Consider the following 57,671-nt stretch of genomic DNA (forward strand, 5'->3'; position numbering starts at 1 on the left):
TCCCGACCCCTCGGGCGGACTCGAAAGTGTGCGTCCGCCCCAAGGCATGTCGCTAAAAAGATTCGAGGCGCGCTATAAGTTGTACAAAGAGTTGGCCAATAAGAATAAGCTCATGGAAGAAGGGAGTGATTACCAGCGGGAGTCGCTTATGCGTTCCATGGAGCAGTCGTACCGTTTGTTGAATTCCCCCGAGGCAAAGGTATTCGATTTGTCACAAGAACCCAAAGAAGTCTATGATACCTATAATACTGGCAGATTTGGTCTAGGTTGTTTATTAGCAAAGCGGTTGGCCATGAATGGTGGACGGTTTATCAGCGTTTCAACTGAATATGAACCATTTTTAGGTTGGGATACCCACGAAAATGGCCATACTAGAGCCAAGAAAATGAAGGAATTGATTGATAGACCCATCGCCCAACTGATAAAAGATTTGGAAGAAAGCGGCCATTTGGACAGAACCTTGATTGTTTTAGCCAGCGAATTCAGTCGCGACGCCATAATGGAAGGGAGACCTGGTGAACAAGTACAAGACCAAGTGAACCAACCGGATATTATAGAGGATGAAAAGTTCTACGGTATGCACCGCCATTTTACCGATGGCAGCTCCATATTGATGTGGGGCGGCGGTGTCGAGAAAGGTTTGGTTTACGGGAAAACAGCCGATGAGCGGCCTTGTTCTTCCATAGAAAATCCCGTGGTCATCGATCAGGTACATCAATCCATATACCACGCATTGGGTATTCATCCCCAAACGGAGTATACCATTGAAGGGCGACCTTTTTACACTACGCCCGATGGCCACGGAGAACCTATTTTAGATTTGTTCGGTAAACCATTTAATAAGGCTACGAAAACAAATTAGATATATCTGTAAAGGTTCCTAGTACGGCAGAAAAAAACGTTTAAAGCAAAAGTAATTTTCGCTTTAAAAGTTTTTATAGTAAGGGCGGTTTAATCCGAAAATCATTACTTCTTCATCAAATAAAAATCAAGAACTGTTTAAACTTCGCTATAAAAGAGAACCGTATGGAATTAGTAAAAACCAATAGAAGAAATTTCTCACAAACCATTACTAAGGCAAGTGCAGGGGTTATTTTAGTGCCCCATTTCAATATCAATAGTTCCAGACCCAAATTATCCGATACGATTACCGGTCATGGCAATTTTAAATATAAATTCCATAAAGAATGGGGCAGCCTAGACCCTACCAAAACGCCTGTGAACAATTGCCATGAAATGGTTGTGGATTCCCAAGGAAGCTTGGTAATGGTTGGTGATGACGTCCATAATAATATTTTGATTTACGACAAGTCCGGAAAACTATTAGACAGTTGGGGCATTCGCTATAAAGGTAATCATGGACTCACCCTTTGGAACGATGGCGAACAGGATTTTCTTTTTATTTGCGATACAGACGGTGTTATGATAAAAACAACCTTGGATGGCCGGGAACTGATGATAATCGGGTATCCTTCTGATTACGGGGCGTACTAAAAATTTGTATTAGTATTTTTAATAGAGATACATATCAGAGGATAGCTAAGATTTTAAATAAAATACGAATCATAACGCTAAAAGGATTTTATTTTTTATAATAAGTATTTGAGCGTGAAACAATTTATAATTATACGATTAACCGTTTTAGTGTGTTAAACAATAAATCAAAAAACTAATTTACTTTTCTAATCTCTAAAAATTTCCTTTTTAATGAATAAACTAAAATTAGTAGTTCTATTTTTTTTGGTGCTTGGCTGTTCTACTGCCAAAGATCAGCCTTTGGTAAATGCACATGCACATAATGATTATGAACATAGAAGCCCTCTTTTTGGAGCTCTTGAAAATAAGTTTATATCCGTAGAGGTGGATGTCCATCTAATTGATGATAATCTATATGTATCGCATGACACACCAATTTCTAAAGACCTCACAAAAACTTTGGAAGCACTTTATTTAAAACCTTTATTAAATAGAGTTGATAAAAACAAAGGAGAAGTATATACTGGATATGAAGGTTATTTTTATTTGATGATTGATATCAAAACAGAAGCTGCGCCTTCTTACAGTGTATTAAAGAACATCTTAAAAGATTATCATTCAATAATTTCTTCAGTAGTTAATGGCGTTGAAGAAAAAGGCAAACCGATTAAAATAGTTGTGACAGGTATGAAGGGTAGACCTTTTCGCAAGATATTGGACGATGAACCTAAGTTAGTTTCAATTGATGGCAGATTAGCTGAATTAGGAAAAGGGATTTCAAAAGAAATAATGCCTTTCATAAGTGAAAATTATAACAATCACTTATCCTTTTCTGGTGAAGGTAAACCATCAAAGAAAGATTTGAATACGATAGCAAGAATCGTAGGTGCGACTCATAGTGAAGGAAAAATGTTAAGATTTTGGGCTTCTAAAGATAATCCCCAAGTATGGGAGTTTTTATTGAGAAACAACGTTGATTTAATCAATACAGATAGTTTGGTTCAATTCAGGAAATATATAAGAAATAGAACTAATTAGGAAGGGTGAAGGTTCAATTTACCGCCTTTATTTTCTTTTTTAATATATGTATCCTTAACCGCAAACGAATCAATGACCTGCTTGTTCTTCTCTTTTTTCGATTAATTAGATTGTCGGGAGTTCTATCTTAAATCATCTACGCCAAGAGGTTTTTTATGCCTTCGCCCTTCTTTTAGTCGATTGCACCAGAGAGTATCTAGGAAACCCTAGTACAATACTAGAGACACGGCAGATAATCAAACAAAATTCCTTCTTTTAATGGGGTAGGACAATTGTAATCTCTTCTCTTATTCCATATAAAATACTTCTTTCAGAGTAAGAAACACCGGCGAATTGTCCGGATTTGTTTCCATAAGGTCTGCCATGTAGGCCCACCATTTTTTGACTATGTGATTTTCTGCCAAATCTTGGGAAGAGGCATCGCCAGATAGTTTTTGAAAGGCAAAAAGTGTGTGGGTCTCTTCGTCTAAAAAAATCGAATATTCGCTTACACCAGACTCTTTGAGCAGCAATTTTAACTCGGGCCACAACTCCTTATGCCTTTTGGTGTAGGCTTCCTCTTGACCAGGATTTAATTTCATTTTAAAGGCTAATCGTTGCATATTAAATTTTTTTACGCGGTGGCCATTGCCGGCTCTTTGTTACAGTGATAATTTTCAAAAAAACTCCTATTGTCCTCTCAAATTAATATTTTCTACGTTTGCGCTTTCTCATCTTATTGGCCTGAGCATCATCCTTGAATTTTTCCTTTTCAGGGTTCCACTCTAGAGGCCTGCCAAGTTCGTAAGCAATATTGGCCACGTTGCAGATGGTGGCAGATCTGTGACCGGTTTCCACGCTGCAAATAGGTTCCTTTCTGGTTTTTATGGTATCTAGCCAATTTTGGTAGTGGTTGCCTTGGTCTTTAAAAAGTTCCTTGGGGACGCCGCTGTTAGGTACAAGAATGTTGGTGGGAGTGGTTTCAATAAAACCCCTGCTCACATCCATAGTGCCTTCCGTACCAATAAAACGAACGGCCCATTTCCTACCAAAATCCTCATGAACCATTTCAATACCGTTTTCATAGAACATCCGTAAGCCCCGAACGGCCTTGGAGTCTTTTGGGGGAATAAAAGATACCGGGCCCGTCTTGTCCATTCCTAAACACCATTGAGCGATATCGAACATGTGGGTGCCCCAATCGGACAAGATGCCACCGCCAGTTTCTTTGAAATCGCGCCAAGCGGGATAGCTTTTGACCACTTCAGGGGCAATGGTATTGTGATAACTAAGTAGAGGAGCGGGTCCGCACCAAAGGTTCCAGTCCACACCTTCCGGTGTAGGTTCTGCCGGCAAGTCGTAGGCACGATAAGGGTCTCCTACATTAACCAAGACTTTAGTAATGTCGCCCAACTTTCCTGTACTTACAATTTCATGGGCCTTCCTAAACCGGTCCCAAGAGCGTTGCATACTGCCAACTTGTAGCACCCTTTCGTATTTTTCCTTGGCGTCTACCATTTTTCTACCATCATCTATGGTGTTAGTCATGGGTTTTTCACAATAGACATCCTTGCCGGCTTTCATGGCGTGGATGGATTGTATGGCGTGCCAATGATCTGGTGTTGCGATCACTACAGCATCTATACCTTCTTGCTCTAAAAGTTCCTTATAATTTAAATAAGTAGTGACTCCGTTATATTTTGATACTCGTCTTTTTTCTGCGTAAGAACTTTCTATTACTCCTTTAAACCAATCTCGCTTAGCAGTCCAAACATCACTACCTGCCACTATTTGTACGTTGGTGTTCGAAACAAATCGTTCTCCTAAAATACCGCCTTGTTTTCCCAAGCCTATATATCCCAAGTTTATTTTATCACTTGGGGCTACAAAACCTTGGCCCATAACGCGCCTAGGTATAATGGATATTAAACCGGCAGCCAAGGCTGTTTTTTTGATGAAGGTTCGTCTAGAATTTTGCTCTCGGTTTTCTGCTTTGTGACCTTTGTATTTTTTCATTGTTTGTATGTTATTAAGCAATTGTTATTTGTATTAATGTTTTTTCAATAGTTTTAAAAACAAGGAAATATGCATCTCTATAAGAGCTCTTTTTTATTTTTTAATTCTCTCAGATTTCCAATAAACCTCTATTTTAATACTGACCAATAAAAAAGAACCTATGCCAAAATTCTACCAGTTATTTAAAGTGGCAAGTAGGTGGTCGGTACCAATATTGTGTATCCACCCACCATTCCCCTGTCTTGCTGGAAAATCATTAAGGATTTCCATGTTTTGGTAACTGCGGGTGTGTATGCTGTCTTATCTAGAAGACCATCATTGATTCCCCAAGCCAGGGTAAAGGTGTAAAAACCACTTCCACTCACCTTAGCATGGTTAAAAGATGCTGGTGAAAGAAAGCTAGTACGCCATAGACCATCTTTATGTTGTAGTTCCTTAATTTTCAAAGCCATTTCTTTAAATAGCCTCAAATTAAAATCACGGTGTCTGTATTCTTTGGGCATGTCATCGATAACAAGGGCTGAACTGCCAAGAACCCATCCATTGTCACATGACCAAAATATCTTATTATCTTCTTTCAAATTTTTTATATTTCCTTCCCACTGATGGCGGGTGTCCCGTGAAAAAATATGCTCCTCTTTTTTGTAAAGAAGGTCGTAGATTTCTATATATAGTGTGAGTACGGAATCCAAGCATCTCATATCTCCTGTATGGTTTTACATATAATGTTAGCATCGGTGGAGCCATAAAAAGGGTATGTCAACACCACCATAGATCTTTTTTGATTCGTCTTTATTGGTACCATATCTCTATTTGTTTGGCTCGTACAAATACTTTTGAACAAAAGTTTTTGTAGTTTCTAAATCAACATCGTTCTTGTCTCTCTCGTTCATATCTAAATATCCATAAGAAACAGTAACATCATCAGCGTGATAAAATCGATTATGTGTTTTCCATAGATTTCGGCGGCCAAAATTTTTTAATTCGGCAAAAGAAATCTGCTTTTTTACCGTCACGTGTGCCCTTGCATTACCTGTAAGGTAAGCACTGTTGGTCCAATCTGTTTGGGAAACTGGAAAGATATCATGTGCCTCTTGCCATTCCATTCCATTGCACGCACCATGGCTTTTTCGATGTTGGTTTTATTCAATTGTTTTGGTGTTAACCAAGCTGAACACTATGGCCATTATCATTTATCTTCTAGCTTTATTTTTCTTCATTGAAATTAAGATTAGATAAAGTTCATAGTTCTATTTTTAATTTCTCAATATAAAGGCTGAGGTCAAGTATATGTTTCTTAAAATGAATTAATAACTACTTTAATTTCATGCTTACCTGGGTCTAATTGTACGGAACCGAAAGCTGAATTCACTTTTTTACCGTTATGCATGAGTTCCTCTCCAGGTGCGGGAGCGATTTCAAATTCAGCCACCATATTCGCAGGAATTTCAATGGTGTATACTTGTAACCTTTTATTTTTGAACTCATAATCCCCTTTAATGGTTCCTTTTATAGTGGGTACTTCAATGCTACTATTTTTCAGGTCGCTCATTTGTGGTTTTATGGCCGCAATACTAAAACCAGGAGTTTTGGGTTGAATACCCCAAAGTCCACGTGGTATGGCATTAGCAGGTACGGCGCCCCAAGCATGGTTCCAATCGAGATTATTCTTGTATTTCAAATCCCAAGCTTCCAACGTAATGGTAGAACCAATTCGAATCATATTATACCAACTTCGGTCGCTCGTATCTGTCAAAAGGTCTAAGGCATAATCGGCAGCTCCTGCATTATAAAGGCCATCCATCAAATACTGAGAACCATAAACGCTACATGCCATTCCGCGTGATTTTACATGTTCAACTACAGATGCGATATGCTCGTCAGGAACCATATTGAAAGCCAGCGGAAGCATGTTGGCGTGTAATGCCGCATGGTCGGTGCCAATGCCGTCAATATAAACGCCTCTTTCGAAGTCGAATAGTTGCTCGTTTACAGCTTTTTTGGCTTTTAAGGCACGAAGTTTGAAACCCATAGATTCTTGGGTTTTGCCCAATACTTCCGCAAATTCAGCCATGATGTTCATGTTCTGATAGTAAAATGCATTTACTACCGTGTTGTACTCTTTAAAAACATAACCATCACGTTCGCCCTTGTTACTAGGGTCACCGCCCCAACCAGCAGATGGCCAATCGACAATATCCCTAAAAGTCTCTTTCATTTTCTTAGGAAAACCCAAATTCGCCATTAACTCGGGAGTCATCTTCGTAGAAGTTATCAACCCATTTTCATTGGCTAATTCGTAAAGTGTCTTATATTTTAATTGCTCGTAATATTTTTCCACTAGTTCGGTATTGCCGGTGTACATATAATCGGCGTAAAACATTAATGCTACATGTTGTTGCCACTCCGTTGGCCAAGTGGGGTGTTCCATAAAATATTCTATAGTTTGGCGCGCAATGGCATATTCGCGATCTGTTGTATAATGGCTCAATTGGTTCAAATAGGCATCGGCTTCATAAGGAATTCGTTCTCGGTCACCGTCAACGTAGAGGCCATTAAAGGTGGTAGCTTTAATCGAATATTTACATAAATCCCAGACTTGGTTTAGAATATCATTCGAGCTTTTAAAACTACTAGCATCTTCTTCCCAATAGCTGAAATGTGCCAGTTGTTTGAAATTGTCTGCCGTGATTGGTTCTTGCGCACCTTCTATCTCGGCATAACGAAAAGGCATCAAAACTGGGAACCCTTCCGGTAGTGGTAATGCCTTTCCTAACAAGGTGTTTCGCTGATTCACTTTTATGGGAAGTTGGTATTCCGTTTGTCCCGGTTTCACGAGAACCTCAATTTCTTGATATCGTATATGGCTTTTTTTTAAAGGCTCTCTGTTTATATTTTCACCTTCCAGTTGTTCTCCAATCCGGAAGGTCAAGGTATGTGCTGTTTTCGTATTGTAGGTAAAGTCTATAGTTGCGAATGCAGATTTCCCAAAATCTATAAAATAAAAATCACCTCTGTTCTCAAAGGCAACCGGTGATATTTGCTCAACTTGAAAACTATTGGCAGTAGTGATGTTTTTTTCAGTACTCCCCATGGTATAGGCTTGGGAATCTGAGTATCGCGACAACCGATTGTCTTGGTCCCAAATGCGAACTTTCCAATAATAAGTTTCTCCAGTTTTTAGTGCAATTCCAGCGTGTTCGATTTCAGAGGAAGCATTCGTTCGTATTTGTCCACTATCCCAAACATCACCAATATTATTCGTGCTATATTCTTTGGATGACGCAACCAATAGTTGATACGCTGACTGCGAAACAGCACCATCAGGAACCACCCAGCCAAACTCGGGATTAGGGTCGATTATCGAAACATCTTTTGTATTCCGTATCCATTCTACAACCAAGTCACTAGGTCCTTCAGAATACTCATCTGAAAGTTGGAGAATCATTCGGTTTGTTTTTCCTCGGAATGCTTTTAGCTTTTTATAAAATTTAGAATCCTTAGCAAGATTATTGATTTCTTTTGGGTCATCTTTTAGATGATAGAGTTCCTCAACGGATTGGTCATTTACGTACCGAAAATACTTCCAGTCCTTAGTGCGAAGACCTTCGCTTGGGGGAATATTTTTGAATTCCCAAATATGTTCGATGAAAGCAGTATCCCTTTGGATGGACTTGGTATTTCCGGAAACCAACGGTATTAAACTCTTACCTTGCCAACCTTTTGGTTGTTGTACGCCTGCTAAATCTAAAATCGTTGCCGGTACATCAACGTTCATGGCCATTTCACGGCTATCTCGTTGCTTCTTCACCCTTGGGTCAAACACAATCAACGGTACCCTTACTGAATTATCGTAGAGCAGCCATTTACCCGATAGTTGTCTTTCCCCAAGAAAATACCCATTATCACCCATTAAAATAATGACTGTATTTTTATCCAATCCTTTTTTCTTGAGCTGTTCTCTGATTTTTGTAATTTCTCGATCAATGCCCGAAAGCATTCGATAATACCCCTTAATACTATGTTGGTATTTTTCGGGTGTATCATATCGCCAGTACCATCGCTTTCTGTTAAATCCGTCACGGACAAGATTCGGTTGTGCTTCAAAATATTTATCCTCTCCAAGGTCTGGACCTGGCATAGTTATGTTTTGTAATAAGGTATCCGACTCCGGTTGCCAAAAATATTGGTCCTCCGCAGAATCATGTGCGTGCGGAGCACTAAAACTAAGTGAAAGACAAAAGGGTTCGTCGGCTTTCGCATCAGCAATAAAATTCATCGCTTTTTGACCTGTGTATCGGGTCAAGTGTACCGTGTCTTTTCCTAAGGTTTTATAATAATAACCGCGTCTATCTTTGTATTTATTGTTACGGTCGTACGATTCATATTCGTCAAATTGTGTCTCTAAATCATCATAGCGAACACCGTATTTGCCGTAAAACCCAGTTTTGTATCCATTATTCTTTAAAATTGTTGGGTAGGAATTCACCATATATGACTCTCGAATATTACCGGTCTGAAAGTTGAAATTATGTTTACGTTCATAAAGTCCGGTCAAGATGGTAGCTCTACTTGCCGCGCAGATTGGTGTGGTTACCATGGCATTTTCAAAATAAGTGCCCTCCTTGGCCAGTTTGTCCATTTCTGGGGTAGAAATTAGGCCGTTACCTGCATAACCAAGAGCACTGTACCTTTGATCATCGGTTAAGATGAAAATAATATTGGGTTTTTGTGTTTGTTTTTGAGGAGATTTCTGGGCTTTAAGTGGGTGTATGGATACACAAAAAAGGACTACTAAAAAAATTCTCATATTTACACATTTGTTAGTTAACAGGTTGGATTCAATTAGCCTTTTATTCCATAAGATGAAAGTATAAATCAATTGAAAAATACACAATCAAACATAGGTTTTAGCTTGAAATAACCCATCCTGTGCTGTCCTGAAAAATGGCTGCTACTGGCAAATTATTTGGGTCTCCCTATTTGGCTGCGGCGGTTCGCTTGATAATGAAATTATAGAACGGATATCCATCAATCCGAATAGGAGTAGTTTAGGAAGTTGCAAAATACCCTGGGCCAATGCCGTTGATTTGTATATTAGGCTTTGCCTCCTTGGTTACCATATTTTGTGTCAACATCTTGAGTCCACCTTTGGCTCCCATTTCAATATAAAGTGCGTCCTTATGAGACATTGTGTACGAAGGGCCATCTACCTCTACTGAAATGCCATTGCCCACATTGATGCTACCTAATTTGCGACTTTTTAGAAAGTATTCGGTACTAAGGAGGGCAATTTTAGCTAGTTTCAGCGGCCCATGGGGCACTGCAGAACCTGTAATATGGTGATTGTAATATGTATAACTGAGATTAATTTTTCCATTTTACATGAGATCGTCAAGGAGGAATTCATCTCTTAGCTTGGTAGTATCATATTTTTAACTACTGCATTACAGGATGTATATCTTGTTTTATACGATAGCGCCATTTTTGAGGTTTTTTAAATTATGTTTAAAACGTTTCTTTGACAATTTATAAATTACAATAATTATACGTAGTTTTTTGATTAAAAACTTCACCCTGTATTATCTTGCATTATCCAGTAACCATATTATCTAGAAGAGAAATTAGGTGCGCTTCAGAATAGATTTCAGATAATTTAATCGTTGTTAATGATAACAATATTTTTTTGAGAAACCTCATAAGATAAATGTCCTGTAGAGCCTTTGCCTAATATTGTATGCCGCTCTTTGGGTAGCTGAGCCCTATGGTTTTCAATTACATCAGCATAGTCTTGATTTTCAATTTTATTGTGCCATTCGTTCGGGTCGTTTAAGTGGTCATAAAACTCTTCGGAACCATCATTATATTGAATGAAACGATAATGTTCTGACACTATGGCGTAATTACCTGGGCCAAAACTAGTTCTCGCGTAATGAGTCCAAGGAACATCAAGCTGTTGTAACAAAGGAACTAATGAGTTTCCTTCGTGGCTTGTGTCAGGTTCGAGCTTGCTTAGTTCTAAAAGTGTTGGATAAATATCTAAAAGTTGAACTGGTCTATTAGATACTTTTCCTTTGGTAATGCCTGGCCCCATTAGTATCATTGGTACTCTAGTTCCATCTTCCCATAAACTCCGTTTCGCATGGCGTTCTTTTTCACCGATATGAAATCCGTGATCACTGAACAAAACCACATAGGTATTTTTTCCATAGTCCCCCTTATCCAGTGCTTTAAGAACCCTTCCGACTTGTTCATCTACAAAGCTTACACAGGCCAAATATGACTGTACAATGGGCTTCCATTCATCATTTTCTGTTACCCATTCATGGGTAGGAGAAACATGTTTTTCTCGGGTAATATCTTTTCCATATGAAGAAATATCATTTAAATCATCCGCAATGGTCTTCGGTAATTCCAAGGATTCTAAAGGATATAAATCAAACCATTTTTTAGGTACGAATTGTGGAACATGTGGCCGATAGAAACCGACCCCCATCCAAAAGGGTTGCTCTTGTTTTTCTGCCAATTTTACTTCGGCCCAAGTGGCGATTTTATAGTCCGGCATCTGCTCGTCCCGTTGCGGATATGCACCCCAATCCCAAAGAGGATGGCCGGGATAGGCACTTATTTTTGCGTCTGGCATAGGACCAAACCCTCCAAACTGACCTGCGTAATTAGGTATATGGGCTTCGTTGATTCCTTTCCCATTATGAAATAGCTTTCCGGCCGCAAATACGTTATAACCCTCTAGTTGAAAGCGCTTGGGCATTACCTTATTCTTTCTTGCTATGGGTGACTCAGAAATATCGGGGTTTAAAAAGTAAATTCCAGTTGTGCTAGGATAAAGAGAAGTCATTAAACTGGCACGACTTGGATTGCAGGCAGGAGCTTGACACTGGGCATTGCTGAATAGAACACCACGGTTGGCAAGTTCATCTATATTAGGTGTTTTAGCCTGTGGATGACCACCTAAAACACCTATCCAGTCATTAAGGTCGTCCACGGCAATTAACAACACATTTGGTCTTTCTGTCGTTTCAGCACTTTTCTTCTTTTTACTTTCGTTACAGCTCAATAAAAATCCTATTAATGCTATTAATATAATTTTTGCTTTCATATAAGTATCTCTAATAGATGTTTTCTTTTCTAAAAACTAACTGCTCAACAACGTTACAAGTTAAGAGATTACGGTTGGTAGATAGTTAAGTATATTATGCTCAGAAGAAAATTTTTATAATTTGAAATCAAATTATAGCAGGGTAGTGCAGGATGCTTTTCAAATCAATTGTAACTAATATTAAACTAGAAGAGTTGTTAACTTCTGTTGAGTTAGTTTATAAAGGGATGAATATTTAATTATCATCCCTTTATTTAAATTCTCAATTAATAGTTTTCCAACTTCTACTTTTCCCCGATTCGATAACCGCCTCACATACCTTCTGTGTTACCAAGGCATCTTCGAAAGTAGGTGAACAGGGTTCACCGGTTTCTAAACTTTTAAGAAAATCAGCGACATGGTGTACGAAGGAATGTTCGTAACCTATGCTTAGCCCTGGCACCCACCATTTGTCCATATATGGTTGGTCACCATCCGTAACATGTATAGAGCGCCAGCCACGTACTATGGAATCGTCATTGTGGTCAAAATATTCAAGTCGGTTCAAGTCATGTAAATCCCATCGGATAGAGGCATTTTCGCCATTGATTTCAAAGGTGTATTGGGCTTTATGACCTCTTGCATAACGGGTAGACTCAAAAACTCCCAAAGACCCGTTGTCGAAATGACAGTGGAAGATACAGGCATCATCAATATCCACCTTTTGGACTTTTCCACTGGCTTGATGAACCCGTTCTTTGATAAAGGTCTCCGTCATAGCAGAAACATCTTCGATAGAGCCGTTGAGCCAGATAGCGGTATCTATACAGTGCGCCAAAAGATCTCCGGTTACGCCCGATCCGGCTGCAGCAGCATCTAAACGCCATAGTCCTTCGCCTCCTTGAGGTAGTTCTGGGCTAATGGTCCAATCTTGTAAAAAATTAGCACGGTAATGAAAAATACGACCTAGTTTCCCAGAATCAATGATTTGTTTTGCTAAGGTAACGGCCGGGATACGACGGTAGTTGTACCATACCGTATTTTTTACACCTGTCTTTTTTATGATTTCTACCATTTTTTCTCCCTCTTCCAAAGTGCGTGAAAGTGGTTTTTCACAAAGAATCATTTTACCCGCATTTGCTGCGGCAATAGCAATTTCGGCATGCATATTATTTGGTGTGCAAATATCAACAGCATCGATATCATCTCGGGCAATAAGGGTTTTCCAATCGGTTTCCCAAGATTTATAGCCCCATTGCTCGGCAAAGGTCTTGACCTTGCTTTCTGTGCGGGAACAAACTGCCTGTAATACGGGTCGATATTCCAAGTCAGGAAAAAAGTTAGAAACACGGTTATATCCGTTAGAATGTGTCCTTCCCATAAATCCACATCCTATTAATCCAATTCTAAGTTCTTTTTTATTTGCCATAATTTCGTTTATTTTACTTTTACAATATGAATTATTGGTTCTAGTACCAGTAACTCTCAGATTCTTTTAATGGCTCCTAGCTCCAACCGTGTTGCTCACGAACCTTAATCATTGTGGCTAAAATATCGTTCCATGTTTGCTGTTGGGTCAATACAGAATTGTCGAACATGCAACCGTCCCAACAAATGTGTTCAAACGCTTTAGTAAGTATGCTATTTTCATCGCGTAGCCAAAAACCAGCATCATTGGCAACGTCAAGTTTACCGTTGGGGTCGGTCGCCAGACAATGTCTGCCCGTTTTATCGTGGGACCCTATGCCGTATGAGGTTCCGTCATTTTGTGCCACATGAAAATCGATGGTCCAGGGGCGAAGTGCCGCTGTCAATTTTCTCAGTCCTGCGGTCAAGGCTTTACGATCATTCCAATCGAAGCCTTCTGGTAGTATGCGGTCTTCGGGTGCATTGTAGCCCAATAAATAAAGTAAGGTGTGTGACATATCTGCCTGAAAACCGATGTTAGGTCGGTCTACCGCTTCAAGGGTCTCTACCATGGCTTTCCAACTGTGCATACCGCCCCAGCATATTTCGCCTTCAGCGGCCAGTTTCTCATCGTATTCTGCAGCTACATCACAGGCTTCCCTAAAGGTCTGGGCTATTAAATTGGTATTGTTCACAGGATTTTTTGACCATTCTTCAGGGCTAGATGCAGAGTCGATACGAATCACTCCGTAAGTCCTGACACCGTGTTCCCTCAAGACTTTTCCGAAACGGCAGGATTTCTTGACCATTTCAACAAAGGTCTTGCGGTCGTCGGAACTGCCTAAAGTAGGACCGCCCCATATAGGAGCTACCAAACTACCCACGTTTAAGCCTAGGTTGGCTATTTTATCGGCAATTTTTTTTATTTCATCATCCGAACTGTAAATGTTGATGTGGGGATCTAAAAGCCCTAAATCTACTCCATCGAATTTAACCCCATTTACTTCTGCTGCTGCGGTCATTTCGAGCATTTTGTCAAAAGATATAGGGAGTTCGGAGTCAGGTCCTTTCCCTACTATTCCAGGCCAAGTGGCGTTGTGCAATTTTGGAAAACTATTCGTCTGCATATTATCGTTGATTTTAAGAGATTGCTTTCAAATATTTACTGTAAAACATTCTCTGAGTTAATATAATTTTAATCAAAGCTTAAGATCGGGATTTTTAGGACCAAAATGTTTTAACATGACAATGGGGTCCGTATTACTCTGGTTCACAACTGTAACCCCCTCTTTTGCTGCCTTTTCGGTTACAAAGTACTCATCATGTGTTAATTGGCCGTACCGTATCAAGGAAGGTGTTTCAATATCCCAAACACCCATTTTACCATGCCCTTGCATCATGATCATACCGTAACAGGCGCTATCTTTAATAGTTACGGTCTGGCCCGGTAGTACCGTCAGCTCTTTAGCACTAAAGGCATTGGAACGGTAACAGATCCATTTATCGATATAGCCCTTAGCTTTCATTTCATCTAGGGGAGCTACAGGTATCGGGTTCATGAAGCGCGTCTCCAACATGTTGGGGTCAGTGTTTAGTTCCCAGTCTATAACCTCCATCAATTGGTCAAAGTCGCCCATACGGTTTTCCGGTGTGCCATTCCATAGGAGATTTTCAGGAATGATCGCCTCGTTTACTAAAGACTGATACATTGCAAACACATCGGAGGCTTTTTGGGGTTCGTACGTACACATACTTCCAGGCGCATGAAGCATTCCCGGGGGTACGTCCCAACCAGTACCGGGCTCCAAACGAAAGGCCGATGAATAATTGGTAATCTTATTATCGCCTTTGGTAAAGTTGACCAAACACTCACGAATTTGCTCTTTGGTGGTTCCGGGGGTTATTCCGAAAAAAGTATAGGGAAAATCCCCGCCATGGTTATTTAGTTGTGGCGGAAAATAATAGGCTTCTGGCTTTCCTTTTTGTCCGATTTTAGCGGCATGTTCGTCATTGTGATGAATATGATGGGGTAGGGGACCCATGTTGTCAAAAAATTTCGAGTACATGGGCCAGCTTTGGTATTCGTTCCAAAGCCGGTCGCCGATGATTTTGCCTTTGAGCTCTTCAACTACGTCTTTTAGAAGTATCTGTACCTCTTTACCGCTGTCTTTCAAGACAACAGGACTAAGGCCTTCGTTCTTTCCGGTCAAAGGGCCGTTTTGTGCAGGGGTGGTGGAAGCGAACCAACGCTCGTCGATGCCGCCGCGTTCGCCACCGAGAACATAATAGTCATCAGGATGTAGTTTGATGCGTCTCCCCGGTACGCAAAAGGATCTTGGAACCCAAGTTGGTGCAAGTCGCAAGATGCCTTTACCTTGCTCTACGGCGTTTTCTGCTAGTGTTTTCCCCATTGTATTATTTGTTTTTGATATCCAATAGGCTCAATAACCATTTTTCTTTTGGCTAGGATTTTGGTCTTGCCCCATTTGGGATATTTGTTATTGTTTAGTTAGTTCGTATTATTTTCCACATCTGTTTATTACTTTGGCGTGTTACAATTTTATCATGGAAACTCGGTTGTAATTTTTTTTAATTGAAACCATCATACGGGTATCAAAATGTTGTAATCTTGTTTTTTTCCAAGACTTCTAATTCTACGCGATAGGTTCTTTTTTCTCCAGGTTCCAACATGATTAAGGTATTTTCTTTTCTAGCGTTTGACTGACCTATAGGCGGATTGGTTGCTGGTTCTAGTGCAGTTACATATTCATTCTTTCCCCAATGCTGCCAGTTAATCAACCAAGGCAACTGTTTTTTAGGAAAATTCAAAAATACCCCCAACTTAAGATTTTCATTATAGATACCGCAATGCGCATTGCCCTTTTCATCGGCCTGTATGTCTATGAACGCGATATCTTCTCCCGTTCCGGAATGGGCAGCTAAAACATCGGGGCACGTTTTGAAATCGGTACCGTCTTTAAAAATTTTTGCAGGCGAATCTGGTGTTGGCGAATTCCATTTACCTTTCCATAATAACTTGGTGCCCTTGTCTACCAATGGCCAACCGAAGTTGATATGGTAAAGCAGCATATGCGGACTAGCAGTATTACTGCGATTTACCACTTCATCATTGATGATGATTTTAGATTCGCCTAATTTTCCGGAAATAGTGCGTCTTAGTTCTAAAACTGGTCCAAAAACCTGTGTCTCTTTTATAATGCCCGTGATACTCATTTCCAGTTTACCTTCAGCCGGATTGGGTTGAATAATAGAAATAATTTCGGCAGGCGTATTGCTGATAAGCCCGTGAAGCCCGCGCTCCCCGTAGCCATCCTTTTCTGGGCCACCCACGTGCGATAGTCCACAAGTAGTTACCAGTCCCCCACTAAAATTACGAATCCATTGCATGCCGGAATCGGAAAAGCGGGCTGGAGGCGAAACGCCCATATGGCTCAACCAAGCCAAACTGTAGGCATTATAAAAAGCATCAGCAATATCCATGGCACGGTCTATAACTACCTTGTAACGAAGTCCGGTTCCTGTATTTATCCAAGCAATTCGTGTACCCTTGGCTAATCCGTTATCCAAAATAGACGTTTCAATACCACCTATCTGTGTGGTGTTTGAAAACTTATTTGAGCCATTTTTTATAAATTTTTTTTGCTCCATGAAATTGATGGTTGATTTATGGATAATGTCAAATAGTATTAATTCCGTTTAATTTGTTGTTGGTATTTACTAGTATTAAAGATAAAAGAACTGATTTCAATTTTCATAAAGAGACGCGTGATTTACTGCTTTTTAAAAGGTTTATGTAATCTATAGATTTTTCAACCTAATATTTCTATATTCGATTTTCATGGGCGGTCCAACATGTACTTGTACGCCCAAATGTCCTTTGAGTTTTCTGTTTATCATATCGTTATCCGTTACATCGCTCATTAGAATATCATTTACATAGTGTTGAAGTCGGTTGCCGTTGATGACCAAATGAACTTCGTTCCAATCTTCACTTTTTATTTTTGTTTTCAGGGAATCGGATACCCCAAGGCTACCGGTAATTATTCTGCTTTGCCAGCAGTTTTTTAGTACGTTGGACTTTAGCGATCCCGGAGCCTCGGGTTTATCTTGACTATTGATGATCACTTTTTCACCTCGATAGGCCAAGGTCGCCCTTTTTCTCTCCTCGTAGTTTTGTCCTGTGTATCTGATTTTCCCGTCTATATCGGCTTGATAGCCTCTTAAAGCATTGGGGATGCTATCAATGACCTCACTTCGGTAATTGATTCCGCTGTTGCCGGCCTCGGTAATCCTGAATTCAAGTTTTAGTTCGAAATCATCGGGTTGGTCTCCTTGCCAAACCATGAAAGTGTTTGATTTTAAAAGAGTTTCAGGGGTTACCTCACCCACTAAATTACCATTTTCTACTCGCCAATAGTTAGAGTCACCTTTCCATTCGGACAGGGTTTTCCCGTCAAAAATTTGTTTAAAATCATCAGCTTCCAAAATTGTTTCCACTGTTTTCTGGGCAGTGTCGTTGGTCTTTTCTTCCTTGCAGGAAGCTATGCCTGTTACTATGAAAAGTACTACCGGCATAGCGATAAAAATACGTTTTAGTTTCATGTTGAAATCTTTAGTTTAGTTGTTGTAATATATATATAGGCCGTCTTTCCCAGCCATAATTATATCTTTTTTTCCGGAAACATTAATGTCGATTACGGTAAAAAACACACCTGTACCCTTACCTTCCCCATAAGTGCCATAATCAATCACTTGTTTACTGAATGCAGATCCGGTCCATTTAAAATAATAGATTCCTGTTGGGTCATTTCCACCAGGATCTTTACCGTTATGGGCGCGGTATCTTTTTCCCGTGACCAACTCTTTAGTACCATCATTGTCTATATCTTCCCACTCCATGCTATGGTATTGAGAATTAAAAGGGTCAATAGGGTGTTTTATCCAATTAGATTCTTTTACTTGCTGGTACCAATCCAGACCATAATCATGTCCTTGGCCTACGATTAGGTCGTTCTTTCCATCTTGATTGACATCTGCCACGACGATAGGAATACTTGCCGTACCTAATTCAAATTCTTGATGAAGCGTCCAGTCTTCTTTAAAAGGTTGTTTGGGTGCTTCGGCCCAACCTTTTCGGATTATAAAATCTCCCCTTCCATCACCGTTGATATCCCCAAAGCCCAATCCATGACCATGCTTTCCAGTTATGGTGTAGTTTTGAAACTCACCGGTTCCTTTCCCTTGGTCGTCAAGAATCAGTTGGTAAACGACCAATGGATTATTGGGAGTGTTGGGTATTATTTCTATTGAGCCATCACCGTCAATATCCCAGCTTCGGATAGTTTCAATATTGCCAGCCATAGCGATGAGGTGTATTTTCCATTCAGAGTTATCGCCAGGGTTTTCTTTCCAAATCAATTCTTTACCGAACCATCCTCCAGTAATAAAATCCATATGACCGTCTCCGTTCACATCTAAAGGTATGGTAGAAAAATCATCATAGTACTCTCCATAGCGTTTGGCCGAACCAATATAATGTCGGTTTTTGAAATCAGGCCCCACATACCAATAAGCACCAGAGATAATATCTAGCACATTGTCATTGTTTACATCAAAAACCCCAACTGACTCATAACTTTCCGATGCAATTTTGGTTTTTACAAAATTTAGTGGCGATTGAAATTCTGCCTTTATTGTTTCACTTTTTTGGGCTAGAATAAACTGCCCCAAAAACAGGAAACCAAAAAGACCTACACCTAAATTTCTCATATACCCATACTGAACCTGATGTATATGTTTAAAGAATTTGGCTATTAAAAACCTGTTCCCAGTAAGGCCGTATGAATAATTGAAATTAGGTATGTGCATTCTAGAAAGTACATATTTATATTGTATGGCCAAGGATTCTAATCACCCGCTTGGCCTTCCGAGGTTTTGTAAATAGGATTATCGGAATTCCCCCCTGAAATCATATAGCCTAATAGATCTTTGACTTCTTCCTCGTTCAATCGATTGATTGTTCCAGGAGGCATTAAGGACATGGTTGACATTTTTGTGCCGATTACCTCATTTTTAGGAATACTTCGAATCACATCGGGAGCGTATGGGTTTTGGGAAATCCTATAGGTGTCATCTTCCTCGCTAATCAATCTTCCTACTACGGAATTTCCACCTTTAAGTGAAAAAACTGTGGAGTTGTACTGATCTGAGATGACCTCATTCGGGTTTATGATAGACTTTAGCATATCTTCAGGCGAAAAACGATTACCTATCTGCGATAGCTCAGGTCCAATATTCTGTCCTTCGCCTCCCATGGCGTGGCACGTTATGCAATTGGTCGCCAAGAACATATTTCGGCCCTGTTCGTAATTTCTATTGCCAAGACCGTTGGCCAAGAGCGGTGCAATGTCTTCTTCCTTCCAATTTTTTCGCGGCCCTTTGGGTTGAATGGCGTTGCTTACTAAATCGTTACCTGAACTACTTAGTAAAGTATCGCCTGACATTTTATTATAAAAATCAAGCTTATTTTTAGAAACCTTAGCTAAAGCATTTTTTCTTGCCTTATCTACGAAACCTATATAACTTCTTCCTGCTTTGTATGAAAATGCTTTGTAAAACCAGTTGAAATATCGCTCATGTAATTCTGGTGACCACCCGTTTGTAGCATCGCTTAAAACGTTTCCGTAATAGGTGCTTTGGGCCGGCGGCATGTTTTTGAGCGTTTCTGCGATTGCCATACCATATTGTGGGTTTCTTAATATGAGATCGGCTGCTTCTGTAGCGGTATTACTCATTACATCTGTATTTTCGCCTTGGGGCGTTTCTAACATGGCAATGGTCTTTGCTACTACTAAGGGTTCGCTAACATACACCAATGTTTTGCTTAACAACTGGTTCAATACATCAGTTTTAGTGGGATAATGGGAAGCAAGGTAATTACCTACAATTTTTTCTGTTGTTAAACTTGGCCTACCTAAACGTGAAAGTGCTAATTCGATGGCTCGAACCAAGTCTACCTGCTGTCCCGTATTAAGACTTTCAAAATTGATGTTGGTTAGGGTTTTTATTAGGTTTGCCTGTTGATCTTTGTTTCCTTGACGGGCCATTGCAATCGCTGCTTGAATTTTTTTTATAGCATCTTTTTCTTCATATACTTTTGCTTGCCACATGGAAACTGGTTGGTGTTCTAATGCAATACGAGCTGCATATTGTATAAAGCGATCTTCGCTATCGAGATGGTGCCAAGCTGCTTCAACACCTCCTTTTTTTGACCCTGTGTGAAAAGTCTCAAGTTCTTTTCTAATCTTATTTCCATCCGTTTGTTCCAACGCGATAGTTTCGGTGGGAATATTTTTTTCATCTCCAGCATAAAACACGCGATAAAGATCAGAATCAAGCCTGCGGCCACCGGTCATAAAGTACATGGCACCGTCTGGACCAATAACGCCATCTGTAAGTGGTAATGGTATGCCAGATAAAAATTCCTCTTTCGTACCGGTATAGGATGAACCTTTTGTTTCTAGTTCCATTGCGTAGATAATTCCAAAACTCCAATCAAAAGCAAAAACACTGCGTTTGTATTTTTCAGGAAACTTTGCGTTCATACCATAAATAACGTTGGTAGGCGAACCTTGACCAATATCCATTACAGCTGGAAGATTATCTGGATAAGCTGGGGACCATTTTCCATTACCAGTACGCCAGCCAAATTCAGACCCGCTGGTGACATGACAAATTCTTGTAGGTCGGTACCAAGGCATGCCTAAATCCCACTCCATATCTGAATCATAAACGAACATGTCGCCAAGTTCGTTAAATGCTAAGTCAAATGGATTGCGAAAGCCGGCTGAGACCAGTTCCCAATTTTTCCCTTCAGGATCAGTGTTTGCTACCCAACCTCCTGGTGCTCCTCGATCATTGGCATGCCCGCGAGGATCTTTGATTTGGTAGAGGAGGTTATCATCTTTCCAGTTATTTGGCAAACGATAGCTATCCATTTCGGGCAGATCTGTATGGTTTCCTGCAATAATGTATAATGATTTACCATCTGGAGACGGTACAATACTGTGTGGCCCATGTTCTCCAGCCCCGTTTAATAATTTTAGTAACGTTATGCTGTCGTATTGATCATCATTATTTGTGTCTTGTAGGCGGTAAAGTCCACTAGTTTTTTCGAACTCTTCGTTACCACGATGGTTCACCATAACATAGAGGCTGTTAAAAGCATATAACAGGCCTTGTGCATAACCCATTTGAATGACTGAATCGGCTACTTGCTCCTCTGTTTGTATCTTGAGTTTTTCTATGTTGGGCGTAAGGTTTTCAGAGCCAATCGGTGCAATCTCCATACGGTATAGTGTTCCGTACTGGTCTGAAGTAATCAAACGGCCTTTGTCATCAAAGGTCATTGCTACCCAAGAACCTTTATCGTTTTCGGCCGGACTATATAAGTGCTCTGCCTCAAAGCCAGGTTGTAATTTCAACTTTGTCAATTTAGGATTTGTTGACTGTGCAGCGCTAAGGTCAGCTTCATTTTGTTCACCACATGAAATGGTCAGCACAAGGCTGACCATTATCAAAATATATTTTCTCATAAGCATATTTTGTTTTTAATTATATCGATAATGCTACTATTCTATAATGTTCTAAAAATTAGGATTAAATTCTGATTCGCCTGCGGGCAATGCATAACGCTCCCTAATATTGGTAAAAGCATTTCCCGCAGCTTCTACCCCTACTGGGAAATAATAAGCATTAGGATTGTTTATGACCCTATCACCAAATTCTGTCATGACCTGAATAGCTTGTCCTGTTCTTACTAAATCAAACCAACGCTTGTTCTCGAAAGCCAGTTCTACTCGTCTTTCCCTAAAAATCGCATCCCCTAGATCTCCAGTATGTGCTCCTAATCCTGCCCGGGTTCTAACTTGAGTAAGATAAGGGAGTGCCTCACCGCCTTTACCTTGCTCTTCTAAGGCTTCAGCCAAAAATAATAAAACTTCTGAATATCGATACACAGGAAAGTTCATACCATGGTTGTTATGCAAGGCATGTGGCTCTACAAACTTCTTGATAATAGGATAAACCCCATCGTTCCAAAAACTTTCCCTGGTCAAAACATACATGATAGAGGCATCCTCTCTTAAATCACCCTCTTCATAGGCTTCAATAATGTCTGGGGTTGGAATATTATTTCCCTGCCCGTTAATAGGTTGCGCATCGGGTGTGCCGAATAGTAATGCAAGTTCATCTGCCTCTATGGGACGGGGAAGAAAATTATACATGAAATTTCCCTGAACTCCTTCTGCACCCTCTCTATACTGCACTTCAAAGACGGACTCCATGTTGTTCTTATTATCGCTATTGCCGGTAAAGGCATCCTCATAATTAGGCATTAGCATATATTCTCCGCTGCCCACTACAGACTTCAACAATGCTTCAGCAGCCTCCCATTCTTCTAGCACCATATGAACATTTGCCAAAAGTGTTTGTGCTGCTCCCGAAGTTACCCTACCAGGTTGTTGGTCTGATTTAAGTGGTAATAAGGGAATAGCTGCCAGCGCGTCAGCTACGATTTGTCCGTAAAGAACGTCTTCTGAAGTAAGGGGCAAGGCGGCTCCTTCTCGGTCTAACACAGGTTCTAAATGCATGGGCACCGACTCATATAATTGAACTAGGTCAAAATAGGCAAATGCCCTTAAAAAAAGTGCCTGACCTTTTACATTGGCTTTTACGGCAGCGTCTATTTCGGCATCGTCTATCGTTACCAAAATTTGATTTGACCTTGCAATGATGGCATATAAAGTCCTGTAGTAGTTCGTAACATTTCCATTGGGTGTAATACCGCCTTGGGTAATCATCGAATGATCGGCAATATCTTGATTTGTTTCTGTCGCTCCAAAAGCCGTGTTTCTTGCAAAATAGGTGTTGTCCGCACTCATTTCGGTCATAAACGGTTTCGTTGAATTGTAGAGTGACCTCAAGGGTTCGTAATTAGCATTTACCGCTTGTGTAAAATCATCTTCCGTATTAAAGAAGGTCGGTACACTTAAAGAATCTTCGGGAAAGACGTTTAGTTCGTCTTCACAGCTCATTGCAATAAAGCAGATAAGACCAAGAAATAAGATTATTTTTTTCATTTTTAAGTATTTAAGTTTTATGCTTTCGATTAAAAGTTAAGGTTTACACCAATATTGATAATACGTGGTATCGGATACCCTGAGAGATCTACTCCGGGCGCTAAATTTCCTCCATCGCCTTGTCCGTTATTTTGAACGCTTATTTCTGGGTTTGGTCCCCCCCAGTATTTTGTAAATATGTGTACGTTTTGAATAGAACCATAGATACGTGCCGATTTAAAATATTTCTCCAATCCTGGTAGTGTATATCCTAAGGTAATATTTCTAATATTGAAAAAAGAGGCATCTGCAACAAAACGATCGTTTACCCAATCCCTTTCTATACCGGTAACTCTACCTCCACCTACTGTGGTGCCATAAAAACCATCCCCAGGATTTTCTACAGACCTAAAACGATTTTCTACATCTTTCAAAAGATTAAAAACCCCATCTAGGTTGGTAGTACTGAACAAGTGGCGTACCAAAACCTCGTTACCTTGTGATCCTGTAGCGATGACTGAAAAATCCCAGTTGTCGTAGGTAATCCTATTGGTGATACCATATGTAAAGTCAGGAAACGGATTACCCGTGATTGCTCGATCATCATCAAGACCTCCTCGGGTTATTACGCCATCGCCATTAACATCTATAAGTTTGATACTACCAACCGTAGAACGGCCGGGTACTTGTGGCGAACTATCCAAATCTGCTTGATTTAAATAATTGCCGTCCGATAAATGCCCATAAAATTGAGCAAAAGGCTGCCCTACTTGTGTTATATGTAAATTACCGGGTCCAAATACCTGGTCTATGCCCTCGGCCAATGCTACCACTTCATTTCTATTGAACGAAATGTTGGCATTCGTGGTCCATTTGAATCTTCCTGTGGTGTTTACCGTATTCAATGAAAATTCATGACCCCAGAAACGAAGTTCTCCAATGTTATCACTAAAGTTGGAAAAACCGGATTCTCTAGGCACTTGAATGTTGAACAATAGATTGGTCGTATTCTTAGTGTAATAATCATAGATAAAAGATACCCTATCCTTAAAAAGGCTTAAATCGAGACCAATATCAAATTGTTCGGTTGTTTCCCATCCTAAATTAGGGTTGGATAATGAGTTTACTGCTGACCCTGGTGCAAATGTATCACCAAAGACCGCGGGAACGTTGTTATCAACTAAAGCATATTGGGTATAGTTACCAATATTTTGATTACCGGTAACGCCCCAACTTCCGCGTATTTTCAATAGCGAAATAGCTTCTGCATTTTCCAAAAACGATTCATCGGAAGCTATCCAACCACCTGAAACGGAAGGGAAGGTACCCCATCTGTTTTCAGAACCAAATCTGGAAGAACCATCGGTACGTATCGATCCAGTTAACAAGTACTTTCCTTTGTAGTTGTATGTTAATCCGGCAACTCCAGAAACCAACGTGCTTTCTTGTACTTCATCAAAAGTACCTCCCCGATCGATATTTATAGCACCTTGTATAACCGGCAATCTATCGTCTGGAAAATCGGTAGCTCGAATTCTGGTTCTATCTATTCTGAATTGTTGGTATGAAAAAACACCTAAAACGGAGAAATTATGATTTCCAATAGAGTTAGTATAGGTAGCGATATTTTCATTTAACCAATTAAATTCATCTCTATTGTTCCAAATAGCTTCGTTGTTCGTAGGTATGGGGCGGTTGATTCTATTAGTAGCATTCGTTGGACTAAAGAATTCGGTGTTCCTTTGGTAGAACTCGGCATTTATGCTAGATTTAATACTCAGCCCTTTAATAGGTTTCCAATCGACATAAGCATTGGAAACTAAATTAAGGTCTCTGTCCTCATTTTTTATTCGCTCCGCCGAATTCAACCAGTTGGCGTAAGCGAATATGTTTCCAGTATCTGCCGGAAACCTATTAAATTCAGTCCTAGTCCCATCAGCATTGTTGATAGGCATTATAGGCCATGTGTGCAAGGCGTTGAACAAGATACCTGTTCCTCTACTACCATCAGTTGCTGGGTCATTTCTTACAACCCAACTAGGGGCAATATTTACGCCTATCTCTACTTTGTCGTTCGGGTTAAAGGCCATATTGGCCCGTAAGGTAACTTGCTGAAAGTCACTTCCTAAAACTACACCATCTTGGTTTGTTAAACCGGCAACGAGTGAAGCACGAAATTTTTCCGAACCGCCAGATACCGACAGGTTATATATGGATATTGGTGCTGTACGAAGCATGGCATCATACCAATCGTTCGTTTGACCTTCATATTGCGATGGGTTTTGAAAAATATCTGGAACCGGGTCACCCTGATCCTGATAGTATTCTTGTTTAAACTGGGCAAATTCAACAGCATCCATCATTTCTACTCTACCACGTTGTGGAACACTTTGGAGACCTGTAGACATGTTGAAGCTCACGTTGGTCTTGCCTATCTTACCCTGTTTCGTGGTAATCAATACGACCCCGTTGGCAGCCCTAGAACCGTACAAAGAAGTAGATGCTGCATCTTTTAGGACGGTTAAAGTTTCAATTTCTGCTGGATTTATGTTATTTAGATTACCTGCAATTGGAAATCCATCCACTACATATAACGGTTCGCTACCGCCTGAAACCGATAATTGCCCCCTTATACGGATGTTCAGACCCTCACCAGGCGTACCTGTGGTCTGGTTAATTTGAACACCTGCCAGTTGTCCTTGTAGTTTTTGACCAACTTGCGTTACCGGAATATCAGACAGCTCGGTAAGGTTTACTGTCTGTACAGATCCCGTAACCTCTCTTTTAATTTGTGTACCATAACCTACAAGGATTACTTCATCAAGCGATGTGGCATCTTCGGTCATACTTGCATCTACTTGGTTTTGCCCTTTTATTGTGATTTCCTGTGTGGTAAAACCAATATAAGAAAATACCAAGGTTGCATTTGAGTTTGCTACAATACTATAGTTACCATCAAAATCCGTTACGGCACCTTGTGTCGTGCCTTTGACTAAAACGTTTACCCCTGGTAGCGCTTGACCATCTTCTATGGAAGTTACAGTACCTGTCACAGTAGCATCTTGTGCATGGGTGCTAAAACTCCATAAAAAGACTAAAACCAAGAGAAATCTCGGAGAAATCATATTTAATTTTTTTTTCATAATCTGGAATTATTAATTAGTTAGTTCTGCGGTATTCTTAATTGTTTAACTTACATATTAAGAACATCATAAAATTATTGTAAGATTATTGATTGGGCATCCTGTACAATACTGTGCTGTCCTGTACTATCCTGTTAAAATTGATTTTTAGAACAGAATAATAATGTTTCAGTAGCCGGCAACACTCGTGTTAATTTTTTTAAAAGTCAGCTTTGATACGCGTTTTTTGTTATTAAAACCACCTAAAGCACTTTGCTTAATTAATAAAAAAGTTGTTAAATGGGATTTCCCTAATTTCTTTGCCCGGAATAACTTAAAGCCAATATCTTTTTTCCATGTTTGTGCTTAGCCAATCCATTAACTTTTCAAAGAGCTTGTCTATTAGATTAGTATTCGTAGAGCTTATGTCATTTTTTCAAAAGGGTATTGTTCAATAGTATAGAGGCGCAATCATTCATGCCAATCAAAAATCAACTTATAATATCCATCTTGTATTGCTGAATGTGAAGTGAGGGGATAGGATTCATATGGTCTGTTATAACTTACATTAAAAGAATAATGCTAATAGCATGTCTTTTTAGGGTACGAGTTTTGAACGTTTTCACAGTCAGTAATTAAAGGCTTAATACGTTCTCGATCAAGAGAATTAGTTTGGGCAATGGTTTTTGAATCGTAACCTGCACCCTCTAAAATAGTAAGATGAATATCCGTGTAGTCTATTGGGATATCTACCCATTGAACTTCTTTGATTTTTCCTTTCCAACGAACTATAAGTGGCAACCGTATACCACCTTCTGTCAAACAAGCTTTACCACCTAAAAATGGACCATTGTCACTGCCATCTCCTCTTGGTTTTATTTTTGAATCGATTCCTCCGTTATCCGCCATAAATACGGCCAATGTATTTTCTTCCAATCCTATTTCTTTTACTTACTCAAGTATTTTGCCTAAAAAGCAATCCATACTTTTTATCATGGAGGCAGATACCGGGTCTTTGTGGTCGTTCCAACCTTTGTAAGTTTTATGCCCAAAATAGGCTAGCTCATCCTCTTTTCCTTGATAAGGAGAATGAACAACAAAGTTTAAAAAATAGAGAAAAGAAGGGGGTATCTTTTGTTTTAAATTTTTATTAATGAAATTGAGCGCCTTAACCGTCAAGTCATCCATTAGATACACTTGTTTCGTTTTTTGACCTGAGTGGCCTATTGTAGAAGATTCCTGCGGTATCTTGGGGAATCTGTTCTTGGCCTTATTGTCCCATCATTCTTTCCAATTATAATATGCCGATTTACCGGCATCGAACAAGGCTAAAGGTTTAAAGCTTTAGTCGGCCGGTTGGTATCCCTCGGTACCGAAACCACCGATATGCTACTTACTGATAAATACAGAATGATAGTCTTTTAAAGCTTCGGCAATAGAAAGTTCGTCTCTGCTCGTATCATAAGTTGCTGCTGAAGGTACGGTAGAGTTGGATGTGCCATTAATCAAAGCTTGTTTGATTAGAATATTGTTTTTAACTCCGGAATATCGTGCGCACAATTGCCCTCAGGAATAGTCATGTTTTGGTTGTAAGAAGTTTTAGGTGGCATTGCGGTCGTGAACCCCAATCTGCTCGGGTACTTTCCTGTCATAATGCCAGCAAGGTTGGGAGAGCATAATTGATTTGCATAGGCTTGGAAGAATGCAACCCCTTCCGGAATCAATTGATGTATGTTCGGTGTTTCATAAAACATCACCTAAGTTTTGCGCAGAAAACTTGGGAGCATAGGCCCTACTGTCCATAATACCGTAATCCTCCACTAAAACAAAAATGATGTTTGGCCTTATTGGCTGCTTTATTTCGGTATTGATTTTTCTTTTTCAGATTTACCTATTATAAAAACAAGCGTGAAGGGCATAGGAGGATAATTATTGACCGAACTTTCATGTTTACGGAGCATAATTTGGAAACTAGTTAGTGTGCTTTGAAAGGTTTGCATAGTAGAAAACCGCAAGCATAATTAAAAAATGAAACCTCGAAATAGCCAATGAGTATACCTCCACGGCGATTAAGATTAACTAATTTTTGAATATAGGAATGCCTTTCAATAACCATTTTACTGTATGCTGATTGAAAGTGGACACAGTCGCGCAATCTACTTTTTAAAACTTAAAAGGATACAAGTGCAACATGGAAGAAATATGTATTGTTATGAAAATTCGGAACAGCTTAGATAGAATTTCTATCGATAAAATTGAAAGGGTTCTTGATTTTCCCCTTCTCTTTATTCATAATCATATGAGCTGCGTTTTCACCCATTGCTTTAAAATCAGTTGAGATACAAGTAATACCTAATAGTTGTTTCAAAGGAGTGTCATTATAAGAAATAACGCCAATATCATCGCCCAATATGAACTCTTGATTGCGAATTTGATTGACTAGATTAACCAAGTCAGATTCACTAATGGTTATAAATAAATCGCCTTTTCTTAGAATAATATCATCGTAAAGTTCTTCTAAAACTTCGAAATCTATACGGTGTTCGATACAAAATTTTCGAAACCCATGGAGTATTCTTTTAGGATAAGGATATACTGAACTTTCTGGATATGCTATAATTAATTTATCATATTTCGAAATTTTTGCGAGACCTTTTTGCAGGGCATCGTAGATATCATTTTCAAAATCTTGGTATATTTCGATAAGTGCATTGTTTACTTCAGGAATACGGTTATCCATTACTACCAATCTATCCCTTGGTATTTTTTTTATTGCTTTAAGCACATTTGGGGTAATGCTGACATGCTTTAATTTATCTGTCTTAAAATGGGGCATAATTACATAATAATCATAAGCTCCCATATTTTTATCAAGTAGATTGAGGAAAAGCTCTTCTTCACAATGGTAAATATGAAGATCGGTATGTGATGTTCCTATAAAACTATTGACGAATGAATTATAGATTCGCATCTTGTAGGAACTTAATTTATTAATCAAGAAGAGAATATTTACTTTAGAAATCAATTTGGTACGCGCAATATAATACCCTTTTCCTCTTATGGATAGGATGACTTTCCGTTCTTTTAAAATATTATATGCCTTTTCAACCGTATCTCTTGAGAGAAGATATTCCTCACTAAATAGATTTATAGATGGTATCTTATCATCCATTTTTAAGTTTCCAGAGGAGATATTATGAATAATACCGTCTACAATTTGCTTGTATTTTGGCACCCTTGAATCCTCGTTTATTTTTATGAAATTAAATATATCCATTTAGTAGTATCTTCACTTTTTTACAATTTATATTTTAAATACAAAACTATTGTGGTGTACATATGATACAATGAAGAAGTCAAATGTAAACAATTTTATTTTTGACATGAACGGTACAGTACAGGACAGAAAGCATTTCTACATCAGCTAATTTAGCTACCAAACACAATAATCCTTAAAATGGAAAAGACCATACAGAAGTTTAAATATGTTGATTATCTATGGGACGAACAAAAAGCTACATCCCTCGGTGACGATCAGGTGGCCCTGTTTCTTTATCGTTCAAATATACTCGGAGCAGACCTTAGAATTACGAATTATGGAGGTGGAAATACAAGCTGCAGGACTGTTGAGAAAGATCCATTAACGAATGAAGATGTTGAGGTAATGTGGATCAAAGGTTCTGGTGGAGATATTGGAACTTTAAATAGAGCAGGTATAGCAGGAATCTACACAGGTAGATTACGTGATTTAAAAAATGTTTACGGAGGTTTAGAAGATGAAGATAGAATGGTTGGTCTATTCAATCATTGTATTTATGATTTAGATAGTAAAGCACCTTCTATTGATACTCCCTTGCACGGTTTATTACCATTCGCTCATATAGATCACTTACATCCAGACGCTTTAATTGCGGTTGCAGCTGCAAAAGATAGTCAGCAAGTAACTAAGGAAATCTGGGGAGAATCAATGGGCTGGGTGCCTTGGCAACGGCCTGGTTTCGATTTAGGTCTTCAGATAGAAAAATGTTTAGTAGATAACCCAGGTATTAGAGGAATTGTTTTAGGTTCTCACGGTCTATTTACTTGGGGTGATACTTCTTATGACTGTTATATGAATAGTCTTGAAGTTATTGAAATGGCTTCTGAATTCATTGAAACTAAAATTAAAGAAAAAGGGAGTGTTTTTGGTGGTCAAAAAATTAACAGCGTACCAAAAGAAAAGCGGCTAGACAAAGCTGCACAACTAATGCCCTTATTAAGAGGCTTATGTTCTTCTGAAAATAGAATGATTGGTCATTTTTCAGATACTGATGTTGTTCTTGAATTTATAAACAGTAATGATTTAACAAGATTGGCGCCAATGGGAACATCTTGTCCAGATCATTTTTTGAGAACTAAAATTCAGCCTCTAGTTTTAACTTTAGGTGAAAATGAAGATTTATCTGATTCAGACGCCATCTTCAAAAAATTAGAACCAGCTTTTGAAGCTTATAGACAGGAATATGCAGATTACTATAACACGTGTAAAAAGGATAACAGTCCGGCTATGCGTGACGCAAACCCTGTAATTATAATTTATCCTGGAGTTGGTATGTTTAGTTTTGCGAAAAACAAACAAACTACACGGGTAGCGAATGAATTTTACATTAATGCTATTAATGTAATGCGCGGTGCAGAAGCAATTACCTCTTACACATCGTTACCAAGACAAGAAGCTTTTGATATCGAGTACTGGTTGCTAGAAGAAGCAAAATTATCCCGTATGCCAAAAGAACAACCATTATCTCGTAAAGTTGCATTTATAACTGGTGCGGGTGGTGGAATCGGTAAGGCCATTGCAGATAAACTAGCGGCTGAAGGAGCTAATGTAGTTTTAACAGATATAAATGAACAAAGTTTAATTGAAGCTAACGCAACCTACAAAAGGGATGTGGCAACCTATGTGACTTGTGATGTTACCGATACCATTTCTATTGCAGCTGCCTTTAAGAAAGCATGTGTAACATTTGGGGGTGTAGATATTATTGTTCACAGTGCCGGTTTGGCGATTTCAAAACCATTGGAGGATACAACCGATCATGACTGGAATATTTTACAAAATATTTTAGTGAAAGGACAGTTTGATTTGGCAAAACAAGCTGCAGCAACTATGCGTAAACAAGGCTTAGGAGGTAATTATATAGCTATCGCAAGCAAAAATGGTTTGGTTGCAGGGCCAAACAATGTTGCCTATGGCACGGCAAAAGCGGCACAACAACATATGGTACGTTTGTTAGCTGCGGAATTAGGTAAAGATAAAATTAGAGTAAACACAGTAAACCCAGACGGTGTAATTATAGGAAGTAAGATTTGGGAAGGTGATTGGGCAGCAGGCAGAGCAAAAGCAAACGGGATCACAGTTGATGAGTTGCCTGCATTTTATGCAAAAAGAAATTTATTGAATGAAATCATTACCCCAGAGGATATTGCAAATGGTGTATTTACATTAGTAGGTATTCTTGATAAATCAACAGGGAATATAATTAATGTAGATGGCGGAATGGCCAATGCATTTGTACGATAGTTTGTTTGAGTTAGTTTTCTTAAGCTTCCATGGACTTTTGTCCATGGAAGCTTATTTTTAAAAAATGAAAAGCTTCTTTATGAGAATAGATAAAAGCCAACTTAGCGATATAAATAAAATACAGGTACAAGGTCACAACGCACGATTTGCTTTTTTGGCTGATACGCTATTGGAACAAGGTAAGGACGTAAATACCATCGTTCAAAAACTACAGGATTTTCAGGTAGCCATACCAAGTTGGGCCTTGGGTGCGGGAGGAACCCGTTTTGGGCGTTTCGGGTTTCAAGGCGAACCATCTAATTTAGAACAAAAAATAGATGATGTTGGCTTAATTCATTCACTAACGCAAACTTCTGGAGCCATATCATTACATATTCCATGGGATGTTCCGAATGATTATTCAGCAATCAAAGAACTGGCTGTCTCACATAATATTCTTTTTGACGCTGTCAATTCCAATACATTCCAAGACCAAAAGAACGCAGCGCAAAGCTATAAATTTGGTTCATTGAGCAATACAAGCAAAGCTGTTCGTGAACAGGCCATTGCGCACAATATTGATGTTATTAAAATTGGAGATAAGTTGGGATCCAAGAGCTTGACAGTTTGGCTGGCGGATGGGGCTAATTTCCCTGGACAAAGTAATTTTCAATCTGCCTTACAAAACACACAAGAGAGTTTAAAGGATATTTATAGAGGACTTCCTGATGATTGGAAACTTTTCATTGAATACAAACCATACGAACCTAATTTTTATAGTACTGTAATACAAGATTGGGGCACCTCTTTTATGTTAGCCAACGAATGTGGAGAAAAAGCATATACCCTTGTAGATTTGGGGCACCACTTGCCCAATACCAATATCGAACAAATCGTTTCTACCCTTATGTCAAAAGGTAAACTAGGAGGGTTCCATTTCAACGATAGTAAATATGGTGATGATGATTTAACCGTAGGGAGTGTAAAGCCATACGCGCTGTTTTTGATTTTCAACGCCTTGGTATATGGGATGGAAAATAATCCTCAGAATCCGTATCCGGCTTGGATGATCGATGCTAGTCATAATCTCAAAGATCCTTTGGAAGATTTAATACAATCCTTGGAGGCCATACAAGAAGCTTATGCAAGAGCGCTGCTTATTGATCAAAAAGTATTGACTGAAGCACAACAGAACCATGATATTGTAAAGTGCCAAGAGATTCTTCAAGATGCCTTTCGTACTGATGTTAGGCCATTATTGGAAAAGGCACGCTTGAATCGAGGTGGAGCCTTGAACCCTATTAGTGCATATCGCTCCTTACATGTGAGAAAAAATCTGGTCAATGAAAGAGGTGCTAATTCCGTAGCCTCAGGACTATAACTTGATTAATATGAAAATAAAGGTGACAGCAGTATTCGATATAGGCCGTACCAACAAGAAATTCTTTCTTTTTGATACAAATTTTCAAGAGGTACATCGTGAATATTCTCGTTTTGAAGAAATCACGGATGAGGACGGATATCCGACAGAAAATTTAGTTGCTCTAGAAAACTGGGCGAAAAAGATATTTGACGAAATGCTGAATTCCAACAAATTTGAAATCGAGGCTTTAAATTTCTCTTGTTATGGGGCTAGTTTAGTTCATATTGACGAGCAAGGAAAACCACTTACACCTCTTTATAATTATATGAAGCCGATAGCGGATGAAATTTATGAGTCTTTCTACGATAGTTATGGGCCAGAAAACGAACTCTCTAGAGTAACAGGGTCTCCCAAATTAGGCATGCTAAATACCGGAATGCATTTGTATTGGCTAAAACATACGAAGCCAGAAGTTTTTAAGAAGGTTAAATATTCGCTTCACCTTCCGCAGTACCTAAGTTATCTCTTTACGGGAATTCCGGTAAGTGAATACACTAGTATCGGGTGTCACACCTTGCTTTGGGATTTTGAAAAGAAGGATTTCCACTCATGGGTGTATAATGAGGGCATAGATGATAAGTTGCCATCTATTGCTTGCGCTAAAGATACCATACCAGTTAATTATAAAGGGAATATTATCCAAATTGGAACTGGCATTCATGATAGCTCTTCCGCACTATTGCCTTATATCCGAAGCATAACTAAAGAATTTTTACTTGTTTCTACTGGTACTTGGAGTATTTCAATTAATCCGTTTAATAAAGGCATGTTGACCACAGAAGATATTAGAAAAGATTCATTTTTTAACATGCGGGTAGACGGAAGTCCGGTAAAGGTTTCCAGTCTTTTTTTAGGGAATGAGTATAAAATTCAAATTAAGGCACTTTCTGAATTGTTCAACGTGCCCGAGGATTATCATAAAACCGTAAAATTCAATCAAGCTATTATATTTGAAATTAATAAAGATTTTGTGTATATGTTTAAGTGGCATAGCATTGCTTCCGTAAATATGCCGGAAGAGATAAAAATCACCTATGATAAATTTGAGCATGCCTATCACCAATTGATGTTAGAATTGGTATTATTACAAGAGAAAAGTATAAGATCCGCTATAGGTGATGTGAAAATCAAGAAATTGTATGTGGATGGAGGATTTAGTGATAACGAAGTCTATATTCAGTTACTTTCCCAATACTTAAGTAACATGAAACTTAGCACCACGGATTCTTCTTTAGGTTCGGCTTTGGGAGCTGCCATTGTTATTTCTGATATAACCTTGGAACCTAAATTTCTGAAGAAAAATTACGCTTGTAAAAAACACATTTCCCTAATATCAAAATAAACTATTCATATGGCCAAGGAATTCAACCCCGATTACCCATCTATGGACGATTTAAGAAACAAGGCAATGCTTCGTATCCCGAGGTTTGCATTCGAGTATTTAGACGGTGGTTGTAATGAAGATGTAAGTGTTGTTCGTAATACGGCTGAAATTAGAGAAGTACAGTTACAGCCAAGATACTTAAGGAATAAAGGGATAAGTTCTACAAAAACCACGGTAATGGGTATGGAGTTTGATGCTCCTTTTGGCATCGCACCAGTAGGGCTACAGGGTTTAATGTGGCCTAATTCTCCAGAGATTTTGGCAAAGGCGGCTCATAAAAACAAGATACCCTTTATATTGAGTACTGTTACTACGATGCACATAGAGCGCGCCAGCGAATTGACAGAAGGTAATGCTTGGTTTCAATTATATAACCCAGCGGAAGATTCTTTGCGGGACGATATTTTAAATAGGGCAGAGGCGGCGCAATGCCCGGTGCTTGTGCTACTTTGCGACGTGCCCACTTTTGGTTATCGCCCAAGGGATATACGTAATGGTTTGGCGCTACCACCAAAAATGTCTATTACTAACATACTCCAAATAATGGGTAAACCAACTTGGGCTTTTAATACCCTAAAATATGGGCAGCCTACTTTTGAGACCTTAAAGCCATATACTCCTGAGGGGCTTAATTTAAAGCAACTTGGACAATTTATGGACAAGACTTTTTCGGGTCGTTTAAATGAAGAACGGATAAAACCTATTCGTGACAAATGGAAAGGAAAATTAGTTTTAAAAGGAGTAGCATCAGAACAGGATGCCCAAGATGCTATTCGCTTAGGTTTTGACGGAATAATTGTTTCCAATCATGGAGGCAGACAATTAGATGCTGCTCAATCTACAATAAGCTCACTTCCTGGGATAGCTGCTAAATACGGAGATCAAATAGAAGTAATGATGGATAGCGGACTACGTTCCGGACCTGACATTGCCCGTGCTATGAGTAGCGGTGCTAAGTTCACATTTATGGGACGTTCCTTCCTTTACGGATGCGGTGCTTTGGGCAATAAAGGGGGTGATCATACTATAAGTATGTTAAAGACCCAATTCAAACAGGTCATGGACCAGTTGTGTTGCGAACGGGTAGAAGATTTACCAAAACACCTGATACCAAACGAATCAAAATAGGCTTGTCCAATTTTCACTGAATTATGTTCAGGAGAAGTTGAACCTGACAGGTCTACAATTAAAACCAACCAATTATGAGCCAAGCACATCTAGAGGAAGAAGTGATAGAAGGGATTGCCGGTGGAGAATTTGAAAGAGAACCTATTCCAGGGTCCAAACTAAAAGGCTGGAAAAGCTTTTTAGGGATGTATGCAGGAGAACATGCTGCAGGTACGGAATTTATGATTGGCCCTTTGTTTTTGACAGCCGGTGTAAGTGCATTTGACCTCATCGTTGGACTTCTAATAGGAAACCTTTTAGCGATATTAAGTTGGCGCTTTTTGACTGCAAAAATCGCAGTCGAAAATCGTTTGACTTTATATTATCAACTTGAGAAAATTTGTGGTAAAAAGCTAGTAATCGGCTATAATTTGGCCAATGGAATACTCTTTTGTTTCTTGGCAGGTTCCATGATTACTGTTTCTGCAACGGCTGTTGGTATTCCTTTTGATATGGAAATGCCCAAGTTAACGGATACCATGCCTAATGGGATGACCTGGGTAGTCATTGTAATTCTGATAGGGACGGTGATTTCGCTGATTGCATCCAAAGGCTACGATACTGTCTCCAAGGCAGCAAACTGGATGTCGCCGATTATTGTTATAGCTTTTATCGCTTGCGGTATTGTAGCTTTAGGGCAGCTTGGAGTAAAAAGCTTCTCGGATTTTTGGAATATTTGGGGGAAAGGTTCAGATCCTTTTCCGGGACAATTAAAATATACGTTTTGGCATGTTGTTATATGGTCTTGGTTTGCTAATGCGGCAATGCACATAGGAATGTCTGATTTATCGGTATTCAGATTTGCAAAAAAAGCTAATTCTGGATGGACAAGTGCTGCAGGAATGTATGTTGGGCATTATATGGCTTGGATAGCAGCAGCGCTGTTATATGCTGTTTATTTAAAATCTCCAGAGGCACAGACATTTCTGTCGAACGGCGAAGCCCCGCCCGTAGCACCGGGACCTCTTGCGAATAATGCTATTGGAATATTCGGAATTATAGCAGTGGTATTAGCAGGTTGGACTACGGCCAATCCTACCATATATCGAGCAGGTTTGGCATTTCAAGCTATTATACCAAAAGTATCGACCTTTTGGGTAACCATCATAGCAGGAACAATAGCTACAATAGCTGGGCTCTTTCCTGCATTTGCTATGAAGTTATTGGGGTTTGTAGCCCTGTATGGATTTATTTTGGCACCCTTTGGTGCAATCATCGTGTTTGAGCATTTTTTCCATAAGCAGGCTGGAATAGTTAAAAACTATGCTGAGGTAGCCAATATTAAATTTAACAAATCAGTATTCTTTGCTTGGGCAATAAGTTTTGGACTATTTTATTTTATATCCATTCAGTTCGATGTGTTCTTGTCCTTTGTGACTTTGCCGGCTTGGTTGTTGTGTGGTCTGTTATTTTTGATTTTTAGTAAGAAGTTTCAAAAAAAATAAAGGAATGCTCTTTAAAAGATAATCAACCAAACAGTTGGATAATGAGTTAAATGAAAAAGAAATATAACTTAATTAAGATTGTTTCTTAATCAAAATTCACACAGGAACTACTTTTGTCTGTTAAAGTGGGGCAGACGTACTTTTTAATAAATGTATCACGTTAATTCCGCATATTCATTCCATAACTTGAATTCCAATACGCACGAGGTGCTGTTCCAGTTTTTTTCTTAAAAATTGTATTGAAGTAATATTCATTTTGAAAACAAAGAGAGGGCGCAATTTGTTTTATTGGATTAATGGTTCGTGACAACAGATGTTTATCCTCATTGATTCTGAGTTGTAGCTGATATTGTGCATACGTAACAACCAACCCAATAGTGCACTAAGAATAGCCAATATTGCTCCTAAATATATCATTAAATGAATGCCTTCCCGAAGACCTGGTCGTTTTCCATTTAGGGTTAATACTTCCTTAAACAGGGCTACTACAAGTATACCAATTGGAAAATGTACGAGCAACGCAGTCTGCCTATAAATTGAAATACCCAATTAAAATCTTCGATATTGATTATGGTATATTGTTTTTTGTTGAAATCTAAACGTAGGAACTATCTCAAAGCATAATTTCATGTAAAAAAATCATTTTAAGGCATTCACAAGGTTCGACAAGCGTTCTTTTAATCCGTTATATTTACATTTAATTCTTTAGGATAACCAACCAAGTTTCCTTTAACTATTGCTGTGTTGTCGAGTTTTATTCAGATTTCAAATTTTGAACGATAGAAGTATTTAATTACTTAGGCATAATCAGTTTTAATTTCTGGTTTTTATTTTCAGGATAAAGTGCTTTTTTATTGTTCATTTCTTCAGATAAAACCTTCATCATGATTTTGAGCTGTTCGGGGTTTTTATCTGCAAGATTATGGATTTCAAGTGGGTCTTGTTTTAAGTGAAATAGTTGATAACGTGGCTGGCTAGCCACTTGGTAGTGGTAAATAATTTTCCAGTCTGATTGTACCAAACTTGTAAAATAATTGGTACGGTGACTATGTGGGAAATGGTTTAGAAAAATCTCATCACGCTTTTCATCTTGCAGACCATTCAGCTGATCTTTAAGGTCAAAGCCATCAACAATATAATTCATAGGCGGTTTTACATTTGCTATCCGACACAATGTAGAAAAAAGGTCTATAATATTACCTTGTTGTTGTTGAACCGCTTTAGGTGTAATAGGTGTTTTTACCTGTGCGGGAGCTTCATTATTTTGGGAAACCCAAGATGCTATAAATGGCACCCGCATACCACCTTCCCAGTGATTCCCTTTTTTACCTTTCAATGGCGAAGAACTGCTGTAGTCATTTTCAATTGGCAGTGGTGCATCCGATCCATTATCTCCAAGGAACAATAGCAGGGTGTTTTCTCCTAGTGCTAAATCATTCACATGTTGTAAAATATCTCCTAATGATTTATCAATACCCTCAATTAATGTAGCATAGGCCTGAGCTTTTTCAGACTTTCCTGAGGTTTTATAGTGATGCTCAAAGCGAGGGTCTGAATAAAAAGGTGCATGTACAGCGTAATGGGCCATATTTAGAAAGAAGGGCTTACCTTCCTTTTTGGCTTGTGATATAGCTATATTGGCTTCCAGCGTTAATGCTTCTGTTAAAAAGATATTTTTACCGTGGTATTTTTCCAAACCAGGTACAGCCCTTTTTTTATTTCCGCCTGTATGTCCAAAACCTTCTGTGCCAAGATAGCTTCCTGGCTGTCCAATGGAGCTACCTGCAATGTTGACATCAAAACCCAAATTGAGAGGGTTTTCCCCCTCGCTGTTGAAGGGGCCAAAATGTGCTTTGCCAACATGAATTGTTTTATAGCCTGCTTGCTGTAAGATTCGCGGAAGTGTTACAGATTCTTTGGTAAGTCCTTTCCAATTCCAGTTTGATGGTCCAAACGCGGTACGATTATTTTCTTCAGATTTAATCCAATTGGTCACCCCATGGCGGGCAGAATTCTGCCCGGTTAAAATTGAAGTTCGTGAAGGTGAACAAACCGAGTGGGCATAAAAATTTGTAAAGCGAATCCCTTGCGCTGCAAGTTTTTGCATATTCGGTGTTTTGTAATAGTCATTCAATGGATATTTTACCAAATTACCATTTGTATCTGTCAAAAAAGGAACTGAAGTATCCATAAGGCCCATATCGTCCACTAGAAAAATAATAATATTTGGAGGACTATTTTCTTTAGTTTGCGAAATACAAGAGTAAAGACAAAACAATGACAGCAAAGCAATAAATGAAAATTCAATTTTTAATCTAATGTTGGTTTTCATTTTTTTTTATCATTAGGATACTGCTTTATAGCATATAGCGCCAAGGTTGGTCTAAGGTTCGTTGCAGTGATTTAAACTAGAGAAAAATCAACCTAATTTAAAGATAGCTTTTTAAGCATGATTTCTGTTTATGAAGTTTGCAAGTAATAAAATTTAAATTTTATAGGTAGTGGTTAAGTTGGTTTCTACATCCCCACCTTATAGTAAACAAATCGGTTGAGAGTTATAATGTCGTCAATACACAACAATGCAAACCATACCCTGCATTCTGCGAAAAGCTACATTTTGGAAAATTAGCTTGGCTAGCCTTTTTTATTGACGGTGAAACAACAAAATTAAATCTTAGGTAGCGGCATAAAGAAGCTGTGTGTTTTGTGAGCTTTATTCAAAAGCATAGGCACTAATCAAGACGATTTTAGGATATATTAAATCAATTCATATGACTACCAAAAAAAAACCTTGCTAATCATAAGATTAGCAAGGTTTTGGTTCCGGATGGTCTCCAATTAACTGACCCGGCTGGGGTTGGGACCTATGGCTTCGAAGCGAATCAGAGTCGACACTTTACTAATTTTCACTTCTCGTGTTGACGATTTGTGAACTTGCTTATTATTAAATTATGTTAAAGTAACTTTCATGAGGTAAATATAAAGATTTTCTAAGTTTATGATTATCCAATTTGGAATTATTTAAAATGGCAAGTATCCAATCTTAACTCAAAAGGATGTAATTAATAGAATTCCCCTGGGCTCTGCCACGGGTGTTGTGTAGGGATAATTACATTTGTAGATTTGAGCGAACACATTCAGAAGAGTCATAACAAAAGCTTGCTTTTGTGTCATTTTGTTTGTCCTATAAATACAGGAAAAAGGTATTGATTTCAGAGGTTTCGTCCACTTTCAAGGATGTCTGCCTGAAAATAGAGAAGCGGTACGAAATCCACTTTTTGGAGATCGGTCTGGATGACGATTATGTTTATTTTTTGGAGGTATCTATACTGTGCTATTGGTTCAGATTCAGAAAAAATAAAACATTGGATGGACGACTTTAAGGAAACTAGGAAGGTTAGCTGTGATAAGAAAACCTTTGAAAATATAGTAAAGGTTTGCTTTCCGATAGTATTACCAATGCCCATACGCTGAAATTGATAAAAGAAATTTATGAGGCCGAAAACTATTTATTGGATTCGCACGGAGCCGTGTCTTTGGCCGTCGCTGATGTTTTAAGGGACAAATTGGAATCTAAAAAACTAGTTTGTTTGGCAACGGCTCACCCTGCAAAATTTCCTAAAGTCATACAAAGGGCCTTGGACGAAAACCAAGTACTAACCGAAGCAGCTTTTCATCATTCTATTGAAATCGAAAAAAAGATGCTGTGAAAAAGTGTACCTATGCGATTATTCTCATTTGGAAGAAGCTTTGATAAATGCAATGTAAAGTAATTGGGGTTTAACAAAAGGAGCTATAACGTAATATGATTCAGTATACCGTATTAAATGATCAAAATGTCAGAGCCATTATGGCGACTTATAATTTAGGCGAATTACTTTCTTTTAAAATACTAAGTGGGCGTTCTGAAAACACAAACTATTTAGTAATTACGGAAATCGGAAAATATGTACTGACCATTTGTGAGCAAAAATCAGCAGAAACAACTATAGAATTAGCTGATTTACTTGAGTATTTGGACCATCCCAACTTTTCTACTTTAAAGATTATTCTCAATGTTACTAATAAAACCGTAGGACTTTAGAAAAGTAAACCTGTAATGGTAAAAGAGTTTCTTGAAGATGAAATTATTGAGAATTTACCAAATAATTTAATAGAATTCCTTGGTCAAGAATTAGGTAAATTACAGAAGATAGAAGCACCGGAATACCTTCCTAAATCGATTGTTTACGACAAAGAGCATTTTTATGAAGTTGAAGAATATACTGTTAATTTTCAGTTTCATTTATGGTTATATGAAGTCCGTTATTAAATTGAAAAACATATAGGTCAGGACTTGCCCAAAGTTCTAATTCAAAGCGATTTATTTTACAGTAATATAGTTGTAAGTGATGATGAATGCAGCGCAACACTAGTGGATTTTGAGGAAGCGACCTACTACTATCGTGTCTTTGATATGGAAATGACTATTATTGGCATTTGTGCTAAAGAAGAAATAATAGATTTGGCAAAGGTAAACTCATTGCTGAAAGGTTATGCGGAAGAAATTAATATGACTAATATGGAATAGGATTGTTTAAAGGCGTTCACAATATAAGCCGCTGCTGGGATGGTATTTTGGAGGCACAAAATTTTCAACTACACTAATCCGGATTCAAAAATGAAGGATTACTATTTCGCTTTAAAAAAATTGGCAAATTACGCTTGGGCTATCTCCAATGATTGTTTTAAAGAATTTATCCGCTTAAATGAAACTTTCTAAACCTTAGGGGGGTAGTTTTTTTCTGCAACTTAAACTTTCTATTGAAATTAGAGATATTGATAAATCCAGATTTTATTGAAATTTCGGAAATAGAGAAATCATTGTTCGCAAGTATTAATTTGCAAGAATGTTCAATACGTAGTTCAATTAAAAAGCTAAAATAAGTTTTATTAGTACGCTGTTTAAAATACTTGCAAAACGACTGCGGAGTCATGTTGGCGACATTAGCGATTTCATTCAAACTAATATTATGTTGAAAATTATTCATAGTATGTTCAAATACATCACTCATTCTTTTACCTTGGTCGTTGCTATAGCTTTTTTTATAGACGAAAGAGGATAATAGTTTTGTTTTTGATTTACTGATAAGCTGTAAGATTTCAAAAAGGATAATAAAACGATTAAGTTTGGATGCATTATTAAACTTTAAGAATAATTTTTTTAAGGCGGTATTGTTAGAAATGATTCGGATACCATACGCACTTTGCTTAAAAAAGGTATTCAAGGAGGCAAACTCGTTTAATTCAAAAAAACCTTTCCCGAAAGAATCTTTGTTAAAAAATATTGATAACATATGAGATTTCTCTTGTTCTGAGCCATCACTGTTAAATACATGGGGTAGATTTCTTCCGATAATTAAAACGTCGTATGTTTTGAAGTCGTTTACAGAATCTCCAATGACCAAGGTGCCAATACCATTTAAGATTAAACTCAACTGTATTTCTTCATGCTGATGTAGTCTTCTATAGAAATTATCTTCATAATATTCTTGATACACTATGGCAGCGTGCTCAGGCTTAGATATTTTAAAAGGTAAAACTTTCATTTCATGAAAATAAGTAAATATTATGCATTAACTAAAAAAAAATAAACTGAATGATTAATATAGTACTAAAAATGGATAAATACCCATTACTATGGTGGCCTACTATTAAGTACATTTACATTTTAAAACTATAATTATTATGAGTATTCATTGGAAAGGCGTTATGCCAGCAGTTACTACCAAATTTACAGATGATGATCAATTAGACTTAGTCAATTTTGAAGTTAACATAAAGGCGCAGATGGATGCTGGAGTTACTGGAATTATTCTTGGCGGTACTTTAGGAGAAGCAAGCACACTTACAGATGACGAGAAAAGCATATTGGTGCGAAAAACTGTTGAGTTGGTTAACGGGAAGCTTCCTGTCATAATGAATGTGGCAGAGCAGACTACTGTTAAAGCAATTGAAGCTGCACGTAGGGCTAAAGAAGACGGTGCATCTGGATTAATGATGTTGCCTCCAATGCGTTATAAGGCAGATGACAGGGAGACGGTAACTTACTTTAAAAAAGTAGCCAATAGTACGACATTACCTATCATGATTTATAATAATCCTGTTGATTATGGTATTGAAGTAACTATTGATATGTTCGAAGAATTGATTGAATGTGAAAATATCCAAGCTGTTAAAGAATCTACACGTGATTTATCTAATATTTCTAGAATGAAATCTCGATTTGGAGATCGTATTAAAATATTTGGAGGCGTTGATACTTTAGCTTTAGAAGGTTTGCAAATGGGAGCTGATGGATGGGTTGCAGGATTAGTATGTGCATTTCCAGAAGAAACAGTAGCTATTTACAAATTACAAAAAGTGGGAAGGATAGAAGAAGCAATTTTAATTTACCGTTGGTTTTTACCAATATTAGAGCTTGATATTACAGCTAAACTTGTACAAAATATTAAACTAGCGGAAGTAGCTACAGGTATAGGCACAGAAAATGTGCGTGAACCTCGTTTACCTTTAATTGGAGAGGAGCGTAAACGTATATTAAATATAATTTCTGAAGGTTTAAAACATAGACCTACGTTGCCAGATTATAAGAATTTATAAGAATGGTCTTTTGTAAATATTAATATTTTCCAAATAGTGATGTTTAAGAATTAAAAAGGATAAAATGATTACAGGGAAAAATTACATAGGAAACAAATTATCGGGAAATGGTAGTAAAACTCATAAAACAGTTAATCCAAAATTAAATATTGAGAATACAACTGCTTTTGTTGAAGCAACATCTGAAGAACTTGAAGAGGCTATTGCATTAGCTTCTGACGCTTTTAAAATATATAAAAATAAAACAGGTAAAGAAAGAGCAACCTTTTTAAATGCAATTGCAGATGAAATTCTTGCCCTTGGTGATGACTTATTAAAAATGTATTGTTCAGAGTCTGGTTTGCCAGAAGGAAGAGCAACGGGTGAGCGCGGTAGAACTATGTCTCAATTACAATCTTTTGCCAACATGATTGAAACAGAAGATTGGAGACTTAATGTAATTGACGAAGCCATTCCTGAAAGACAACCAATGCCAAAGTCAGATATCAGAAGAACATCAATTCCTTTAGGTCCAGTTGTTGTTTTTGCAGCTAGTAATTTTCCATTAGCATTTTCAACGGCAGGAGGTGATACAGCAAGTGCATTAGCAGCAGGTTGTCCTGTTATTGTTAAATCGCATGCTATGCATTCTGGTATAGGAGAATTAGTTGCTTCTGCAATTATAAAGGCTGCAGGAAAAACAGGAATGCCAAATGGCGTATTCTCTAATATTACAGGTAGAGGTAGAACTGTTGGGCAAGCATTGGTAAAACATCATAAGATTAAAGCGGTTGGATTTACAGGAAGTATTTCTGGAGGTAGAGCCTTATTTGATATAGGAAATCAACGAACTGAACCAATTCCAGTTTTTGCTGAAATGGGAAGTATTAATCCTGTTGTAATAACACCAAATGCGATTGTAGCTAGAGCTGAAGAAATAGCTACAACTTATGCAGGTTCGATTACATTAGGCTCTGGGCAATTTTGTACTAAGCCGGGTTTGATGTTAACTGTAGACAGCGATAAAACACAAGCATTTGTAGCTGATTTGGCTGCAAAAACAGTTGCCATTGACGCACAATGTATGTTAAATCCAAGTATCAAAAGTAGTTTTGTAGCGAACGGAAATCTTGTATCAAGTCAAGAAGGTGTATCAGTTGTTGGTCGTGTTGATGGCGATGTAGATACGAATTTTGCGCCTTCTCAAATTAATACAGTTTCTGGGAAAGACTTTTTAACTAATCCTAAAATGCATACCGAAGTGTTCGGTCCGTTTGCAATGGTGGTTAAAAGTAAGGATGAAGCTGAGTTAATTCATGTAATCAATAGTTTAGAAGGACAATTAACGGGAACGATTATCGCTGAAGAAAGTGATATTAAAAATCTTGATGGGATAATAGATGCACTTCAAAGTAGAGTGGGTAGAATTATTTTTAATGGTGTGCCGACTGGTGTAGAAGTTACAGGAGCGATGACACATGGTGGACCTTATCCAGCTTCTTCTGACTCTCGATTTACTTCGGTAGGCTTAGGAGCCATTAAAAGATGGATACGGCCATTTAGCTATCAAGATTGGCCTAAAGAATTATTGCCTGACGGGCTTAAGGGTTGATTTAAAACAGATGAATATATTTTGATTAGAGTAATTTCAAATTACATATTCGCTTAAATTTAAAGGCGAACGCTTATTTTTTAACATAAGGAAGATATTGGAAAAATAAGTATGTTATTTACCTACGGGAATCCCCGTATACCTTAATCATAATGATTGATTTGGTATGCGGGGATTTTTTTTAGATGAAATTTTTTAACATGCACATTAGGTAAAACGAATTAAAAAGAACTGAAAATGAAAATTCAAAAGACAAGATTTCCGGTTATAATACTAAGTTTTTCAGTGCTGTTTCCCTGTAATTAGGTTGCGATGAAGAAAAAAGAAAAAGCAGCAAAAGAAGTTTCAAGTAGTTCCCCCGAAAGCCCAATGATTTCATTTTGGTCTGAACGAGACGGTAATCCTGAGGTTTATACCATGCGATTTGATGGGGCTGATTTAAAACGCTTAACTACAAATGAAAAAGCAGAAGACTCTTATCCTGTTTTTTCGCCAGAGGGTTCGAAGATTGTATTTGAATCCAATAGCGCTGGAAATTTTGATATACATACGATTAACCCTGACGAATCTAATCAACAAAGATTAACAGATACCCAAGCCGATGAATTATCTTCCTCTTGGTCACCCGACAGTTTAAAAATCACCTTTGTCTCACGGAGAGATGGGGTACAAGAGATTTATGTTATGGATGCGGATGAGTCAAATCAAACGCAACTAACAGATAACCATTTCCCAGATGAAGTCCCATATTTTTCAACTGACGGCAAATTTATTGCAACAGAATCAGGTAAAGGAAAAAACAGGCAAATCTATTTAATGAATGCAGGCGGGTCTGACCATAAACCATCAACAAATTTGGATTCTTACCAAGGCTACCCAACATGGTCGGCAGATGGGTCAAAAATATTTTTTGATTCTAGTAAAGATGGTGGCGGTATCTATAGTATAAATACTGATGGTTTAGATTTAAAGAAAGTAACAGATAAAGGGTTTTGTAGTTTTATTAATCACGCCCCAGATGGTTCGAAAATTCTATTTTCGGGAACAAAAAAAAGGAGGGCTTTATACAATGAATTCTGATGGTAGTAAAATGACGTTTCAAACCAATAGAGGATTAAAACCACCAGTAGGTACTGAAGAAGGAGAAGAAGTCCGATTAAATTATGTTATTTATATGATGAATGCCGATGGTTCTAATCAAACCTAAATTACAGATTATAAAGATAATGATGAAAACCCTTTTGTATCACCAAATGGTAAACAGGTAGTATTTCAATCATATATAAATGACGGTTTAGCAGTGTTAACTGTAAATACAGACGGAACTAATAAAAAAGTATTAACCGATGCAACACCGCCTAATGGTTCACCAGCTTGGTCTGGCGATGGAAAGAAGATTGCCTATGATTCTATGAAAGACGGCAATTTTGAAATATTTACAATGAATATAAACGGTACAGAAAAAAAGTAATTAATATTAACTAATAAAGAAATAGAAAACTCTGGTGCTTGTTGGACGCAGTATTAATAAATATATAATATAATGAAACTATTTAAGAATTTTTTAAAGATATCGATTTTAGCTGTTTTGTTTTTAACTGTGACTTGTAAAAATAATGCCGAAACGAAGAGTATAAATGAAGAACATACAAATCATAATAAAAAGTCTAAACCTCTTAATATGGTTTTTATTCCTGCAGGTGTATTTACGATGGGCGATAGTTCTGGCCAAGATATGGAAAAACCTGTCCATGAAGTAGAATTGGATGCATTTTATATGGATACCCACGAAATTACTTTAGATGATTATGGGAAATTTGTAGATGCCACAAATTACGTTACAGATGCTGAAAAAAATGGAGGTAGTATTATATATGATGGGAAAGATTTTGTGAAAACAGAAGGGATTAATTGGAGATTTGACGGAAGCGGAAACCAACATACCGAAGAAGAAAAAAAACAACCCGTAACACATTTAAGTTGGAATGATGCCAATGCGTATTCCAATTGGATAGGAAAGCGTTTGCCAACAGAAGCGGAATGGGAATATGCAGCAAGAGGCGGAGAAAAAGGATATAAATATGCTTGGGGAAATGATTTATTGGGGAAGGAAGTAGTAGCCAATATCTCTGATGAAAATTATATAAAACTTGTAGAATGGCCACATTTTGAAAGCTATGATGATGGTTACACAATGGCTTCTCCAGTAGGTTCCTTTGCACCCAATTCTTTTGGCCTGTATGATATGGCTGGGAATGCTTGGGAATGGTGCGCCGACTACTTTGATGAAAATTACTATAGTAAAAGCCCTAAAAAAAATCCTATTAATAACGAACCTAATGAGCGAAGAGTAATGCGTGGAAATTCATGGGACGGCAGACCAGGAATGATGCGTGCTTCAAGACGTACTAGTGATATACAATCTAATAGTTATACAGATACTGGTTTTCGATGTGTTAAAGATGCAGAGTGAATTTTCAATCAATTATTAACAAAGGAACTATGAATAACTATAAAAAAATACTTGTTTTAGCTTTTACAGGGTTAATTTTTAATTCCTGTGCAATAGCACAAGAAGAAACTAAAGAAAAAGTCAATCAAGAGGTCGTTAATAAAATTAAAAAGGAAGCTCAGGAGAATTCTAAAGCACTAGATAATCTAAATTACATTGCCGATGTACATGGACCTCGTATTACGGGTTCACCGCAATATTATGAAGCAGCCAAATGGGCAAAAAACCGTATGCAAAAATGGGGTTTAGATGCTAAACTAGATGATTATGAAAATAACTTAAGAGGTTGGCACTATGAATCTTATTCAGTACAAATGACAGCCCCTTCTTTTATGACCATTAACGCTTTACCGTATATATGGAGCGGTAGTACTAGTGGAGTGATTGAAAGTGAAATAGTGTTAATTAATCCTAATGATATTGATGAACTAAAAAAATATATAGGAAAATTAAAAGGGAAAATCATATTATCACCTGAAAACGAAGATGTTAAAGATGTTGATTTTAAACTATTTTCTGATGCACAGTTAGAAAAAGCTTCAAAAAGCACTTTAGCAAATGACCATGAAGGCTTAGATAATAGCGGTATTCCTCCATTTGCTGAAATGTTAAAAAGACGTTCGGAAGAAGGTGGTGAAAGTGAAGATGATATTATTCATAAGTTTTTAATTGAACAAGGAGTTGAAGCAGTAGTTACAGCCAGCCGCCATGGTTTAGGTATTGTAAGTGCAAACACCTTACCGTATAATGCCATTGGAGATATAAAACCAGTTGCTCATTTTTCTATTGCTAAAGATCAGCATTCAAGGTTATTAAGGCTTATAGAAAAAGGGTATACGCCAAAATTAAAGCTACATTTAAAAACAAAATTTAATACCGAAGCCAAATATCATGTAAATATTTTGGCAGATTTTAAAGGTGAAGACCCAGCTTTAAAAGATGAAATTGTTATGGTTGGTGCGCATTTCGATTCTAAGGTTGGTGGCACGGGTGCTGCTGATAACGGTGCAGGCTCTGCAACTATTATGGAAGCGGTTCGTATTTTAAAAGCTATTGGTATAAAGCCAAGAAGAACAATTCGTATTGCACTTTGGGATGGTGAAGAAGAAGGTCTTAAAGGGTCTTTGGGGTATCTAAAAAAATATGTTGGAGATATTTTAAAAGGAACTACCAAAGAACAACAATCAAAAATATCGGTGTATTTCAATATGGATCAAAACGGACATGATTTGCGTGGTATTTTTGCACAAGGAAACACAAAAATTCGCCCCATTTTTGATGCTTATTTAAAGCCATTTCATGAATATGGAGCAAATACAACTACCATTCAAAATGCATGTTGTACAGACCATTTAGGGTTTGATGCTTTAGGTATTCCAGCTTTCGAATGGATATACGATCCGCTTTACTATTTCAGCCATCAATTGCATGTAAGCACAGACATGTCAGATTTGGTAAAGGAAGATTCTATGAAACGCAACGCTGCTATCGTGGCTGGGTTTATTTACCATGCCGCTATGCGCGACGAAATGTTACCAAGAAAATGACCTAAATAACAAAATTAATAATTATGTATTCAAAAACTCTATTAATCAGCAAAGCTTTTACATTAGCTTTAATTGGCAGTTTGTTAGTTAGTTGTATTGACGCAAAGGAAGAAAAACAAACTACGGTAATAGCCGATGTTAAAACGGAAATAACTGAAATTGAAACAGCTTCAAATTCTAAAATTCTGTTTACGAGCACACGTGACGGTAACGCAGAAATTTACACCATGAATATCGATGGTTCTGATCAAAAACGAATTACTAATAACGCTAATTATGATGGTGATGCTACATGGTCTCCAGATGGTGAAAAAATAGTATTTAGTTCTGATAGGGATGGTAATCCAGAAATTTATATTATGGATGTTGATGGTAGTAATATAAAGCGAATTACTGATAGTGAGGGAGAAGACAACTCGCCTGAGTGGTCACCAGATGGTTCTATGATTGCTTTTAATACGAGTCGTTTTGGTAACAGAAGTAGTGAGATTTTACGCAGAAACATAGAAGGTGGAGAAACTTGGGGCTTAAACCCAACACGATTAACTTTTGCAGTAGAAACACATTCTGCAAGCGCCAATAATTTTATTTCTTGGTCACCAGACGGCTTACAAATCGCCTTTGAATCTGATAGAGATAGAGATGATCCAGAAATTTATTTAATTAATGCTGTTGATGGTTCAAACATGCAACGGCTAACTTTTACAAGAGCTTTAGATGAGGTGCCTTCATGGTCTCCAGACAGTAAACAGATTTTATACTCTACAGACATTGTTGGTGAACCTCATAATGGTAATTATGAAATCTATATTATGAATCGTGATGGTTCTGATAAAAAAAGATTGACCAACAGCCCAAATTCAGATACAAACCCATCAATGTCTAAAGACAAAAAACATATTGTATTTGAATCGTATAGAGGTGGTCATCCAGAGTTATACAGAATGAATTCCAATGGTTCTAATGTAATTAAACTAACAAATTATAAAGGTGGACAACCTAATGGTGAAAGAGAATTTCCAAACGGAAATTTGGACCCTGTATGTTCTCCATTTTAGATTTTATAACACTATATTTTTATGAAAGTATATAAAGAACATTTAGAGAAAGCAGTAATTGTAGCAAGAAAATCCGGTGCTATACTTCTTGATTTGATACCAAAAAACCATAACCTTAATTCAGAAGAAAGATATAAACTAATGGCTGAGGTAGATCTTAAAGTTCATGATTGTATTTTTAATGACCTAAATGTTGACTTTACAGATTATAAATACGTTTCTGCATACACAAAGAATCAATTTTTTTATAAGGATAAACCATTATGGGTTATTGATCCAGTTGTTGGGCTAGGTAATTTTTCGCACGGCGATCCGCATTTTGCAATTTCCATAGCACTTATGATTAATGGCGTAACAGTAGCAGCACTTGTTTACAATCCAGTTTTTAATGAGTTATTTACAGCTATTAAAAATAATGGAGCTTTTTTAAATCAAAAGCGTATTCATGTGTCAAAGACTACTAGCTTGAAACATGCGCTACTTTCTACTAGATTCCCATATAACATTCGTGAAGGAAAGGTGACAAACCTTGGTCTATTCAATCACTTAATTATGAAAGCAGAAAGTGTATTGAATAAGGCTACGGCAACACTCGATCTTGCGTATGTTGCTTCAGGTCAATATGACGGCTTTTGGGCTTTAGAAATGAATCCTTGGGATTTAACAGCAGGAATACTCTTAATCAAAGAAGCGGGTGGAAAGGTTACAACATTTACAGGTGAAAATCATGTAGCAGAATCTGTAGAGATTCTAGCAACTAATGGAAGCATTCATCAAGAAACACTAAAAAGTATAGCTTCAATTACTACTAAAGTAAAAAAAAATTAAAAGTTAAATCATGCCATTATGAAATGTTATTTAATAAAAAGGTCTCAAATAATTAATAGAACTACGGTAGTTATAGCTGTATTGTTTTTTACACTTTTACCAGGAAAAATAGTAGCTCAAGAATTACAAAAAACAGTATTAACAAATTGTAATATTATTGACTGCACAGGTGCGGAGCTTCAGAAGGATATGACCGTGATTCTTAATGGAAATAAGATTTCCGAAATCAAAAAAGGAAAGTACACGGCAGTTAGTAACAATAAAAATACCCAAATATTAGATTTGGAAGGCGCCTATGTTGTGCCAGGTCTTTGGAATATGCATACTCATTTAGCAGCATTGTTACCAGATCCTAAAAATATTCAAGCTAATGAATCTGTAATTTCTGCATCCATTCGTGCAGGGTTGAATGCAATGGACGGATTACGTCATGGTTTCACTAGTGTGCGTTCAGTAGGAGAACGCGATTATATAGATGTTGAATGGAGAACTGTTTTTGACCAAGGGTTTTTTATGGGACCTCGAATTTTTGCTAGTGGCGATTTTGTTTCCCCAACTGCAGGCCACAGAGGTTATGTAGAAAAAGGAGCAGATGGCGTGGCAGAAATGAGAAAGTTAGTAAGACAACGTGTTCAAAAAGGAGTTGATCTTATAAAAATTTTTAGTGTAGAAATGTTACAAGATGAATTAGAGGCCGCTATAGAAACAGCTCATAGTTTAGGAAGACATGTTACTACACACACAAGAGAACCAGATATTTATAGAGCTGTAAAAGCAGGGATAGATTGTATTGAGCATGGTTATGGTATTACCGATGAAACGATTGAATTAATGGCGAAGAAGGGTACTTTTTATGATCCAACTATCATCTGTAACTTAAGTGATGAATATATAAAAGAGCGTGAGTATAGATTGAAAACGTTAGGCTATGCAGAAGACGAAAAAATATCTTATTATAGAACACTTATTAACTATGCCGATGAGCGATCTCCTGCTCATGCAATGCATCAACGACGAGCTTTAAAGAAGGCGGTAGATGTAGGAGTAAAAGTAGTATTAGGTTCAGATTCTATGCCTATTGGCGAAATGGGAGTTTTGGAAATGGAGCAATTTGTACTTTCTGGAGTTAGCGAAATGAATACACTTATTGCAGCTACACGTAATTGTGCAGATTTACTGGGAGTACTGGATAAATTAGGCACAGTTGAAGAAGGGAAATTAGCAGACTTACTAATTGTTGCTAAAAATCCATTAGAAAACATTTCTTATATCCGAGAGGTAAAGATGGTTTTTAAAGAAGGCATTTCCGTAGACCTTAATCAACCAAGTGGCACAGCTTCTTATTGGGATTATTTTAGTACCACAGATTTAAAAAAAGGATTTTTAAAAGAAGCGGAAAATGCTGCAGGCTTCCAGCGAGGTAAAACCAAAGAATAGTTTTTATGTGGGTTTAATTGCTTAAATAATTAAATCATAAATATAAGGGTATCAAAATTTCAAGATTTAGAAAAATGGTAGCAATAAGTATTTGTATGTTTTTGTTGCTGTTCTCCTGGAAAGAAAAAAAATCACAACAAGAGAGCGAATCACAGATAATTATAAAAAAAGAGAAAGAGTATTCAAAAATAGTATTTTAAACCGTGAGAGATGTAAATGCCGAGATTTACTCAATGAATACTAATGGTGCTCAGTAAACAAGATTAACAAATAATCCTTCATTTGATGAAGCCGCAGCTTGGTCACTAAAAGGTGACAAAATAGTATTTCAATCAGATTGTGATGGTAACCCTGAAATTTACTTTATGAATCTAGATAGCAGTCATACGCAACGTATAACCAATAATCTGGATTTTGACGTGGCACCTCGTTGGACTCCTAATGTTGAAATTATGTTTGTCTCCGTACGAAATAATGCCAGTGGGGTTTATATAATTAATACTAATGGCACAAATCTTAATTTAATATCTCCAGAAGATTTTTTAGGAGGTTCACGAAGTTCATCACCCGATGGAAAAAGTGCTGTTGTAGAATATGAAACTGAACCGAAATGGACAGAAGAAACCGAATATTTAAGACGTGGTCAAATATTTATTATTCATGCCAATGATAACGCTTCAATTCAAGTAACAAATATATAGATGCATATAATGAATATGCAGCTTGGTCTAAAGATCGTAACAAAGTTATTTTTGATTCCAATGCCATTCCAGGAAATCTGCCTGCAAATATAACAGTAGTAAACATTGATGGTACTGGAGGGAAAAATTTGACTAATAGCAAAGGTTATAACGAGTTTGGGTTCCGGTCGCACAATCTCATTAGCCCCGCTATGATTATGACAGTAGGTTTTGCTTCTACCCGCCCAGGACTAGACACTTTTGATTTTGGCTTTCGATATTGTTTTAGCTGGCTGTTTCGTGCGATTTGTATTGGAAATCTATTGAAAAAAAGCGAATACGCATGCAGCCATAGCTGCAATTGTATGCGTTGATGCACTGCGGATTTGATTGGGTTTATTTGTTCCCGAACGTTTAGCAGGATTGGATACATTGCTCGCGCCACTATTAACGGCCATATTATTTATAATAATTGCCCTTCTCAACCAACAAATATCTCCTCCCAAGCAAGATGCTTTTAAAAAATAGCCCTTCAAATTAAGGGCTGATTTCAGGAGAATTCTAAGCTGTTTCCACACACTTAATTTGTTGATAAATAGTATGGAAGCTAATAAATGAATTTTACCTAGATATATTGCTGATATATCGATAATAAATTCTATGTTAAAGCTTTATCTTTGACGATAAGATGTAAGTCAAGACTCTTAGTAAACATAGATCTAAGTAACTGAGCAGGTTTCTTAACATAATCAGACAATCTAATCCGTTAAAAATTTATCAACACCAATGATTCAAAAAATAACTAAATCGCCTAAAAGTCTTGCCGATAGGGCCTATTATATTCTTGAAGAAATGATTGTCACTCTTAAATTGGCACCAGGTAGTTTAATCTCGGAGGCTAAATTGAGTAAGGAAATAGATATTGGTCGCACCCCCCTAAGAGAAGCACTACAAAGGCTTACGCAGGAAAGGTTGGTTTCTGTATTGCCTCGACGTGGAATGATTATTACTGAGGTAAATATTATGGATCAACTGGAAATAGTAAAGCTGCGACGGGTAGTAGATCGTTTGATAGTAGCCAATGCAACGAAATGGTTAATACCTGAACAGAATCAACAATTATATGAGCTGGCTGATGCCATAATTGAGGCCGCTAAAGAAGATGATTCTTTGAGATTCATTCATTTAGATGGAGAGTTTGATCAAATTGTACAAATAGCGTCACGTAATTATTTCGCATCTCAGGTAGCAGAAACGACACATGCTCATTGTCGCAGATTTTGGTATATGAACCGGGCAGCTAGCGATTTGGTTCGTTCCGCTGAGCTGCATGCGAATATAATGAAAGCTACGGCTGAAGGCAACCAAAAAAAGGCCGAAATAGCTTCAGATTTACTCAGTGATTACATAGATGAATTTACTAGATCTACGATAGATTTATAAAGTATAGTGATTTGGTTCTGTTGGAGCTACGTTTGCAAAAGCTAAACATTTATATTTATCATCAACAAAAGAAATGTTTAAAGGCAATTGTTTTCAAAGCTATCATATTGCAAGCTGTCTATTTTAAACTTAGAATTAGTCTTAGCTATAAATATTTTGAAGAACTCCTACCTATCATAAGTGTTAAAGTGGACCATGCTACTATTCAGCACTGGGTATTCATATTTGCACCCCTTGCTGGACAACAATTCAGAATGCGAAAAAAATCAGTTAAAAAAAGATGGAGAATGGATGAAATTTATAGCAAGGTAAAAGGTTAGGGGTGATATTTATATAGCGCTGTAGACAAATTATGGAATACTGTAGACTTCTTATTACCCAAAAGAAGACAACGCATATCCGCATAAAAGTTTTTAATAAAAGTCATAGAAAGTAATGTAAAGCCAGAACGTATAAAACTTGATAGGAGCGGGACGAATACAGCAGCGATAAAACTATATAATCGGAGAAATTATTCAAATATAAAAAATCGGCAAAGCAAGTATTTTAACAATATAGTAGAGCAAGACCATTGAATGATAAAGTGGCGTATAATGCTAAGTATAGGATTTAAAGAATATGAATCCGCAAAAAGAACTATAGCAGGAATAGAAGTGGTTAGAATGATAAAGAAAAGCCAACTGTTTAATCCTAAACATTGAACTTGCAAATAATTTATATCATTGGCTTCTTAAAAAATGATTAAGTCTAAAACCTTAATGCTTTTTTAGTAGGTGCAACAAAACTGTAATACTCCCTAATTTTAGGACAACAAGTTAAGTTGTGATTTAATCCTGTCAAGAATGAAGAAGTCAAGAAGAAAAGTGAGTGAATCGTTCTAGGTTAACGTGGCTATTGTGGCGTTAAAGGAGTTGAGCAGCCTGCATGAGTGCGCAGTCAAATTCGAACTATATCCTACACAAATATCATTTTGGGAACTGGAGTTTTTGGAAAATGTAGATTTGGCCTTCGGGTCCAAACCTGAAAGAGAAGATTTCGATTCCGGGACCGGGCCGCTTTAAAATAAAATCGCTCATTTACAGGTCAGCAACGGTTTCTTAAAGAAAGCCTTGGGTAAATGAGTACTACCGAAAGAAAACAAAAGGGAGTAAGGTCCTATCCAAGGTTAAGTCTTATCCAACAATGCACGTTGCTTAAGAACCATCGCAACGGTCTTTATTATTGGCTCAGAAGCGAGAGCCTGCTGAACCTAAGGCTTATCAAGGCAATGGATTTGTACTTTTTGGATGACCTCTACTATGCGGCGGAACGGAACATCGATTATCTGAACCTTGACCTTGGGTATCGTGTAAATGATAAAACATTTATATAAGCTTATAGTCCTGCAGACCATCTATAGAAAGACCAGGACCACGATCTAGTATTCTAATAGCTATAAGCAACCATATCTGCTAAAGAACCTGAAAATAGAACGCCCTGACTAGTTATGGAATATAGGTGTCACTTATATTCCAATTTTGTGGGGATTTATGTACATGATGCCATAATCTATGTACGCAGTAGAAAAACACTTAATAACAGTAGTTCAAATTGAATCGACAAAGCGTGGTGCATAGAACTCTTTGGTGACACTATTGTCAAATAGGGGGCGCCTCAGATACACAACTCTAATCAGGGATTACAAAGCACTTGTGTCTATTATATTGATGTACTCAAAGAACATACTATCCAAATATCAATATATAGTAAGGGAAGGGACCCAGACAAGATTCATATAGAACGTTTCTGCAAGTCCATCAACTATGAAAAGATATATCAGAATGTTCCAAAAGGGGATTAGGACCTCTATTAAATGGTAAAGGAGTATATCTAGTTTTAAAATACAAAAAGAAGACATACCGAAATAGGAAAAGTGACACCCGATCAAATTTATAACACTAAAAAAGGGCATCGTAATCAATAATAACTGTCTAAAAGATGTTTAGTAGCATGGCCTAAGGTTAGCTTAATAAGCAGAACAGGTATTATTCACATATTGACTACCCAAGATATTGGAGGCCCAATGAAGCAAACTATAAAAGATGCAGCCATTAGTTTAGTACATGAATAGCCTCAAAATTAAAAGACTCTTGATATTTATAGGATAGCCTGTAAAGATTATACCAATTTTTAAAAACAGGTTCACTTAAAGGAAAACGAATTGGCTATTTCAAAAGTCCGTTAGGAAATCATAAAAGAATAAACAAAATAATGGAGGAAGCTGTTAAATAGTTTTAAGAACAAGGAGCTGAAATAATTGAAATATTAGATTATGAAGTTGGTGATATTTCTTTTGAAGTTTTATTGTGGCTATTTCGGATTGATAGTCTGAACAAGTTTTATTAGAAATAACCTGCAATTTTGAACAGTGAAGAAATCATAAAATGACTCCTAGGTACGCTAACGGCCTTCAAAATAAATTATGAATACCATAAAATATCTATTCTAAATTAGTATTTCTATAAAAAGAAATAGGTGATTTTTTACATTTTACATTTCTCTCACAAGCTTTTGTAAAAGTAAAAATATATTATTACCCTTACAATGTTGTTACGGTACATCAATCGTATATTTCTGATATATCAGATGTATATTGTATTCAAACTAATTTATATTATGATATGAAAATATTTTCTACCAGGTCACCTCCTGTGAGTGGA

Annotated in this window: 50 protein-coding genes and 1 pseudogene (2 of these 51 only partly in view); 27 read left to right on the forward strand and 24 right to left on the reverse strand. The window is 37.6% G+C overall.

Annotated elements, in window-relative coordinates:
- From Q360_RS24090 to Q360_RS24100, 3 genes are all read left to right on the forward strand, one after another.
- On the forward strand, positions 1-862 hold the 3' portion of the coding sequence (locus Q360_RS24090) for a DUF1501 domain-containing protein (RefSeq protein WP_036196421.1). 599 nt of this gene lie to the left of the window's left edge; 862 of the gene's 1,461 nt are visible here — the last part of the coding sequence; the start codon falls outside the window, past its left edge; the stop codon is at positions 860-862.
- A gap of 164 nt (positions 863-1,026) precedes the next feature.
- Positions 1,027-1,494, forward strand: a complete 468-nt coding sequence (locus tag Q360_RS24095) for an NHL repeat-containing protein (RefSeq protein ID WP_036196422.1) — start codon at positions 1,027-1,029, stop codon at positions 1,492-1,494.
- A 213-nt stretch (positions 1,495-1,707) separates the two neighbouring features.
- Positions 1,708-2,514, forward strand: a complete 807-nt coding sequence (locus Q360_RS24100) for a PI-PLC domain-containing protein (protein WP_051554837.1) — start codon at positions 1,708-1,710, stop codon at positions 2,512-2,514.
- Positions 2,515-2,801: 287 nt separating this feature from the next.
- On the opposite strand, the gene rhaM is transcribed toward Q360_RS24100, so the two are convergent.
- From rhaM to Q360_RS0120835, 20 genes and pseudogenes are all read right to left on the reverse strand, one after another.
- Positions 2,802-3,116 (reverse strand): L-rhamnose mutarotase, encoded by a 315-nt coding sequence (gene rhaM, locus Q360_RS0120740; RefSeq protein ID WP_027078791.1) that lies wholly within the window; start codon positions 3,114-3,116, stop codon positions 2,802-2,804.
- Positions 3,117-3,198: 82 nt separating this feature from the next.
- On the reverse strand, positions 3,199-4,509 hold the full coding sequence (locus Q360_RS0120745) for a Gfo/Idh/MocA family protein (RefSeq protein WP_027078792.1): 1,311 nt from the start codon (positions 4,507-4,509) through the stop codon (positions 3,199-3,201).
- Positions 4,510-4,691: 182 nt separating this feature from the next.
- Positions 4,692-5,210 (reverse strand): glycoside hydrolase family 88 protein, encoded by a 519-nt coding sequence (locus Q360_RS0120750; protein ID WP_027078793.1) that lies wholly within the window; start codon positions 5,208-5,210, stop codon positions 4,692-4,694.
- Positions 5,211-5,318: 108 nt separating this feature from the next.
- Positions 5,319-5,615: a glycoside hydrolase family 88 protein gene (locus tag Q360_RS0120755; protein WP_027078794.1), complete on the reverse strand. Its 297-nt coding sequence runs from the start codon at positions 5,613-5,615 to the stop codon at positions 5,319-5,321.
- 191 nt (positions 5,616-5,806) lie between these two features.
- A complete protein-coding gene (locus tag Q360_RS0120760) occupies positions 5,807-9,319 on the reverse strand; it encodes a sulfatase-like hydrolase/transferase (RefSeq protein WP_027078795.1) in 3,513 nt (1,170 codons plus the stop codon).
- 172 nt (positions 9,320-9,491) lie between these two features.
- Positions 9,492-9,665 (reverse strand): annotated as a pseudogene (locus tag Q360_RS26050) (gluconate 5-dehydrogenase); the annotation flags it as partial.
- A gap of 500 nt (positions 9,666-10,165) precedes the next feature.
- The gene (locus Q360_RS24110; RefSeq protein WP_084273513.1) at positions 10,166-11,626 is read right to left on the reverse strand and encodes a sulfatase; all 1,461 of its coding nucleotides are present in this window, start codon (positions 11,624-11,626) and stop codon (positions 10,166-10,168) included.
- 262 nt (positions 11,627-11,888) lie between these two features.
- Complete coding sequence (locus tag Q360_RS0120775) at positions 11,889-13,034, reverse strand: Gfo/Idh/MocA family protein (protein WP_027078797.1); 1,146 nt, start codon at positions 13,032-13,034, stop codon at positions 11,889-11,891.
- A 76-nt stretch (positions 13,035-13,110) separates the two neighbouring features.
- Positions 13,111-14,139 (reverse strand): sugar phosphate isomerase/epimerase family protein, encoded by a 1,029-nt coding sequence (locus Q360_RS0120780; RefSeq protein WP_027078798.1) that lies wholly within the window; start codon positions 14,137-14,139, stop codon positions 13,111-13,113.
- 72 nt (positions 14,140-14,211) lie between these two features.
- Positions 14,212-15,423 (reverse strand): cupin domain-containing protein, encoded by a 1,212-nt coding sequence (locus Q360_RS0120785; RefSeq protein ID WP_027078799.1) that lies wholly within the window; start codon positions 15,421-15,423, stop codon positions 14,212-14,214.
- A gap of 202 nt (positions 15,424-15,625) precedes the next feature.
- Complete coding sequence (locus Q360_RS0120790; protein ID WP_027078800.1) at positions 15,626-16,681, reverse strand: aldose 1-epimerase family protein; 1,056 nt, start codon at positions 16,679-16,681, stop codon at positions 15,626-15,628.
- A 150-nt stretch (positions 16,682-16,831) separates the two neighbouring features.
- On the reverse strand, positions 16,832-17,635 hold the full coding sequence (locus tag Q360_RS0120795; protein ID WP_027078801.1) for a 3-keto-disaccharide hydrolase: 804 nt from the start codon (positions 17,633-17,635) through the stop codon (positions 16,832-16,834).
- Positions 17,636-17,650: 15 nt separating this feature from the next.
- Positions 17,651-18,802 carry an FG-GAP repeat domain-containing protein gene (locus Q360_RS0120800; RefSeq protein ID WP_027078802.1) on the reverse strand — a complete coding sequence of 384 codons (1,152 nt, stop codon included), beginning with the start codon at positions 18,800-18,802 and terminating at the stop codon, positions 17,651-17,653.
- A gap of 137 nt (positions 18,803-18,939) precedes the next feature.
- The gene (locus Q360_RS0120805; RefSeq protein WP_211251610.1) at positions 18,940-21,627 is read right to left on the reverse strand and encodes a c-type cytochrome; all 2,688 of its coding nucleotides are present in this window, start codon (positions 21,625-21,627) and stop codon (positions 18,940-18,942) included.
- A 51-nt stretch (positions 21,628-21,678) separates the two neighbouring features.
- Positions 21,679-23,172, reverse strand: coding sequence for a RagB/SusD family nutrient uptake outer membrane protein (locus Q360_RS0120810; RefSeq protein ID WP_027078804.1), 1,494 nt, complete (start codon positions 23,170-23,172; stop codon positions 21,679-21,681).
- 29 nt (positions 23,173-23,201) lie between these two features.
- Complete coding sequence (locus tag Q360_RS0120815; RefSeq protein WP_084273514.1) at positions 23,202-26,294, reverse strand: SusC/RagA family TonB-linked outer membrane protein; 3,093 nt, start codon at positions 26,292-26,294, stop codon at positions 23,202-23,204.
- 561 nt (positions 26,295-26,855) lie between these two features.
- Positions 26,856-27,209, reverse strand: coding sequence for an alkaline phosphatase family protein (locus Q360_RS24995; RefSeq protein WP_027078806.1), 354 nt, complete (start codon positions 27,207-27,209; stop codon positions 26,856-26,858).
- A 15-nt stretch (positions 27,210-27,224) separates the two neighbouring features.
- Positions 27,225-27,461, reverse strand: coding sequence for a hypothetical protein (locus Q360_RS25000; RefSeq protein ID WP_027078807.1), 237 nt, complete (start codon positions 27,459-27,461; stop codon positions 27,225-27,227).
- 201 nt (positions 27,462-27,662) lie between these two features.
- Positions 27,663-27,833 (reverse strand): hypothetical protein, encoded by a 171-nt coding sequence (locus tag Q360_RS26370; protein ID WP_211251615.1) that lies wholly within the window; start codon positions 27,831-27,833, stop codon positions 27,663-27,665.
- Between the two features lie 670 nt (positions 27,834-28,503).
- Positions 28,504-29,550 (reverse strand): GntR family transcriptional regulator, encoded by a 1,047-nt coding sequence (locus tag Q360_RS0120835; RefSeq protein ID WP_027078809.1) that lies wholly within the window; start codon positions 29,548-29,550, stop codon positions 28,504-28,506.
- A 180-nt stretch (positions 29,551-29,730) separates the two neighbouring features.
- On the opposite strand from Q360_RS0120835, the gene Q360_RS0120840 reads away from it, so the two are divergent.
- From Q360_RS0120840 to Q360_RS0120860, 5 genes are all read left to right on the forward strand, one after another.
- Entirely contained in the window at positions 29,731-31,836 is a 2,106-nt protein-coding gene (locus tag Q360_RS0120840) for a bifunctional rhamnulose-1-phosphate aldolase/short-chain dehydrogenase (RefSeq protein WP_027078810.1), read from the forward strand.
- Between the two features lie 79 nt (positions 31,837-31,915).
- A complete protein-coding gene (locus tag Q360_RS0120845) occupies positions 31,916-33,196 on the forward strand; it encodes a sugar isomerase (RefSeq protein ID WP_027078811.1) in 1,281 nt (426 codons plus the stop codon).
- Between the two features lie 10 nt (positions 33,197-33,206).
- On the forward strand, positions 33,207-34,580 hold the full coding sequence (locus Q360_RS0120850) for an FGGY-family carbohydrate kinase (RefSeq protein WP_027078812.1): 1,374 nt from the start codon (positions 33,207-33,209) through the stop codon (positions 34,578-34,580).
- A gap of 9 nt (positions 34,581-34,589) precedes the next feature.
- Complete coding sequence (locus Q360_RS0120855; RefSeq protein WP_027078813.1) at positions 34,590-35,750, forward strand: alpha-hydroxy acid oxidase; 1,161 nt, start codon at positions 34,590-34,592, stop codon at positions 35,748-35,750.
- A 74-nt stretch (positions 35,751-35,824) separates the two neighbouring features.
- A complete protein-coding gene (locus tag Q360_RS0120860) occupies positions 35,825-37,234 on the forward strand; it encodes a purine-cytosine permease family protein (protein WP_027078814.1) in 1,410 nt (469 codons plus the stop codon).
- A 160-nt stretch (positions 37,235-37,394) separates the two neighbouring features.
- Here Q360_RS0120860 and Q360_RS27545 read toward each other — a convergent pair whose 3' ends face one another.
- From Q360_RS27545 to Q360_RS0120865, 3 genes are all read right to left on the reverse strand, one after another.
- The gene (locus tag Q360_RS27545) at positions 37,395-37,604 is read right to left on the reverse strand and encodes a helix-turn-helix domain-containing protein (protein WP_169734685.1); all 210 of its coding nucleotides are present in this window, start codon (positions 37,602-37,604) and stop codon (positions 37,395-37,397) included.
- Positions 37,520-37,783, reverse strand: coding sequence for a DUF2231 domain-containing protein (locus tag Q360_RS27550; protein WP_394331964.1), 264 nt, complete (start codon positions 37,781-37,783; stop codon positions 37,520-37,522). Before Q360_RS27550 ends, Q360_RS27545 begins: the two co-directional genes overlap by 85 nt.
- 244 nt (positions 37,784-38,027) lie before the next feature.
- Positions 38,028-39,566 (reverse strand): sulfatase-like hydrolase/transferase, encoded by a 1,539-nt coding sequence (locus Q360_RS0120865; protein WP_084273515.1) that lies wholly within the window; start codon positions 39,564-39,566, stop codon positions 38,028-38,030.
- Positions 39,567-40,401: 835 nt separating this feature from the next.
- Between Q360_RS0120865 and Q360_RS27555 the strand changes: the two genes are divergently transcribed.
- From Q360_RS27555 to Q360_RS0120885, 5 genes are all read left to right on the forward strand, one after another.
- Positions 40,402-40,617, forward strand: a complete 216-nt coding sequence (locus tag Q360_RS27555; RefSeq protein ID WP_084273516.1) for a transposase — start codon at positions 40,402-40,404, stop codon at positions 40,615-40,617.
- Between the two features lie 54 nt (positions 40,618-40,671).
- Complete coding sequence (locus Q360_RS0120870) at positions 40,672-40,944, forward strand: hypothetical protein (protein ID WP_027078816.1); 273 nt, start codon at positions 40,672-40,674, stop codon at positions 40,942-40,944.
- A 95-nt stretch (positions 40,945-41,039) separates the two neighbouring features.
- Positions 41,040-41,318, forward strand: a complete 279-nt coding sequence (locus Q360_RS0120875) for a protein kinase family protein (RefSeq protein WP_027078817.1) — start codon at positions 41,040-41,042, stop codon at positions 41,316-41,318.
- A gap of 15 nt (positions 41,319-41,333) precedes the next feature.
- Positions 41,334-41,546 carry a hypothetical protein gene (locus Q360_RS0120880; RefSeq protein WP_027078818.1) on the forward strand — a complete coding sequence of 71 codons (213 nt, stop codon included), beginning with the start codon at positions 41,334-41,336 and terminating at the stop codon, positions 41,544-41,546.
- Between the two features lie 24 nt (positions 41,547-41,570).
- Positions 41,571-41,804, forward strand: coding sequence for a protein kinase family protein (locus tag Q360_RS0120885; RefSeq protein WP_027078819.1), 234 nt, complete (start codon positions 41,571-41,573; stop codon positions 41,802-41,804).
- Between the two features lie 166 nt (positions 41,805-41,970).
- On the opposite strand, the gene Q360_RS0120890 is transcribed toward Q360_RS0120885, so the two are convergent.
- The gene (locus Q360_RS0120890; protein ID WP_027078820.1) at positions 41,971-42,822 is read right to left on the reverse strand and encodes an AraC family transcriptional regulator; all 852 of its coding nucleotides are present in this window, start codon (positions 42,820-42,822) and stop codon (positions 41,971-41,973) included.
- A gap of 139 nt (positions 42,823-42,961) precedes the next feature.
- Here Q360_RS0120890 and Q360_RS0120895 point away from each other — a divergent pair, with 139 nt between their 5' ends.
- The 14 genes from Q360_RS0120895 to Q360_RS24150 form a co-directional block, all read left to right on the forward strand.
- Positions 42,962-43,876, forward strand: a complete 915-nt coding sequence (locus tag Q360_RS0120895; protein ID WP_027078821.1) for a dihydrodipicolinate synthase family protein — start codon at positions 42,962-42,964, stop codon at positions 43,874-43,876.
- A gap of 64 nt (positions 43,877-43,940) precedes the next feature.
- Positions 43,941-45,467, forward strand: coding sequence for an aldehyde dehydrogenase (NADP(+)) (locus tag Q360_RS24120; protein ID WP_051554839.1), 1,527 nt, complete (start codon positions 43,941-43,943; stop codon positions 45,465-45,467).
- A 312-nt stretch (positions 45,468-45,779) separates the two neighbouring features.
- Positions 45,780-46,547: a TolB family protein gene (locus tag Q360_RS24125; RefSeq protein ID WP_051554841.1), complete on the forward strand. Its 768-nt coding sequence runs from the start codon at positions 45,780-45,782 to the stop codon at positions 46,545-46,547.
- The gene (locus Q360_RS26060) at positions 46,537-46,674 is read left to right on the forward strand and encodes a hypothetical protein (protein ID WP_156950203.1); all 138 of its coding nucleotides are present in this window, start codon (positions 46,537-46,539) and stop codon (positions 46,672-46,674) included. The genes Q360_RS24125 and Q360_RS26060 overlap by 11 nt, the downstream gene beginning before the upstream one ends.
- A gap of 93 nt (positions 46,675-46,767) precedes the next feature.
- Complete coding sequence (locus Q360_RS26070; protein WP_156950205.1) at positions 46,768-46,938, forward strand: TolB family protein; 171 nt, start codon at positions 46,768-46,770, stop codon at positions 46,936-46,938.
- Between the two features lie 72 nt (positions 46,939-47,010).
- Complete coding sequence (locus Q360_RS24130; protein WP_051554843.1) at positions 47,011-47,940, forward strand: formylglycine-generating enzyme family protein; 930 nt, start codon at positions 47,011-47,013, stop codon at positions 47,938-47,940.
- A gap of 29 nt (positions 47,941-47,969) precedes the next feature.
- Positions 47,970-49,526 carry a M20/M25/M40 family metallo-hydrolase gene (locus tag Q360_RS24135; protein WP_051554845.1) on the forward strand — a complete coding sequence of 519 codons (1,557 nt, stop codon included), beginning with the start codon at positions 47,970-47,972 and terminating at the stop codon, positions 49,524-49,526.
- A 23-nt stretch (positions 49,527-49,549) separates the two neighbouring features.
- Entirely contained in the window at positions 49,550-50,584 is a 1,035-nt protein-coding gene (locus tag Q360_RS24140; RefSeq protein ID WP_051554846.1) for a TolB family protein, read from the forward strand.
- 21 nt (positions 50,585-50,605) lie between these two features.
- Positions 50,606-51,412 (forward strand): inositol monophosphatase family protein, encoded by an 807-nt coding sequence (locus Q360_RS0120935; protein WP_027078822.1) that lies wholly within the window; start codon positions 50,606-50,608, stop codon positions 51,410-51,412.
- Positions 51,413-51,430: 18 nt separating this feature from the next.
- Positions 51,431-52,849 carry an amidohydrolase family protein gene (locus Q360_RS0120940; RefSeq protein WP_027078823.1) on the forward strand — a complete coding sequence of 473 codons (1,419 nt, stop codon included), beginning with the start codon at positions 51,431-51,433 and terminating at the stop codon, positions 52,847-52,849.
- A gap of 365 nt (positions 52,850-53,214) precedes the next feature.
- Positions 53,215-53,550 carry a TolB family protein gene (locus tag Q360_RS0120945; protein ID WP_027078824.1) on the forward strand — a complete coding sequence of 112 codons (336 nt, stop codon included), beginning with the start codon at positions 53,215-53,217 and terminating at the stop codon, positions 53,548-53,550.
- 765 nt (positions 53,551-54,315) lie between these two features.
- Positions 54,316-54,972 (forward strand): GntR family transcriptional regulator, encoded by a 657-nt coding sequence (locus Q360_RS0120955; RefSeq protein ID WP_027078826.1) that lies wholly within the window; start codon positions 54,316-54,318, stop codon positions 54,970-54,972.
- A 1,117-nt stretch (positions 54,973-56,089) separates the two neighbouring features.
- The gene (locus Q360_RS26075) at positions 56,090-56,344 is read left to right on the forward strand and encodes a hypothetical protein (RefSeq protein WP_156950207.1); all 255 of its coding nucleotides are present in this window, start codon (positions 56,090-56,092) and stop codon (positions 56,342-56,344) included.
- A gap of 1,288 nt (positions 56,345-57,632) precedes the next feature.
- Positions 57,633-57,671: the 5' end (the start) of a GntR family transcriptional regulator gene (locus tag Q360_RS24150; RefSeq protein ID WP_051554849.1), read on the forward strand. It continues 465 nt past the right edge of the window; 39 of the gene's 504 nt are visible here — the first part of the coding sequence; the start codon lies at positions 57,633-57,635; the stop codon falls past the right edge of the window.

It is taken from the genome of Maribacter antarcticus DSM 21422 (assembly GCF_000621125.1).
Classification (GTDB): Bacteria; Bacteroidota; Bacteroidia; order Flavobacteriales; family Flavobacteriaceae; genus Maribacter; species Maribacter antarcticus.

Bases quoted from the DNA above. Each gene is read 5' to 3' on its own strand.
- Q360_RS0120840 (WP_027078810.1), top strand. From the start codon at position 29,731: ATGGAAAAGACCATACAGAAGTTTAAATATGTTGATTATCTATGGGAC.
- Q360_RS0120810 (WP_027078804.1), bottom strand. From the start codon at position 23,172: ATGAAAAAAATAATCTTATTTCTTGGTCTTATCTGCTTTATTGCAATG.
- Q360_RS0120940 (WP_027078823.1), top strand. From the start codon at position 51,431: ATGAAATGTTATTTAATAAAAAGGTCTCAAATAATTAATAGAACTACG.
- Q360_RS0120935 (WP_027078822.1), top strand. From the start codon at position 50,606: ATGAAAGTATATAAAGAACATTTAGAGAAAGCAGTAATTGTAGCAAGA.
- Q360_RS26075 (WP_156950207.1), top strand. From the start codon at position 56,090: ATGAGTACTACCGAAAGAAAACAAAAGGGAGTAAGGTCCTATCCAAGG.
- rhaM (WP_027078791.1), bottom strand. From the start codon at position 3,116: ATGCAACGATTAGCCTTTAAAATGAAATTAAATCCTGGTCAAGAGGAA.
- Q360_RS25000 (WP_027078807.1), bottom strand. From the start codon at position 27,461: ATGGATGACTTGACGGTTAAGGCGCTCAATTTCATTAATAAAAATTTA.
- Q360_RS0120745 (WP_027078792.1), bottom strand. From the start codon at position 4,509: ATGAAAAAATACAAAGGTCACAAAGCAGAAAACCGAGAGCAAAATTCT.
- Q360_RS0120880 (WP_027078818.1), top strand. From the start codon at position 41,334: ATGGTAAAAGAGTTTCTTGAAGATGAAATTATTGAGAATTTACCAAAT.
- Q360_RS0120895 (WP_027078821.1), top strand. From the start codon at position 42,962: ATGAGTATTCATTGGAAAGGCGTTATGCCAGCAGTTACTACCAAATTT.
- Q360_RS0120850 (WP_027078812.1), top strand. From the start codon at position 33,207: ATGAAAATAAAGGTGACAGCAGTATTCGATATAGGCCGTACCAACAAG.
- Q360_RS0120750 (WP_027078793.1), bottom strand. From the start codon at position 5,210: ATGAGATGCTTGGATTCCGTACTCACACTATATATAGAAATCTACGAC.
- Q360_RS0120775 (WP_027078797.1), bottom strand. From the start codon at position 13,034: ATGGCAAATAAAAAAGAACTTAGAATTGGATTAATAGGATGTGGATTT.
- Q360_RS0120785 (WP_027078799.1), bottom strand. From the start codon at position 15,423: ATGGGGAAAACACTAGCAGAAAACGCCGTAGAGCAAGGTAAAGGCATC.
- Q360_RS0120955 (WP_027078826.1), top strand. From the start codon at position 54,316: ATGATTCAAAAAATAACTAAATCGCCTAAAAGTCTTGCCGATAGGGCC.
- Q360_RS0120815 (WP_084273514.1), bottom strand. From the start codon at position 26,294: ATGAAAAAAAAATTAAATATGATTTCTCCGAGATTTCTCTTGGTTTTA.
- Q360_RS0120835 (WP_027078809.1), bottom strand. From the start codon at position 29,550: ATGGATATATTTAATTTCATAAAAATAAACGAGGATTCAAGGGTGCCA.
- Q360_RS0120845 (WP_027078811.1), top strand. From the start codon at position 31,916: ATGAGAATAGATAAAAGCCAACTTAGCGATATAAATAAAATACAGGTA.
- Q360_RS0120860 (WP_027078814.1), top strand. From the start codon at position 35,825: ATGAGCCAAGCACATCTAGAGGAAGAAGTGATAGAAGGGATTGCCGGT.
- Q360_RS0120805 (WP_211251610.1), bottom strand. From the start codon at position 21,627: ATGAGAAAATATATTTTGATAATGGTCAGCCTTGTGCTGACCATTTCA.
- Q360_RS24130 (WP_051554843.1), top strand. From the start codon at position 47,011: ATGAAACTATTTAAGAATTTTTTAAAGATATCGATTTTAGCTGTTTTG.
- Q360_RS24140 (WP_051554846.1), top strand. From the start codon at position 49,550: ATGTATTCAAAAACTCTATTAATCAGCAAAGCTTTTACATTAGCTTTA.
- Q360_RS0120865 (WP_084273515.1), bottom strand. From the start codon at position 39,566: ATGAAAACCAACATTAGATTAAAAATTGAATTTTCATTTATTGCTTTG.
- Q360_RS0120875 (WP_027078817.1), top strand. From the start codon at position 41,040: ATGATTCAGTATACCGTATTAAATGATCAAAATGTCAGAGCCATTATG.
- Q360_RS24120 (WP_051554839.1), top strand. From the start codon at position 43,941: ATGATTACAGGGAAAAATTACATAGGAAACAAATTATCGGGAAATGGT.
- Q360_RS24095 (WP_036196422.1), top strand. From the start codon at position 1,027: ATGGAATTAGTAAAAACCAATAGAAGAAATTTCTCACAAACCATTACT.
- Q360_RS0120760 (WP_027078795.1), bottom strand. From the start codon at position 9,319: ATGAGAATTTTTTTAGTAGTCCTTTTTTGTGTATCCATACACCCACTT.
- Q360_RS26060 (WP_156950203.1), top strand. From the start codon at position 46,537: ATGAATTCTGATGGTAGTAAAATGACGTTTCAAACCAATAGAGGATTA.
- Q360_RS0120790 (WP_027078800.1), bottom strand. From the start codon at position 16,681: ATGGAGCAAAAAAAATTTATAAAAAATGGCTCAAATAAGTTTTCAAAC.
- Q360_RS0120855 (WP_027078813.1), top strand. From the start codon at position 34,590: ATGGCCAAGGAATTCAACCCCGATTACCCATCTATGGACGATTTAAGA.
- Q360_RS0120755 (WP_027078794.1), bottom strand. From the start codon at position 5,615: ATGGAATGGCAAGAGGCACATGATATCTTTCCAGTTTCCCAAACAGAT.
- Q360_RS0120780 (WP_027078798.1), bottom strand. From the start codon at position 14,139: ATGCAGACGAATAGTTTTCCAAAATTGCACAACGCCACTTGGCCTGGA.
- Q360_RS24100 (WP_051554837.1), top strand. From the start codon at position 1,708: ATGAATAAACTAAAATTAGTAGTTCTATTTTTTTTGGTGCTTGGCTGT.
- Q360_RS24135 (WP_051554845.1), top strand. From the start codon at position 47,970: ATGAATAACTATAAAAAAATACTTGTTTTAGCTTTTACAGGGTTAATT.
- Q360_RS0120945 (WP_027078824.1), top strand. From the start codon at position 53,215: ATGAATCTAGATAGCAGTCATACGCAACGTATAACCAATAATCTGGAT.
- Q360_RS0120795 (WP_027078801.1), bottom strand. From the start codon at position 17,635: ATGAAACTAAAACGTATTTTTATCGCTATGCCGGTAGTACTTTTCATA.
- Q360_RS24110 (WP_084273513.1), bottom strand. From the start codon at position 11,626: ATGAAAGCAAAAATTATATTAATAGCATTAATAGGATTTTTATTGAGC.
- Q360_RS24125 (WP_051554841.1), top strand. From the start codon at position 45,780: ATGAAGAAAAAAGAAAAAGCAGCAAAAGAAGTTTCAAGTAGTTCCCCC.
- Q360_RS0120800 (WP_027078802.1), bottom strand. From the start codon at position 18,802: ATGAGAAATTTAGGTGTAGGTCTTTTTGGTTTCCTGTTTTTGGGGCAG.
- Q360_RS0120890 (WP_027078820.1), bottom strand. From the start codon at position 42,822: ATGAAAGTTTTACCTTTTAAAATATCTAAGCCTGAGCACGCTGCCATA.